A 55933-nucleotide genomic window follows, 5' to 3' on the forward strand; every position below is an offset into this window, starting at 1 on the left:
GCTGCCTTTTGCGGGTGGCCCGCGAGCGGGTGGTCCCCCGCCCTGGGTGCCACCCCCGCGGCTCCGCGGGGGGGCGTATTGGGTTAACAACCGAATCCGCCACTCACGACCACCCTGCCCCACCTCGACGGCGCCTTGACGTCCTTGCTGGTCCTCCTCCACTATGAACACGTGTTCATGAACGTGTGTTCATAACCGAGGAGGTCCTGGCATGACCGACATCGTCAACACCGCGCAGGCGGAAGCGTGGAACGGCTACGAGGGACGGCACTGGTCGGCTCACCACGAGCGATACGACGCCGTGAACGAAGGATTCAACGAAACCCTGTTCGCCGCGGCCTGCATCGGTGAACGGGATCGGGTGCTGGACATCGGCTGCGGAAACGGCCAGGTCACTCGGCTCGCCGCCGTCTGTGCCCCGTTCGGAAGCGCGACGGGCGTCGACCTGTCCGCGCCCATGCTCGCCACCGCGCGGGCCCGCGCGGAGGCAGAGGGGGTCGCGAACGTGTCGTTCGAGCAGGGCGACGTCCAGGTCTTCCCGTTCGGGGAAGCCGTTTTCGACGTCGCGCTCAGCCGGTTCGCGGTGATGTTCTTCGCCGATCCCGTCGCCGCCTTCGCCAATGTCCGTCGCGCGTTACGGCCGGGAGGGCGGCTCGCGTTCCTCTGCATGACCGGACTCGCCGGAACTGATCTCGGCGGCGTTTTCGGTGCTCTGGCACCGTTCTTGCCGACACCCACCGGTGAGGACGGGACCGGGCCCACGTCGTTCGCCGATCCCGCGCGGATCCGTTCGGTGCTCACTGACGCCGGATTCGCCGATGTCACGTGCACCCGTGTCGAGGCGGACCAGGTCTGGGGGAGCGACGTCGTCGACGCGACGGATTTCATCGCGGCCTGGGGACCGGTCAAGCATCACCTCGACCAGGCGGGAGCCGAAGCCGCGGCCGGTGCGCGGGAAGCACTTTCGGCCGCCCTCCGGCCGTTCGAGGGATCCGGCGGGGTCCGCTTGCGAGGGGCGGCGTGGTCGGTCACGGCGTCCGCGGAACGCTGATCCCGGATGTCCCCGAGGAAAGCGGCTGCCCTGCGCGACAGTGAAGACGGCCGAAGCCTGCGTGAGCATCTGGTCGCCACGGCCGCGAACCTGATTTCCCTGCGAGGCACCGCCGAGCTCACGGTGCGCGCGATCGCCCGGGAGGCGGGCGTCGCCGACGGCGTGCTGTACAACCACTTCGCCGACAAGGAGGAGCTGCTGGCCAACGCCTTGGCCGAGCATGTCCGTGTGGTCGAACGCGGACTCGGCGCGCTGCCCGAGCCCGGTTCGGGTACGGTCGAGGCCAATCTTCGCGCGCAACTCGCCTACGGTTTGGCTCTGCACAAGGAGATCCTGCCCGCCTTCGCCGGGCTGCTCGCCCGGCCCGCCGTGCTCGCGCGGTTCGGGGAACTGGCCGGGGACGGGGCGAACTGGCGGGATCGCCTGGCCGCATATCTGGGCGAGGAAAGGGAACTCGGCAGGATTTCCGGCGATGTCGAGGCGGCGACGGCGATGCTGGTCGGCGTCTGCCACGAAACCGTGCTGTCCGGCCTGTTTCCGCACGGTCCGAAGGTGGTCACCGCACCGGCGATCGACGCCGTGGTCGCGACGGTGCTGACGGGAATCGCGGCCCGCTGACCTGGTGTCGTACGCGCCACGGCGATTCGCGGATTGATCGGCGTGAGTTCTGGGTAACCCGATCGTGCGTCTTCAGCAGAGAGGCCGCGAGACGGGAAGGGTGCCTCCATGATCAGCATCGCGGAGCATCCGGTTCCGGGAACCTGGGTGCTGGATCTGCGGGCGACGACGCCGCGTGCGTTGCCGGAGATACGGGCATGGGTGGTCAGATGCCTGCCCGACCTCGGTGAGGGGCACCGTGACGACGTCCTGCTCGCGGCGACGGAACTCGTCGCCAACGCCTACGTTCACGGTGGTGGCGCGCGCCACATCCAGCTGTGGCGCGGCGTGTCGCCGTGCGCGATCCGCATCGAGGTGGCGGATGTCAGCGTCGAACAGCCCCGGGCACGCCGTTCGCAAATCGAGGATCCGCGTGGACGCGGGTTACTCGTCGTCGACGGCGTGGCCGTGCAATGGGGCGCCCGGCGTGAGTCGGTGCGCGGCGGGAAACTCGTCTGGGCGCATATCCGCTGCGACGGCGGCTGTCCGGAAGCACTTCCGCGCGTGCGCGGGAAACACTCCCGGAGCTGACGAAAGGGACGCCGAACACGTCACATTTTCGTGCGTCCTCGGATAGCGGCGCGGGCGGCCTCGACCGACTTCCGCACGACAGCCTCCGTGGAATAGCCCTGTTTCGTGAAGACGCCGTCGAGGTGGAACGTGCCGTAACCGTGCGCCTGGGTGAACAGCTGCTCCATCAGTTCGAGCCCGTCCTGCGGCCGGTCGGTGACGGTGAGGCAGAGCATGACGAACTGGTCGGTGAGGCGGCGGGTCTGCTCGTGCAGTGTCGCGTGCTCCGGCCCCTGCAGGCCGTCGGCGAAGATGACGTTCATTCCCGCGCGGCGTTCGATCAGGTACGCGGTGTAGGCGCCCGCGGCCGCGGCGAGTGCGGCGACGGGGTCGGATTCGGCCTCGATGGCGTCGTGCACCCGGTCGGCCAGTTGGCAGGCCACCGTGGCGGCGATGGCCGCCATCAGGCTTTCCTTGTCGGCGAAGTGCCGGTACGGCGCGCCCGGACTCACCTTCGCGCGCCGGGCGACCTCGGCGACGGAGAAGGCGGCGAGTCCCTGCTCGGCGATCAGGTCGAGCGAGACCCGCACTAGCTCGGCGCGGAGGTCGCCGTGGTGGTACTTGCCGCCCATGTCGTGGATCACACCCCAGGTCGTGGAATATGTAAGAGCCCTCTTACGTCGTTGTAAGTGACCTCTTACATGGTCTCACTGTTTCTCGGAGGGTTTCATGAGCACGACCACGCACGCCATCGCCGCGCCGTCCCCGGGCGCCCCGCTGTCGCCGACCACGATCGAACGTCGCGACCTGCGCCCGGACGACGTGCTGATCGACATCGCGTACGCGGGTATCTGCCACAGCGACATCCATCAGGTGAAGGAGGACTGGGGCACCGCGATCTTCCCGATGGTGCCGGGGCACGAGATCGCCGGCGTCGTCGCCGCGGTCGGGTCCGCGGTGACGAAGTACCAGGTCGGGGACCGCGTCGGGGTCGGCTGCATGGTCGACTCCTGTGGTGAATGCGAGTACTGCGTCGCGGGCACCGAGCAGTTCTGTATCAAGGGCAACGTACAGACCTACAACGCCGTCGGCTTCGACGGCGAGAACACCTACGGCGGTTACAGCCGCCAGGTCGTGGTGAAGGACGCGTTCGTCTGCCGCATCCCCGAGGGCATCGGCCTCGACGTCGCCGCTCCGTTGCTGTGCGCGGGCATCACCACCTACTCCCCGCTGAACCGGTGGGGCGCCGGCCCCGGCAAGAAGGTCGCCGTGGTCGGCCTCGGCGGGCTCGGCCACCTCGCGGTCAAGATCGCGGTCGCCATGGGCGCCGAGGTCACCGTGCTCAGCCAGAGCCTGAAGAAGCAGGAGGACGGCCTGAAGCTGGGCGCGAAGGACTACTTCGCGACCGGTGACCCGTCGACGTTCCAGACCCTGCGCGGCCGCTTCGACCTGATCCTCAACACCGTTTCGGCGTCCCTGCCCGTCGACGCCTACCTCGGCATGCTGCGGGTCGGCGGCGCGATGGTGAACGTCGGCGCGCCCGGCGAACCGCTGTCCTACAACGCCTTCTCGCTGCTCGGCGGGAACAAGGTGCTGGCCGGGTCGATGATCGGCGGTATCGCCGAGACCCAGGAGATGCTCGACTTCTGCGCCGAGCACGGCATCGGCGCGGAGATCGAGACGATCTCGGCCGACCAGGTGAACGTGGCCTACGACCGGGTCGAGAACAGCGACGTCCGCTACCGGTTCGTCATCGACACGGCGACCATCGGCGCGTGACCCCCTGACGGCGGCCGGTCTCCCCCTGGGGTGACCGGCCGCCGTTTCACATCAGCAGCAGCGGCAAGGTGTTGACCGCGGTATGCGCGGCCACCTGCGCCCACAGGTTGCGGTAGCGGGACCAGAGGTAGCCGGCGAACAGGCCGAAGAACCCTTGGAAGGCCACGATCGTGCCCAGGGTCAGCGGCAGCCCGGCCCAGGGTGAGGCGCCTTGGCCGTGTGTCGGCAGATGCAGCCAGGCGAACAGCAGCGACGCCAGCAGGATTCCGGGCCAACGGCCGAAAAGCGCCTCCAACCGGGTCTGCAGCATGCCGCGGAAGAAGACCTCCTCGAGCACGTTCGCGGTGAAGAAGGTCAGCGTCGCGCCCACCGCGAGGTACACGGGGTCGGGATAGTCCTCGCTGGTGGGAAGCGGCGGGGCGAGCGGGCCCAGTACGTACAGCCAGCCGAATACGAGTACCGCCGGAATCGGTGCCAGCCAACGCCAGGTCTCCCGCGGCCACCAGCCCGGCCGCAGCCGGAAAGGATCGGCTCCGCCCGCGGGCCGCAGGGCGCGCAGGAGAAGCAGCGGCAGGACCAGGAACACGATCGGCTTGGCGAGTGCCCAGACATCGCGGACCGCCGCCTGCTGCCCCGCGGCCGCCACCAGGAACAACGCGAGCGGCCACAGGAAGGCGACGAGCGCCAGGGCGGTCGCCTGTCTGCCCAGTATCCGCTGGTCGGGCACTTCGGGAAGCGTTCCGGGTACGCGGAGCGGGATCACACGGATCAGCAGGAGCCCCGCCAGCGCGGGAAGCAAGGCGCCCACGAGGGAAAGTTCCGTATCCGAGTCCGCGGACGGTTTGCCAGAGGCATGTCCGGTCGCCAGCAGCAGGGCGGGGGCGACGACGAACGCCGCCAGCCCGCCGATGAGGACCCTTCGGTCGGCACCCGGCCGGGTGCGGGTCTTTTCCGTCACGGGAAAAGGATCTTCGAAGCGGGCACCTGTCCGCGTCATCACTTCGTAGGACCAGGGGGTCCTTGTGAAGCCACGCTAACGAGGGATTTCAGAAACTCGCGATGGACCGCACAGCCGCCACCGGTAAGACTTCGCGCCATGAAGGCATTGGTCAAAGCCGACCGAGCACCCGGGCTGGAACTCACCGACGTGCCGGACCCCGCCGTCGGCCCCGGGGAAGTCGCCGTCCGCGTGCTGCGCGCCGGTATCTGCGGCACCGATCTGCACATCGATGCCTGGGACGACTGGGCGGCGCGCACCATCGCCGCACCGCTGGTCATCGGGCACGAGTTCGTCGGCGAGGTGGTCGAGATCGGCCGGTCGGTGACGAGTGTCAAGGTGGGTGACCTGGTCAGCGGCGAGGGGCATCTGGTCTGCGGAAGCTGCCGCAACTGCAAGGCCGGGCGACGCCACCTGTGCGCCCGGACCAAGGGACTCGGCGTGCACACCGACGGCGCCTTCGCGCAGTACGCCGTGTTGCCGGAGGAGAACGCCTGGGTGCACCGCAGCGAAGTCGACCTCGACATCGCCGCGATCTTCGATCCGCTGGGCAACGCCGTGCACACCGCGCTGTCCTTCCCGGTCATCGGCGAGGACGTCCTGGTCACCGGCGCCGGACCGATCGGCATCATGGCCGCCGCGATCGCCCGCCACGCCGGCGCGCGCAACGTCGTCGTCACCGACGTCAGCGAGCACCGCCTGGAACTCGCCCGCAAGGTCGGCGTCGACCTCGCCCTGGACGTCTCGTCGGCGACCATCGCCGACGCGCAGGAGCGGCTCGGCATGGCCGAAGGCTTCGACGTCGGCATGGAGATGAGCGGACGGCCCGAGGCGCTGCGCGACATGATCGCGAACATGTCGCACGGCGGCCGCGTCGCGCTGCTCGGACTGCCCGCCTCCGACGTCTCGGTGGACATCGCCGCCGTCGTGCTGAAGATGATCCAGCTCAAGGGGATCTACGGTCGCGAGATGTACGAGACCTGGTACTCGATGTCCGTGCTGCTGCAGGCGGGGCTGGACATCTCGCCGGTGATCACCCACCGGTTCGGCTACACCGATCACGTGAAGGCGTTCGCGACGGCCAGGGAAGGCCGTTGCGGCAAGGTCATTCTGGACTGGACGGAGAACTGATGTACGGCGCGATGCGCGACGACCTCAAGGCCGGGCTCGCCGAAATCCGGGAAGCCGGGCTGTACAAGGGCGAGCGGGTGATCCGGGGGCCGCAGCGGGCCTCGGTGAGTGTCGCCGACGGCGACGTCCTCAACTTCTGCGCCAACAACTACCTCGGTCTCGCCGACCACCCGGTGCTGGTCAAGGCCGCGCAGGAGGCGCTGGACCGCTGGGGCTTCGGTATGGCTTCGGTGCGGTTCATCTGCGGGACCCAGCAGCCGCACAAGGAACTGGAGGCGAAGCTTTCGGAGTTCCTCGGCACCGAGGACACGATCCTCTACAGCTCCTGCTTCGACGCCAACGCCGGGCTGTTCGAGACGTTGCTGACCGACCAGGACGTCATCATCTCCGACGAGCTCAACCACGCGTCGATCATCGACGGCGTCCGGCTGTGCAAGGCGAAGCGGATGCGCTACCGCAACCGTGACGTCGCCGACCTGGAGCAGCGGCTCAAGGAGGCCTCCGGCGCGCGCTACCGGATGATCGCCACCGACGGCGTGTTCTCCATGGACGGCTACCTCGCCCCGCTCGACGAGATCTGCGCGCTGGCCGAGCGCTACGACGCGCTGGTGATGGTGGACGACTCGCACGCGGTCGGCTTCACCGGCCCGACCGGACGCGGCACGCCCGAACTGTTCGGGGTCCAGGACAAGGTCGACGTCCTGACCGGCACCCTCGGCAAGGCCTTGGGCGGGGCGAGCGGCGGTTACACCTCGGGCCGCGCGGAGATCGTCGAGATGCTGCGGCAGCGCTCCCGGCCGTACCTGTTCTCGAACTCGCTCGCGCCGTCGATCACCGCCGCCGCGCTCGCCACCCTGGAACTGCTGGGCTCCTCGGGTGAGCTGTTGGAGAAGCTGCGTGCCAACACCGAGCTGTTCCGGCGCCGGATGACCGAGGCGGGCTTCGACCTGCTCCCGGGTGAGCACCCCATCATCCCGGTGATGATCGGCGACGCCGCCAAGGCGGGCAAGATGGCGGATCTGCTGCTCGACCAGGGCATCTACGTGGTCGGTTTCTCGTACCCGGTGGTGCCGCACGGGAAGGCCAGGATCCGGACGCAGATGTCGGCGGCGCATTCGACCGAGGACATCCACCGTGCGGTCGACGCGTTCGTGACAGCAAGGTCCATGATGGACGAATGATCGATCCGCGACGGCTGCGGGTACTGCGCGCTCTCGCCGACCACGGCACCGTGACGGCGGCAGGCCAGTCGCTGCACCTGACGCCGTCCGCGGTCTCCCAGCAGCTGGCCGCTCTCGAAGCCGAGTGCGGCCAGCAGCTGTTGAGGCGGTGGGGCAGGCGGGTCTCGCTGACCCCCGCGGGTGAACTGATGGTGGTGCACGCCAACGCCGTCGCCGCCGAACTGGAACGGGCCCAGGCCACCCTGGCGGCACTGGATTCCGGGGTACAGGGTCAGGTGCGGCTGGCGAGTTTCGCCTCGGCGATCACCATGGTCGTCGCGCCGTCGATCGCCGCGCTGCGCGCCGGTTCGCCCGGTGTTTCGGTGCGGGTGCAGGACGTCGAGGGGCACGCGAGCATCCCGCTGCTGCTCGACGGCGAGATCGACCTGGCGATCACCGAGGAGTACCGGCTCTCGCCACGAACGGATGAAAGCAGGCTGAGCCGGTTCCCGTTGTACGTGGAGCCGTTCGACGTCGTGCTGCCCACCGCGCACCGGCTCGCCGGATCGTCCGAAGTGGACATCGACGAACTCGCCGACGACGACTGGATCGCCCCGAAACCGGGAAACCCCTGCCGCGACGTACTGACGATCGCGTGCGCCAACCCGGAGATCCGGCACGTCTCCGACGATTTCCACGCGATCACCACCCTGGTCGCCGCGGGCGAGGGCGTGGCACTGGTGCCACGCAACGCTTTCACCGCCGTGCCCGGCGCGGTCGCCGTCCCGTTGCGAGGCGAGCCGCCGCTGCGCCGCGTGTTCGCCGCTGTCCGGCGGGGGAGCGCGGATCACCCGCTGCTCAAGACCGTCCTCGCGGCCCTGCTGGAAGCGGCCCCCCGGCATGCGAATGCGGACCGGGGGACTCGCCCCTAGGATCTGGCACACCAGCCGCAGGAAGAAAGACAGGGCGCGAATGCTCCAGATCGATGGCCTCACCTGGACTGTCACGATCGGACTGGTGCTCGCCCTGCTGGCACTCGATCTCATCCTGGCGGCGGTGCGGCCGCACAAGGTCGGTTTCGGTGAGGCGGTGGCCTGGTCGGTCGGCTACATCCTGGTCGCGGTGGCGTTCGGTGTCTGGTTGACGCTGGCGCATGGCGGGGACTTCGGGCAGCAGTACTTCGCGGGTTACATCGTGGAGAAGAGCTTGTCGGTCGACAATCTCTTCGTCTTCGTGATCATCATGACCACCTTCGCGGTGCCTGAGGAGCATCAGCACAAGGTGCTCACGTTCGGCATCGTCGTCGCGCTGATCATGCGGGCGATCTTCATCGCGCTCGGCGCCACGCTGCTGTCGTTGTTCTCCTTCATGTTCCTGCTGTTCGGTTTGCTGCTGATCTATACCGGGGTCCAGTTGTTCCGGCATCGTGACGAGGATCCGGACGTCGAGAACAACGTCGTGGTGCGGACGGCGCGCCGCCTGCTGCCGCTGTCCACGGAATACGACGGCGGCAAGCTGGTCACCCGGCTTGACGGGAAGCGGGTGGGCACGCCGTTGGTGGTGGTGCTGCTCGCGATCGGCGGGATCGACCTGCTGTTCGCGCTGGACTCGATTCCGGCCGTGTTCGGTGTCACCGACGAGCCGTATCTGGTCTTCGCCGCCAATGCCTTCGCGTTGCTTGGCCTGCGTGCGCTGTATTTCCTGGTGAAGGGTTTGCTGGATCGTCTGGTGTACCTGTCGGCCGGGCTCGCGATCATCCTCGGGTTCATCGGGATCAAGCTGATCCTGCACTGGGCGCATGTCGACATCGACGAGAGCGTTCCGGAGATCTCGACGCCGGTGAGCCTCGCGGTGATCATCGGGATCCTTGTCGTGGTCACGGTGGCGAGCCTGCTCAAGACCCGCAACGACCCCACCGCCAAAGCACACCCGGGCTCGCTGCGTGGTTCCCGCCCCGAAGAGGACTAACGCCAGCCGTGGGTGAGGAGGTCGAAGATCCGCTCGACGTCCTCGCGGGGATCCGGCCTTCCCCTGGTGAGCGCCGGGATGTCCAGGACGAAGCGCGCGAGCGCGCGGCAGGCGATGTCGTCGGAGTCGACGCCGGTGTCCTCGGCGATGGCCGCGCCGAGGGCGTCGGCGTGCCGGGTCCACATGCGCTCGCCGTACTCCTGTAGTGCCGGGGTGCTGCTCACCAGTGCGGTGAATCCGGCGTACTGAGGGTGCGCGGTGAGCGGAAGCCATGTGGCGAGCACGTACTCGCGCAACGCTTCGACCACGCTCTGCCCTTCCGCGCGCTGCCGCACTGACGCGATCAGGTTCGCTTCGCGGTCTTGAGCCTCGTCGAAGACCAGCGCCTCCTTGCCGGAGAAGTGCTTGAACAGCGTCGTCGTCGACACGTCGGCCGCCTCGGCGATGTCGCGGATGCTCACCTGGTCGTAGCCCCGCTCGAGGAACAGTTCCAGCGCGGCGTCCGCGAGCGCCTTACGGGTCGCGGCCTTCTTGCGTTCGCGCCGTCCCAGTGTCTCCATGAGCGCACTCTAGCGCATAGGTTTCCACAGTCACTAAGTTGACTCGTTGCACTTTTTGACTCGTTCTGCTTTTCTGGGGTCATGACTTCGAGAATCAGCATCATCGGCGCGGGCCCCGGCGGCTTGACCTGTGCTCGCATCCTGCAGAAGCACGGCGTCGCCGTGACGGTCTACGACCGCGACCCGCACCCTCACGCCCGCGACCAGGGCGGCACCCTCGACCTCCACGCGGACGACGGTCAACTGGCCCTGCGCGAAGCGGGGCTGACCGAAGAGTTCTTAGCCCTCGCGCGGCCGGAAGGGCAGGAGATGCGCAGGCTGGATCCGGCGGGCCGGTTGCTGGAGCGGCACGTCCCGGCCGAAGACGAGTTCTTCAGACCGGAAATCAACCGAGGCCAGCTGCGCGATCTGCTGCTCGGCTCGCTCGAACCGGGCACCGTCCGCTGGGGCCGGGCCCTGGAAAGGGTCGAAGGTGAGGGACTGTTGCGGTTCGCGGACGGGACGACCGTCGAAACGGACCTCGTCATCGGAGCCGATGGCGCGTTCTCACGGGTCCGCCCGGCGGTGTCGGCGGCCGTCCCGGAGTACACCGGGATCACTTTCCTGGAGGCCTGGTTCGAGGACGTCGAAAACGCGCACCCCGAGCTCGCCGAACTCGTCGGCCAGGGCAGCGCCATGGCGGCCGACGGCGACCGATGCGTGTTCGCGCAACGAAACAGCGGGGACCACATCCGCGTGTACATCATCCAGCGGCTGCCCGTGGACTGGATCGCCGCGGCCGGGCTGACTCCTGGCGATATCCGGCCATGGCTGCTCGACGCCTTCTCCGAGTGGTCGCCGAGCATGCTCCGGATGATCACCGGCAACGACGGCCCCTACGTCGACCGCCCGCTGTTCGCCCTGCCCGTGCCGCATACGTGGGAGCACAGGCCGACGGTGACCTTGCTCGGCGACGCCGCCCACCTGATGCCGCCCCTGGGGGTCGGTGCCAACCTGGCCATGCTCGACGCTTGCGAACTCGCCCTCGCGCTGGCCGGCTCCGCCACGATCGGCGAAGGCGTCGCTGCTTACGAGAAGACCATGCTTCCGCGGTCGGTCGAGATCGCACGGCGGCTTGAAGGTGGGGCTGCTGGGTTGCTTGATTCGTTCGACGGTGCTGTTGTTGGTTGAGGTTTTTGGGGTGTGGTTGCCGGAATTCGGCGATGGAGACCTGTTGTGAGACTCGCTCAAACCAGGGCACCCCTCGGGAACCGACCCGCACAAGAGTCTGTCGCCGAAATCTGGCAACATCCCACCGAATCCATGAGCAGAGTGCTATCTCTAGTCATACCCAAATCAGAGCCGCCTGAAGGCTTTCGCCGAAATCCGGCAATGGTTGTGTGGGTCGCATGATCGAGAATTGTCGGTGGCCGGTTGTACGGTTTTCGGCGTGGATACTTACCAGGCGGCGCCGGTGGCGCTTCTCGAGGAACTCACCGATCCTGATCTTGTGGAGTTGGTCAATGCTTCGATAGTTTCGTTGGACGACAAGGATTCCGTGGCTGTGGCGCGGGCGGCGTCGGCGGGGATCGCGCGGTTGGAGGCGGTCCGGTTCCGCGCGTTGGCCCAGCTGAGCCGGCAGCGGCAGGGTGCGCGGAGTGTGGTGCAGGAGGTCGCGGTCGAGTTGTCTCTGGTGGACACTCACGCGGGCACGATGGTCGCCACGGCCGAGGCGTTGACCACGCGCCTGCCCCGCACCCTGGCGTTGATGGACCAAGGAAAGCTGAGTGGTTTCGGTGCGATGAAAGTCGCCGCCGCCACCGCCTGGCTCTCGGAGGAGAACGCCCGTGCCGCGGACGCTCTGTTGGAGGATCGGTTGCCGGGCAGGAATGCCGGCCAGATCCGGAAAGCGGCGAATCACGCGGCGAGCACCGTCGACCGCGACGGCGCCGACAAACGCGCCGCACACCACCGCGAAGGGCGCCGTCTCACCCTGCGGCAGGGCGAGACCGGGGTCGCCTCGATCGAGGTCGAAGACGGCCCGGTCGAGAAGGTCACCGCCGCCTACCGCCGCATCGACCACGAAGCCCGCGCCCTGCGCAAGGATGGGGAGACCCGCACGCTGGACCAGCTCCGCGCGGACATCGCGCTCGATCTCCTCCTCGGCGGCCACGGCGGCGGCACCAGTGAACGCACCGAAGTGTTCCTGTACATGGACCTGTTCACCTATCTCGGGCTGAACAATGAGCCGGCGGAACTGGCCGGACACGGCCATATTCCGGCGGGGCTGGCGCGGCAGATCGCGACGGGGCCGGACACGGTGTTGCGCCGGATCGTCACCGACCCGCTGTCCGGGCAGGTGCTGGATCTGGGGCGGGACCGGTACCGGCCCACCGCGGGGCTGGGTGAGTTCGTGCGGGTGCGAGACCGTGAATGCCGAAGACCGGGGTGCGGGCGTCCGGCACAAGCCTGCGATCTCGACCATGTAGTGCCGTGGCAGCACGGCGGCCACACCAACGCTGATGAGTTGGTCGACCTCTGCCGCCGCGACCACCGCCTCAAAGACGAACCCGGCTGGAGCTACCGTCTCGCGGCGGACGGCACGCTCATCATCACCACCCCGACCGGGCACAGCTACGACAGCACACCGCCGCCACTCCACGAACCCCGGACCGAAAGCCCGTTGGACGACGAACCGCCACCCTTCTGAACCCCATCGCCAGAAAACGGCGACAAACCCAGCGCGGTTTCGTGCGTGTTGCTCGCCTATGAGTGAGTGCGGACGGCGTCACGATCCCCGCGCGTACTGAGGGGGGAGGCAAAGATGGCGTGTCCGGGCGGGACAGCGGCCTGGGTGACGTGGCCCCGCACTCGCTTGCCCAGAGCCAATCTCGCGTGCCCAGAGCCGTAACTCGTGTACCCAAAGGCGAATCTCGTGTGCTCAAAGGCGGATTTCGCGTGCTTGAAGCCGGAACACCGAGTGCGGGATCCAGGCACGCGAGTTACGCGTCTGAGCACGCGTCTCCCGTGTCCGAGCACGCGTGTTACGCCTTCGCCCTGCCCGCCACCCCGATGACCAGGCCGCCCACAATCACGACACGTTTGACTTACCCCTCAACAAACCCGTCGACCGACGAACCCCCACAGTTCGGAGCCCGTCGCCAGGAAACGGCAACGGCCGATAGAGTGCGCACCCCCCGGTTCGCGAGCGGCCTGGGTGACATGGCGCCGCACTCGCGTGCCCAGAGCCGGATCTCGTGTGCTCAAAGGCGGATTTCGCGTGCTTGAAGCCGGAACACCGAGTGCGGGATCCAAGCACGCGTGTTACGCCTTCGCCCTGCCCGCCACCCCACCACCCCAGCGACCAGGCCGCCCCACCAACGACACGTTTGACTTAACACCTCAGCAAAGCCCCATCGACCGACGAACCACCGTTCGGAGCCCGTCACCGGAAACCGTCACCGGAAACCGGCAACGGCCGACACGGTGCGAACCTCGTCCGCAACGGATCGCGTATCCGATCCCCTCGGTCTACCCCAGGAAGTCCCTCACCAGCTCGCTCGCTTCGGGGCGGCATTCGTCGAAGTAGGCGTGCCGTGCCCCAGTGAAAACGTGCATCCGCGCGCCGGGAATCCGCTCGGTCAGCAAAGGTGCGTTCGCGGGCGGGGCGAGGACGTCATCGTCTCCGTGCAGGACCAAGGTGGGCGCGGTGATCCGCGGGAGGGCGTCCCAGGCGTCGTGCGTGTTGCTCGCCACGAGGTGACCGCGGACGGCGTGCGGAGGCATGCCGTGCGAGCCGAGGACGGTGTACGGCCCGGGGTTCGCGGCCCGCCAGGCGGGCGTGTACATCATGTCCTCCAACGCTTCCCGCGCTTCGACCGAATGCCGTTTCGCGAGCGCCAGCCGGACGTCGTTCGACCGCTCGATCCCGTGCGCACCGCCCGGCGAGGTGCAGCCGAGGACGAGCCGACGAACTCGGTCGGGATATCGCGCGGCGACCCATTGTGCGACGCGGCCGCCCATGGAGGTGCCGTAGACGTCGGCTTCGGCGACGCCGAGCCCGTCGAGGACCGCGATCACGTCGTCCGCGAAAAGTGTTGTGGAATAAGGAACATCGGGGGCGTCGCTGACGCCGGTGCCGCGATAGTCCATGGTGATCGTGCTCGGGAAGTCCCCGCGCGTTCGGTTCCACCACGTGTGGTCGTTCGCCTGCCCGGCCAGCAGTACGAGCGGCCTTCCGGTGCCGTGCCACTGGTAGGCCAGTCGCGTGCCGTCGGCGGCGACGGCGTGACCGGTGCGGGGGAGGGCGGCGGTCATTCTGCCCCTGTTCGGTCGGGACGCGACGCGATCCCGTCGTACATGACGCGGCGGACGGCCCTGCTCATCGCCGCCTGCCCCGCCGGTGACGGGTCGCGCAGCCCGGAGAGGATCGACGCGAGGATCATCCCGTTGATCGCCCGCGCGGTGGCGTCGACGTCCAGATCCGCGTGCAGGTAGCCGAGGTGAACGCCGTGGTGCAGGTAGCCCGCGGTGAGTTCGGCGGCGGTCTCGTAAAAGTCCAGCACGCGTTCCCGCATCTCCGCGTCGATACCGGCGGCTTCGAGCAGGAGGAACCGGGCCATCCGGGGGTCGCTGCCGAAGATCTGGGCGAGCGCGTCGCCGATCCTGGCGCTCTGCTTGCGGTATTCGGCCAGGCTGCTGACCGCGTCCGGGGCGTTGTCCGCCGCCAGCGAGGCGACCACCTTCTCGACCAGGTCGGTGATGACGTGGTCGACGATGTCCCGCTTGTTCTGGAAATACCGGTAGAAGGTGCCGTGCCCGATGCCCAGCCGCGCGGCGATGTCGGCGATACCGGTCGCGTGGTAGCCGCGTTCGGCGAAGCAGTCGAACGCGGTCTCCACGATCTCGCGCCGTAGTTCCTGCTTCTTCCGTGCGGCCCTGCTGACCGGGGTCTCCGTCGTCATGCCGGTCAGCTTATTGCCCGAAGCGATCGAATGACATACCGTTCCGGAAATGACACGTCATTCCGCACGGGCGCTGGTGCTCGGTTGCGGCGGCACCCTGGGCTTCGCCTGGACGGCGGCGGTCCTCGACGCGCTGCACGCCCACGCCGGCTGGGACCCGCGTGAGGCGAAGGCGATCCTTGGGGCACTGGTCAACACGCCCGACGGCGATCCCGTCGTCGCCTCCCACGTCGGGCGGGTGCCGAATCGGTTCCCGCCGGTGCCGTACCCGCGGTGGCCCGCCGCCGGGCTGGTGCGGGCCGCGCTGCGCCGGGATGTCGACTCGCTCGCCGGTCTCGCGGGACTGCTTCCTCAGGGCAGGGGAGACGCGGGCCGGCTGCGTGACCTCGGGGACGCGCTGGCGCCCGACGGCTGGGTCCGACCTCCGCCGATCTCCTGCTCGGCCACGACGTCGGCGAGATCGCGCCGATGAGCAGTGAAGGCGGGGCCGAAGCGCGCGGCTTGAACAGGCTGGAACGCCTGCTGCGGACCGCGATGACCCGGCGCGTGGATGACGAGGTTCGACGGCTGCGCGCGGCGGGTGTGCGGGTGGTCAGGATCGAACCGGCGCCTGCCGATCTGGCCGCCATGGCCGCCATGGGCGCCAACTTCACGGACGGACGGCGCCTTCGCACGAGAAGGAGTGCGCGCGTGAGCAAGTACCCGGACCTCGACGTCGGCGCGCTCAACGCGTTCCGCCGCAACCGCCTCGACCAGGACACCCACCGGGAGGAAAACGCATGAACACGCAGTACGACGCCGTCGTCGTCGGAGCCGGTTTCGGCGGGATGGGCGCGGCGATCCAGCTCAACCGGCTCGGCTACGACAACCTGCTCATCCTCGAACGCGAGTCCGATCTCGGCGGCACGTGGCATGTGAACCACTATCCCGGCCTGGCCGTCGACATCCCGTCGGCCACCTATTCGTACTCGTTCGAACCGAATCCGCACTGGTCGCGGCTGTTCGCGCCGGGTGCGGAGCTCAAGCGGTACGCCGAGCACGTCGCGGACAAGTACCGGCTGCGGCGCTACATGCGTTTCGGCACCGTGGTCACCGGCGCCGTCTGGGACGAGACGAACGCGCACTGGACGGTGTCCCTCGCCGAGGGTGAGCCGGTCACCGCGAAGTACCTCCTCACCGCGACCGGTTTCCTTTCGCAGCCGAAGAAACCCGACATCGCCGGAATCGACTCGTTCGGCGGCAAGGTCATCCACACCACCGCCTGGGACGAGGACTACGACCTCACAGGCAAACGCGTGGCGGTGATCGGCACCGGCGCGACCGCGGTCCAGCTGATCCCGGAAATCGCGAAGATCGCGCGGGAACTCACCGTGTACCAGCGCACCCCGATCTGGGTGAGCCCGAAACTGGACTTCCCGGTGCCCGAGGCGGTCCGCCGCGCGTTCGCCGCCGTCCCGCTCACCCAGCGGATCGCGCGGCTGGCCGGGACGGCGGTGCTGGAACTGATGATGGTCTCCGGTGTCCTGCACTACAAGCAGCTGCCGATGGCGAACCGGCTCGGCAAGCTGTGGTGCCAGGCGCATCTCCGCCGTCAGGTGCGGGATCCGGGTCTGCGTGCGGCACTGACGCCACGGTATTCGTTCGGCTGCAAGCGTCCGACGTTCTCCAACGAGTACTACCCTGCCTTCACCAAGGACCACGTGCGGCTGGAGACGACGTCGATAGCGCGGATCGACGAAACCGGGATCGCGACGGCCGACGGCGGGCGGCGGGAGATCGACGTCCTGGTGCTGGCGACCGGATTCGACCTGTGGGAGGCGAACTTCCCGGCGATCGAGATCATCGGCCGCGGCGGCCGGAATCTCGGGAAGTGGTGGCGGGAGAACCGGTTCCAGGCCTACGAGGGGGTCGCGATCCCGAAGTTCCCCAACTTCATTTCGCTCAACAGCCCCTATTCCTACTCGGGACTGTCCTATTTCACCACCATCGAGACGCAGATGCGGCATATGGACCGCCTGTTCGGCGCGATGCGGCGGCGCGGCGCGACCGAGTTCGAGGTCACGCAAGAAGCCAACGACGCGTTCCTCGACCGGATGACCGAACGCCTCGGCGACTCGATCTTCACCCTCGGGAACTGCGCTCCGGCGAACAGTTATTACTTCAACCCGCACGGGGAGGCGACCTTGCTCCGCCCGTCGTCGACCTTGAACGCCATCAAGGAGGCGGGCAGTTTTCCGATCGAGGACTACACCTTCGCCTAGCGGAACGGATGCCGGGATCCCGCGCGATCCCGGCATCCGTGAGAATTCCGCCTACTGCCTGCGGAGCCGGAGCGTGACGGCCGCGCCCGCCGCGGCGAGGAAGACCGCGCCGATCGCGTAAGGCCACCACGGCACCGAGGTGTCGCCCACCGGGGAAGCACCGTAACCACCGGCCGCACCGGTGCGGTCGTAGGTCGAGCCGGGCAGCTTGTCGCCGTAGCGGCTCTGCAGGGCCTGACGGTAGGCGGCGAGCGTCATCTTCTCGCCGGTCTTCGCCACCGACGAGCCATCGAGGACGGTCACGGTGTCCCCGTCGACGGCGTACCAGGCGCCTGCCTGCGGTTCGCTCAGCAGATAACCCTTGCCGGTCAACGCCGCGAGGCGCTTCTCGACGTCACCCGACGCGACGTTGAACACCGACCAGCCGGCGCCTTCGCGCTGGGACCAGACGGTCGCCGCGGCACCGTTGCCGAGGGTGGCGGGAGTGGCGATGTAGGCGAGTTCCGCCGGTGCGCCGGGAGCCCCGGCGATGAAGGCCGCGGTCGGCTGGTAGACCGCCACCGGGGTTCGCGGATCGGCTTTGGCGGTGCGGGCCGCGACGGCCGTGTCGGCCTTCGCGGCGCCGGGGAACACCGCCTTCGCGAGCCGCTGGGTGGTCGCGTCGCTCGTGACCACTGTGGACACCGCCGCGAGGTCGGCCGCGGTGGGCGCACCGCTGGGGGCGTCGGAGGCGGACGCCTGTCCGCCGAGCGCGAGCGACAGTCCGAGAGCGAGGATCGTGGCGCCGAGGAAGGTTCGCTTCATGGTTTCAGTCCTTGATCCCGTAGACGGTGTGGGTCCAGGTGAACGAGTTGTTGGACCGATAGGCGTTGTAGTTCATCTGGTTGTAGCGGGGGCTCGAACCCCACGGGTCGCCGTAGTAGACCGTCGTCGCGCCGTTCGTGTTGTCGTAGCCGTAGAGCACGTGCATATGGCCGCCGCCGTTGCGCCAGCCGATCCGGGTGCCGATCGGCTGCCGCGCGTCGACCTGGCCCTTGATGGACGCGAAGCTCAACGTCTGGCCCGAGGAGCTGTAGGTTCCGACGTTGCTGAACCCGAGCCAGCGGAACACGCGCTGCTGATCGCTGAGGTAGCCCTGGTTGTTGGCGCAGTCCGTACCGGACTCGTTGTGCGCGACCTGGCAGAACTTCGTCTGGGACAGGCTGTGCCCCCACCAGGCGGCGATCGTGTTGCCGCTGGCGTCCCAGCACCAGTTGCTCTTCTCCTGTGCCTGCATCTTGATCGGGATCGTGGTGGCCGCCGTGATCGTGGCCGCGGCGGCGGGCGCCTGCAGGGCGACCATCGCGGCGACACCGGCGCAGGCCGTGGCCAGCCCGCGCCTGAATGAGGTTTTCACCGTGGGGACACTCCTAACTGGATGGTCGAAACGCGTAGCACGAATGCGAGGTGACAGCTGTGGCGAGGTAACAGAGGGGCACTGCGAACAGAATGAGATTCACCCTCTGGTGGCACCCGTGGCAAGGCGTGAGGCAATACGTAAGGGTCCGTATTGCGACTGCGGTGGGTCAGATCGCGCAGGTCGACGCCGGGAGAGCGGACCGCTGATGGTCACTGTCCGTGTTCCCGCCTTTCGGCGGGTGCCCGATCGGTATGGTCTTCGAACATGCCGACGATCGGTGCGGCACCGGTGTTCGTGGCCCGCGACACCGAATTGGCCGAACTGGTGCGCGTCACCTCGAGCCCGCCGTCGGTCGCCGTCGTCGAGGGCGAACCGGGTGTGGGCCGGAGCCGGTTGCTCGAAGAACTGGCCGCCCATCCCGGGATCGCGTCGCGCGTGGTCTGGTCCGCCCGCTGCGGTTCCTTCGTCCGTCCGTGCCGGTTGGCCCCGCTGGTCGACGCGCTGCTCGGGAAGAGCGCCGTCGCCGCCGCCCACGCGGCGGCCTTCTCCCCGGTCACCGGTGTCCTGCGGCGGCTGATCCCCGAATGGTCGCCGTGGCTGCCGCCGTTCCCGGAGAACGTGGACGCCGAGACCGTCCGGCAGCAGGAATTCCGCGCCGTACGCGAAGTGCTGACCGGCTGCGGCCCGGCGGTACTGGTCCTCGACGACGTCCACGCCGCCGACGACGACACGTGGGAGTTCGTGCGCGGGCTCGCGGCGTCCCCGGCGATCCCGCTGAGCGTGGTGGTCAGTTCGGTGGCGTGCGGACCGAGGCGGTTCCCGCCGATGCGGGAGATCGCCGCGCGGATCTCCCTTCCGGCGTTCACCGCCGGAGAGGTGCGCAAGCTGCTGGACACCTCGTTCGGCCGCTGTGCGCCGGATTTCGCCGAAGCGGCGCACCGGCGGACGTCGGGGATCGCCGTCGACCTGATGGCGGTGGTGCGGAGCCTCGGTGACACGGCCGAGGCGTTTTCGGCCGACAGACTGGCGTCCGCGACCGTGCCGCCGATCGTGCGGGGCCGGGTCGCCGAGTTGATGGCGGCGCTCGGCCCGGCCGCGCGGGACGTCGTCCGCGCGGCCGCGGTGCTGGGTTCCCCGGCGGGGGAACCGGATCTGGGCGCGGTGGCGGCGCGATCGTCCGGGGAGACCTCCGGCGCGGTCACCGAAGCGGTCGAAGCGGGACTGCTCCGGGATCTCGGCTGCGGTCGCTACGTCTCGGGAAGCCCCCTGATCGCGGAAGCGGTCTACGCGTTGTTGCCCGGCCCGCAGCGGTGCGCGATGCACGGCCGCGCCGCCTCCCGGCTCGCCGCCGGTGCCGAACCTTTCGCCTCGCTCATCGCCCGGCACGCGCGGCTGGCGGGTGACCTCGCCGCGTGGACACAGTGGACCGGCGTCGCGGTCGACAACGCCATCGAAGACGGCCGGACCGAGGAAGCGAGCCGTCTGCTCGAAACCGCGTTGCGGGACACGGATCTGCCGCGGACCGCACGCGAATCGTTCGCCGTCCGGCTCGGCAGGGAACTGCCGCGCAGCATCGCCCACGCCGGCACGGTCCGGCTGCTGCGCGAGATCCTGCGCGAATGGCCGCTGAGCAAGGCCGCGCGGGGTGAGATCCGGGTCCACCTCGGTCAGGTGCTGATCAACCAGGTGGGCAAGGTCGAAGCGGGCAGGCTCGAGATCGAACTGGGCGCGGCCGACCTCGGCAGGCGGCAGGCATTGCTCGCCAGGGGACTGGTCACCTTGGCGTTGCCGCATATCGGGACGGTCCCGGTCGAGGAGAACTTCCGCTGGCTCGATCAGGCCGAAGAAGCGAGCAAGGGCGAACACGATGCCGGGCTGCTCGCCGCCATCGCCGCCAACCGGCTGTCGGCGCGGATGCAGGTCGCCGATCCGGATGCCTGGCAGGACATCGCCGATCTGCCGATGGCGCCGGAATCGGCCGAGGTGTGCCGTCAGGTGGCGCGCACCTACATCAACCTGGCCGATGCGGTGGCGTGGAACGGGCACTACCCGGTCGCGCGGGCCTACCTCGCGACCGCCCGGCGGCTGATCCGCGACGACCATCAGCCCTACCTCGACGCGCTCGCCGACGGTACGGAACTGCGCCTGGACCTCGCGATGGGCGAGTGGTCGACCGTCGCGGAGAAGGCACGGGCGATGCTCACGCGCGTGGACAAGGACAGTTCGCTCGCCGCCGAGCCCTTGCTCGTCCTCGGCTGGTACGAGTACGGGCAGCATCGGCCGACGGCGGCCCTGCGCAGTTTCGACGCGGCGTTCGCGCTTTCCGCGGGCAGCGTCCCGGTGCAGGCTTCGGCGTACGCGGGCCGCGTCGCGGTCCATCAGGCGGGCAAGGACCTGCAAGCCGCCCGACGTCTCGCCGAGTACGGCCTGGAAACCGTGCGCCGCAAGAAGAACTGGGTGTGGGCGGCCGAGCTGATGCCGTTCGCCGTGCGCACCATGCTCGGGCTGGGGCAGCTGGTCGAGGCGAGGGAACTGCTCGCGGAATACCGGCAGGGCATCGACGGCAAGGACACCCCGGTCGCCAACGCGGCGGCGCTGCTGTGCCGGGGCATGCTCACCCACGCCCGAGGCGAGACGCTCGCGGCGGGTGACCTGCTGCTCGGTGCCGCGCAGGCCTATCACGCGCTGCCTTTTCCGTATTTCGCCGCCTACGCCGACGAACTCGCGGCCGGATGCTTCGCCGAAGCCGGTGAACAAGGCCGCGCCGTCTCCGCGTTCACCACCGCGGAGACGGCGTATGTGCGCCTCGGCGCCGCCGTGGACGCGCTGCGTTGCCGCCGGTCGCTGCGACGCTGCGATCCGGAGGCGCCCCGCCGCGGCCGCAAAGGCTACGGCGAAGCGTTGTCGCCGAGGGAACTCGAAGTCGCCCGGCTCGCCGCGCAGAACCTCACCAACCGGGCGATCGGCGAGCGGCTGTTCCTGTCACCGCGCACCGTGGAGATCCACGTCGGACGGGCACTGCGCAAACTGGGGCTGCCGTCGCGCACGGTCCTGACCGAGGATCTGCTCCGCGACGCGACCGGCGAGGGTTCCAAAACCGCGTGACGACCCTGTTCCCTAAGGGCCCGTATTCCGCGATTCGCTGGGTACGGCGCGGAGAAACCGCAGGTAGGAGCCGGTTTCTTTAAATGAGGGAGCGAACGCTCCGCTCCACTATTGTTCCGCTTCCCCCGCCGTCCGACAGTTGTCGGGCAGTCGCGAATTCCCCTGCGGCCTTTGTGAGTACTTCCCCGATCCGGAAGTTCTGAAAGGAATCACCGTGAGCAGAAAACGGATCCTCGGCGTGGTCGCACTGACCATGGCCGCGCTGACACCGGCAGGCGTCGCCGGTGCGGTGTCCTTGCGCGCCGTCCCCGCCGACCCGCCCCGTGCCATCGCCCCGACCGACGCCGCGCCCTTGCCAGAAGGCGGCCTCCACACGCAGAGCATCGGCGGCTCGCCTGCCTCGGTCAAGGACTACCCGTACGCCATCGCCGCGCTGCGCGAAGGCGGTTCCCGGCCGAGGGGGCAGAGCTGCTCCGGCTCCGTCATCGCGCCGCGGAAGGTCCTGGTCGCGGCGCACTGCAAGGAACTGGCCGGCGAGAAGAGTGTCCTTTATGGACTCGATGACCTCAAGAGCGCTGGCGGCACTCAGCTGAAGGCTGTCGACTACCAGGTCCACCCCAGGTTCACCCAGCCATGGAACGGTTACGACGTCGCGGTGATCACCACCGACGGCGACATCCCGGTCCCGCCCGGCGGCTACGCCAAGGTCGCCACCTCCGCCGACACCGGCCTGGAGACACCCGGCAAGGACGGCTTCAGCCTCGGCTACGGAAAGAAGGACATCGACGACTCCACTCAGGACGTCACGCTGCACAAGCTGACCCTGCCGATCGTCGACGCGAGTCAGTGCACCGGCGTGGAGAACGGCGTCGACCCGAAGACGATGATCTGCGCCGGGTACTCCGACGGCCGCAAAACCGTCCTGCCCGGTGACAGCGGCGGCCCGTTCGTCGTCGGCGGGAAGGTCGTCGGGGTCACCTCGTGGAGCCGCAGCGACTTCCACTGGTACAGCGTCTACAGCAGGCTCAACAACGAGATGGGTGACTGGGTCGCCCAGCAGATCGGCGGCGAGCAGCCAGGTGACACGTTCACTCTCGCGGCTTCGCCGTCGTCGGTGAAGGTCCTGCCCGGCAAGTACGTGTCGGCGAGTGTCACGAGCAAACCGGGCAAGAACGGAGCCGAGGACGTCACGCTGTCGGCCACGGGGCTGCCCGAGGGCGCCAAGGCGACGTTCCAGCCCGCCACGATCAAGGCGGGCGAGGTGGCGAAACTGACCATCGAGACCGCCGCCGGGACACCGGAGAAGACCTACCAGGTCACGATTTCCGGGAAGGGCACGACCGAAACGGCCACCGCCGGGCTCACCCTCACCGTCGGCGCCGGCGATCCGCCGGTCGGCGACCTCAAGGTGACCGTCGACCCGGCTTCCGGATCCGGCCGCGCGGGTTCGCTCGTGAGCGCCACCGTCACCTCGAGCGGGGGAAGCGGCTCGATCACGTTGTCCGCCAGTGGTTCGGGGCTGCCGATCAACCCGTTCTTCTCACCGCAGAGCGTGTCCAGCGGCGGCAGTTCGACCATGCAGGTCTTCGCGCCGTTCCAGCCGGGCACGTACCCGGTCACGGTGACCGCCAAGGACGCCACCGGCAAGACCGCCACCGCCACGTACACCCTCACCGTCCAGTGATCTTCGCCGAAACAGAGGTGAACTTTCATGCGTAGCAAGACGAAAACCCTGCTGGCACTCGGCCTGCTGAGCCCGCTGCTCGCGCTCGGCGCCGGAACGGCCGTCGGTGCCGAGGCCGAAGGTGTCGTGATCCCGGCCAAGGAGCACTACGGCGATCAGTACATCGTCGTCCTTCATGACGTCGCCGCGGCCGGGCAACCCGCATCGGCCGAGCTGGCGCGTCGCTACGGCGGCGAGGTCCGTTCGGTCTGGACGGCGGCGGTCCGCGGCTTCTCGGCCAAGGGCATGACCCCGGCCGAAGCGCGGAAGCTGGCCGCGGACCCGTCGGTCAAGGCGGTCTACGAGGACGGCACCGCACGGGGTACGGGCACCCAGCAGAACCCGACGTGGGGACTGGACCGGGTCGACCAGAAGAGTCTCCCGCTCGACAAGGCCTACACCTATCCGAACGAAGGCGCGGGCGTCACCGCCTACGACCTCGACAGCGGTATCAACCCGTCGAATCCGGAGTACGAAGGCCGGGCAAGCCTCGGCAAGGACTTCTTCGGTGGCGACGGCAAGGACTGTCACGGACACGGCAGCCACACCTCGGGCACGATCGGCAGCAAGACCTATGGCGTGGCGAAGAAAGTCAAGATCGTCGGGCTGAAGGTGCTGGGCTGTGACAACTCCGGGCCGGACTCGGGCATCATCGACGCCGTCGACTGGGTGACGGCCAACGCGCAGAAGCCCGCGGTGGCCAACATGAGCCTGACCATGGACGCGCCCGGGGTCGGGGACGACGCGGTCAAGCGGTCGATCGCCTCGGGCGTGGTCTACGGCGTCGCGGCGGGCAACGCCTCCACCGACGCCTGCGGCACCAGCCCGGCCAGGGTGCCGGAAGTGATCACCGTCAACGCCTCGGATTCCAGTGACAACCGGTCGTCGTTCTCCAATTACGGAAGCTGCACCGACATCTTCGCGCCCGGTTCGAACATCACGTCGCTGAGCCCGACCAGCGGCGGGACGGCGACGATGAACGGGACCTCGATGGCGACGCCGCACGTCGTCGGCGCGGCCGCGCTCTATCTGTCGGCCAATCCGGGTGCCTCACCGCAGCAGGTGCGGGACGCGCTGGTGAACAACGCGACGGCGGGGGTCATCAAGAACGCGGGCAGCGGTTCGCCGAACAAACTGCTCAACGTCTCGTTCATCGGCAGTGGCGGCCCCGGACCGACCTGCGGGGTCAAGTCGAACACCACACCGGTGTCCATTCCGGACGCCGGAGCCGCGGTGACCAGTTCGGTGACCCAGGAAGGCTGTGACGGCAAGGCTTCCGTGTCCCTGCCGGTCAAGGTCGACATCTCCCACACCTACAGTGCCGATCTCGTCCTCGACCTGATCGGGCCGAGCGGCAAGGCCTACCGGCTCAAGGGTTCCGGCGGGGTCGGTTCTGCCGACGGGGTGCACCAGACCTTCACGGTCGACGCCTCCGGTGAGGCGGCCAACGGGACCTGGAAGCTGAGCGCCCAGGACGTCTACAAGTTCGACACCGGCAGCATCGACGGATTCAGCATCACCTTCTGAGTCCACTTCGGACTCGCCGGTGGGGCCGCGCGCGCGGCCCCACCGGTGTTCTCATTGTGGCGCGGTCTTCGCGGTGAACCGCGTGCGGAGGTTCACCGCGACGGCCAGCGCCGCCGCGGCGCCGAGCAGGAACACGCCGGTGGGCAACGGCTGCAGGACCATCAGGCAACCGGACGCGACCGCGGGCGGGTGCACCACCCGGAACAGCAGCATGGCGCCGAGTCCGGCCGCCGCCGCGATCGCGACGGCCACCGGCCCCGGCGCGAGCAGGAGCGCGGTGAGCAGGCCGCCCGCCACGGCGAGCGCGTGGCCGCCGAAGACCGCGGCCGGCCGGGCGGACGGCAGCGCCGGGTTGGCCAGTACCAGGGCCAGGCTGGCGGCGAGCGGTGCCGACGCCGCGGGGCCGATCCCCGAGCCGATTCCGGCGGCGGCCACCCCGCCCGCACCGACGGCGGTCAGCAGGACGGGCAACGCGTGCTTCACCGGGCGACCTCGGGGAAGTCCAGTTCGGGTTCGGCGACGTGGTTGAAGTAGTTCGACAGCACGTTGAGCGCGATATGCGCGACCACCTCGGCGATCTGTGCGTCGGTGACCCCGGCCGCGCGGGCTTCGGCCAGCTGCTCATCGGAGATCCGGCCGCGGTGGGTCATGACGGCGTCGGCGAGCCGGAGCACCGCGCGGGTATGCGGGTCGGGGCTGTCGGCCTCGCGGACGCTCGCCAGTTCTTCGGCGGGAATGCGCATCTTCTCGCCGCGGAACGTATGCGCGGCGAGGCAGTAGCCGCATTCGTTGCGCCACGCGGTGAACAGCGCGAGCAGTTCCCGCTCCCGCGCGGTCAGTTCGCCGCGGGTGAGGGAATCGCGCAGGGCGAGGTAGCCGCTCAAGGCGGCAGGGCCGTTGGCCATCGCGGCATAGAGGTTGGGCACCCGGCCGAGCTGGTTACGGACGTCGGTCAGCAACGGATGCTCGGTGAGGTGGGGGATGCGGGACACGGGCTCTCCAAACGGTACTGGTCTGTTCCGAATGAGACGGTACAGACCTGTTCCGTCTGCGGTCAACCACTTCGGTACAGAGTGGTACTGTTTCGGCCGTGGGCACCCGAGCGCGCGAGCGATTGCTGAGCACAGCCGAGGAGCTGTTCTACGCCGAAGGCATCCGCGCCGTCGGAATCGATCGCATCCTGGACGAGTCCGGCGTCGGCAAGGCGTCGTTGTACCGGCACTTCCCGAGCAAGGAAGCGCTGGTGGAGGCGGTGCTGCGGGAGCGGGACCGCACCTGGCGGCAGTGGCTCTCCGACGCCGTCGACGGCTACCGCCTCGACCCGGAGGACAGGGTCCTCGCGGTCTTCGACGCGCTCCATGAACGCTTCTCCCGCAAAGACTTCCGTGGCTGCGCCTTCATCAACACCATGGTCGAGACGGCGGATCCGTCGAGCCCCGTCCACGCCGTCGCGGCCGAGCACAAGGTCGCGCTGACCGGCTATCTCGCCGGTCTGCTCGCCGACGCGGGCCGTGCCGACGCCGCCGAACTCGCCGAGCACCTCGTGCTGATCGTGGACGGCTCGATCGTGACCGCGGTCCGGGAGAACTCCCCGGACGCCGCCCTGCGCGGCAAGTCGATCGCCGCCGCCCTGCTGCGCTGACCGGCGCGGTCCGGGCTGGCTGACGGAGGCCGGCCGCGACTCTGGTCGCGAGTCGGTAAGTGTCGTGCTGGCCAAGGGGTTTTGGTACCTGCGATGGGTGGGTCCGGTAGCGGCCGGGCCGTGAAGGACTCCTTGAGGGACTCAGAGTCCCTCAAAGTTCCCCTCACTCGCCCTGGACGGCCGTCACGAGCCCCAGCGGCCTCACCTGTCACACCAGCTGCGCGTGAAGGACCCCTTCCCTCGGCTCAGCCGAGGGAAGGGGTCCTTCACGCGCTCCCCAGTACATGAATGGCCCCTTCCTGTACCTCTAGGCGCAAGGAAGGGGGCCATCATGTACTCCGCTGCGAGCCAGGCGTTGGTCAGGTTGGTCGTGAGTGGCGATTCGGGTTAGAACCCGAATCGCCACTCACGAGGCGGTGAGGGCCCGGCGGAGTTCTTCGTAGGTCGGGGCGAGGGTCCGGAGCGTTTTCGCGGCGCTCGCGTCGTTTCCGGTGACGAGGTCGTACTGCAACGAGCCGACCGAACGTGCCTGTGTGGTGGCGATTTCGGCGGCGGCGCCGTGGTCCACCCGGCGCAGGCAGGCCGCCGCGTCGGCCAGTCGCCGCGCGCCGACCCGGACCGCGAAGTGGACGAGCTGCCCGCGCGCATCCGGATCCAGTCCGGACTCGATCCGCGCGGCCAGCGACAGGGCCGCGTCGGCGTTGCCGAGGCTGCCCGGCGGGAGCCCGGCCCCGTTCTCGCCGCCGAGCCAGGCGGCCGCCCGGGGGAGTGACGCGATGAGCGCGGCCTCCTCGTCGACGACGGTGTGCCGGACGAAGTTCGTGCGCAGGGTGTGCGGTTTGCCGTAGGCGACGGTCTCCGCGCGCCAGGCGGCGGCGAACTCCGTTCGCGGCAGCCGCGCGTACGGGTAACCCTGCGGGTCGTGGACGGTGACCGATTCGCTGTCCGCGGCGAGCGCCACCAGGTAGTGGTCGGCGGCGATCGGGCCGGTCATCCCGGGCTGATAGCGCAGATGCCCCATCTCGACCGGGCCGATCATGACCGGTCCGTCGGCCAGTCCTTCGACGAGCCGGGCGAACGCCGCGTCCGGTTCCTCTTCACTGACGGTGTCCGCGGTCCAGCCGAGGACGGTGAGCGCGTCACCGATGCCGATCTCGGGATCCCAGCCGAAGGGGTCGAACAACGGCAGCGAGCCGCCGATGAGCTGCATTCCGAACGGGCTGCCGGTCAGCGTCTCGAGTACGGCGGTTCCCGGTGCGGCCGAGCCCAGCATCATCGACAGGGAATGGGTGTAGCAGTAGGGGCCGGAGCCTTGATAATGGAGGTCGTTCACTCCGTCGAGAGTGGCATTTTTCGCGGTAAAACACCACGTTCCCCCGGAACAGTCCGTTGTGGACACGGTGGTGAACACCGTTTTCATCACCCGTCCGGGGGTTTTGTTCTCATCCAAGGGGTTTTATCAGGGCGACACCCCGGGTCCCGGTTGCCGTTCATGATCCCCCCGACACAGGATGACCGTCATCCGGGCTCGCTGTCCCCGTCCGCCCTGACCTGGGCCGACGGGAGCGAGCGGTGAGGTGGAGGCGGCATGGCGGAACGGCGTGGGCGAAATCGGTGTCGCCGGGGCTTGGCGATGCTCACGGTGGTCGTCGTGGCCCTGCTGATGGGCGCCCCACTGCCCGCCGGTGCCCAGACTGCGGAAGCTCAACCGCGCGGAGCGGGCACCGAGCGGCCGATCGGGCCGGAGCCGGTGTACTCCGGGCTCGCCCACGGCGGCATCGTGATGGCCGCCAACTCGGTGGTGCGCTGCGGCGCCGGCGTCAACTGCGACGCCTCGGCGAGCAACGCGAGCCCGGTGTCCTGGATCAAGACCGACCCCTCCGCGCCCGGTAACACCGCCTCGGCGGCGGACCTGACCATCCCGGCCGGTGCGAAGGTCCTCAACGCGCGGCTGTACTGGCAGTTCAACCCGGTCGCCACCAGCGGGACCTCCGGCGACGGCCCGCGAGGGAACCAGGTCTCGCTGAAGACGCCCGGAGCGGGTTCCTACCAGCGGATCACCGCCGACACCTACGACTGGTTCCCCGCGCTGACCACACCGGGCAACCCGACCCTGTACGCCTATGGTGGCGCGGCCGACGTCACCGCCGCGGTGACCGGTGCCGGGGCTGGCCAGTACACGGTCGCCGACATCCAGGCCTGTCAGGGACAGTCGATCAGCCCGACCAACCTCGGCTGCTGGGGCGGCTGGTCGCTGGTGGTCGCCTACGAACTGGCCAGTGAACCGCTGCGCTATCTGCAGGTGTGGGACGGTCTTCAGCGGGTCGCCGGCGGTGGCCAGCCGGTCTCGGCGACCATCGCGCTCAGCGGCATCAAGGCGCCGACGTCGCGCCAGCCGAACGTCGAACTGGGGATCGTGGCCGGGGACGGCGACGCGCCCATCAGCGGCGACTACCTCCAGGTCGGCCCAAACGCCTCCAGCCTGCAGGACATCCCCCTGCCGGGCCCCGCCGGCACGGTCACGAACAACGCTTTCAGCAGCCGCATCGACCAGGTGGCGTCGAACGGGTCCGGAGCCAACGTCACCGCCCGGAATCCGAATCCGGTCAACAACGTCGGGTACGACGCCCGGAGCATCGACATCACCGGCAAGGTCCCGGCGGGCACGTCCGCGCTCCAGGTGAAGATCGGCACCACCGGCGACGCGCTCTATCCGCAGGTGGTCTGGCTGGTCACCGACGCGCTCGAACCCGATCTGCAGATCACGAAGGCCAACGACCCGGTCGGCAACACCGACGACAACCCGCCTGGCTACGTCACCAAGGGCAGCGACGTCACCTACACCTTCGACGTCGCCAACAAGCACGCCGACGGTTCCGTCACCGACCTCGACACCGCGACGAACGTGGTGCTCACCGACACCCTGCCGGACGGCGTCACCTTCGTGGCCGGGTCCAATCCGGACTGTTCCGCCGCCGGGCAGCTGGTCACCTGCCGGCTACGGAATCTCGCGCCAGGGCAGTCGCAGAAGGTGGCCTTCAAGGTCACGGTCGGGGCGGCGGTGCCGGACGGCACCAAACTCGACAACACCGGAAAGCTGACCTTCCGCGGCGAGGACACCGGCCGCGCGCAGGAGCGCACGTCGAACACGGTGCGGAACACGGTCGCGTCGCCGGGGTATCAGCTGACCAAATCGGTCGACCTCGCCGAAGCCATCCCGGGTGACACGCTGACCTACAAGGTGACTCTGCGGAACACCGGCGTGATTCCGGTGCCCGCGCTCACGGTGCGCGACACGCTCCCACCGGGGACGAGCTACGTGTCGTCCGAGCCCTCGAAGGGGACCGCGTCCGGTACCGGTCCGATCGACTGGGCGGTGGACGGCCTCGCCATCGGGGAGACCGCGACGCTGACGGTGCGGGTGAAGGTCGAAGAGGCCGCGATCGGCAAGGAGCTGGTGAACCGCGCGACCGTCCCGACCGGACCGCCGCCCGTGGTGCCGCCGGACTCGCGATGCCCGGACGACCCGGCCGCGGCGTGCGCGAAGACCAAGGTGCCCGCGCCGTCGTACACGGTGACGAAGACCGCGGACAAGGAATCCGCGGACCCCGGTGACACCGTGCGGTACACGATCAACGTCACCAACACCGGCAGGGTGACCGCGGCGGACCTCAAGGTCGTCGACGATCTGACCGGTCTGCTGGACGACGCGGTCTACCAGAACGACGCCGGCGCGTCGGCGGGAACAGTGTCCTATGTGGAACCGAAGCTGACCTGGACCGGCACGCTCGCGGCAGGGAAGAGCGCCGAGTTCACCTACACGGTGAAGGTGAAGAATCCCAATACCGGGGACAACCGGCTGAAGAACGTGGTGACGTCGGAGACGCCGGGTGGTAACTGTCCGCCGGGTTCGACGGATCCGAAGTGTGGGACGACGACTCCGGTGTCGGGTTTGCTGATCGAGAAGTCGGTCGACAAGCAATCGGCGAACCCGGGTGACGTCGTGAAGTACACGGTCACGGTCCGCAACACCGGTCAGACGAAACTGACCGGTGCGACGTTCACCGACGATCTCGCTCAGGTGCTCGATGATGCCGACTACCAGCGAGACGGTGCGGCGACGATCGGCACGGTGTCCTATGTGGAACCGAAGCTGACCTGGACAGGCGACCTCGGCGTCGGCGAAACGTCCACGGTGACCTACACGGTCAAGGTGAAGAACCCCAACACCGGGGACAATCGGCTGAAGAACGCGGTGTCGTCGGAGACGCCGGGTGGTAACTGTCCGCCGGGTTCGACGGATCCGAAGTGTGGGACGACGACTCCGGTGTCGGGTTTGCTGATCGAAAAGGTTGTCGACAAGCAGTCGGCGAACCCGGGCGATGTCGTGAAGTACACGGTGACGGTGCGGAATACCGGTCAGACCAAGGTGGACGGTGCGACGTTCACTGATGATCTGAGCCAGGTGCTCGACGATGCCGACTATCAGAACGACGGGGCGGCGACGATCGGTGGTGTCACGTATGCGGCGCCGAAGCTGACGTGGACCGGTTCGCTCGACATCGGGCAGACATCCACGGTCACCTACACGGTCAAGGTGAAGAACCCCAACCCTGGTGACAAGAAGATGTCCAATGTGGTCACTTCGGAGACACCGGGTGGTAACTGTCCGCCCGGTTCGACGGATCCGAAGTGTGGGACGACGACTCCAGTGTCGGGTTTGCTGATCGAAAAGGTTGTCGACAAGCAATCGGCGAACCCGGGTGACGTCGTGAAGTACACGGTGACGGTGCGGAATACCGGTCAGACCAAGGTGGACGGTGCGACGTTCACCGACGATCTCGCTCAAGTGCTCGACGATGCCGACTACCAGAACGACGGAGCCGCTTCGATCGGTTCGGTGTCTTATGCGGCGCCGAAGCTGACGTGGACCGGTTCGCTCGACATCGGGCAGACATCGACGGTCACCTACACAGTCAAGGTGAAGAACCCCAACCCTGGTGACAACCAGCTCAAGAACGCCGTGACTTCGGAGACACCGGGCGGGAACTGCCCGCCGGGCTCGACCGACCCGAAGTGCGGGACCGTCACACCGGTGTCGGGCTTGAAGATCGAGAAGTCGGTCGACAAGCAGTCGGCGAATCCCGGCGATGTCGTGAAGTACACGGTGACCGTGCGGAACACCGGTCAGACAAAACTGTCCGGTGCGACGTTCACCGACGATCTGAGCCAGGTGCTCGACGACGCCGACTATCAGAACGACGGAGCCGCGACGATCGGCACGGTGTCCTATGTGGAACCGAAGCTGACCTGGGTGGGCGATCTCGACGTCGGTGCGACAGCGACGGTCACTTACACGGTGAAGGTCAAGAGCCCGGTTCCTGGTGACAAGAAGCTCATCAACACCGTCACCTCCGAGACGCCGGGCGGGAACTGCCCGCCGGGCTCGACCGATCCGAAGTGCGGGACGACCACACCGGTGTCGGGTCTGCTCATCGAGAAGAAGGTCGACAAAGCGTCGGCGAACCCGGGCGATGTCGTGAAATACACCGTCACCGTCAGCAACACGGGCCAGACGAAGCTGACCGGCGCGACGTTCACCGATGACCTGACACAGGTCCTCGACGACGCCGAGTACCAGAACGACGGCGCAGCGACCATCGGTGACGTCTCCTATGCGGCGCCCGAACTGACTTGGACGGGTGACCTCGGCGTCGGTGACAAGTCCACGGTGACCTACACGGTCAAGGTGAAGAACCCCAACACCGGCGACAATCGGCTGAAGAACGTCGTGACTTCGGAGACGCCAGGCGGGAACTGCCCGCCGGGTTCCACGGATCCGGCCTGCGGTACCGACACCCCGGTTTCGGGCCTGGAAATCAAGAAGTCGGTCGACAAGACGTCGGCGAACCCGGGCGATATCGTGAAGTACACGGTGACCGTCCGGAACACCGGGCAGACCAAGGTGGACGGTGCGACGTTCACCGACGATCTCGCTCAAGTGCTCGACGACGCCGACTATCAGGGAGACGGTTCCGCGACGATCGGCACGGTGTCCTATGTGGAACCAGAGTTGACTTGGACGGGTGACCTCGGCATCGGCGAGACCGCCACGGTCACTTACACGGTCAAGGTGAAGAACCCGGGCGACGGTGACCATCGATTGAAGAATGTCGTGACTTCGGAGACGCCGGGTGGGAACTGCCCGCCGGGGTCCACCGATCCGAAGTGCGGGACCACCACACCGGTTTCGGGTCTGCTCATCAAGAAGACCGCCGACAAGAAGTCGGTCGATCCCGGCGACACGGTGAAGTACACGATCACCGTCACCAACACCGGGCAGACCAAACAGGACGGTGCGTCGTTCACCGACGACATGACGCAGGTCCTGGACGACGCCGACTACCAGAACGACGGCGCGGCCACCATCGGCGATGTCACTTACAGTGCACCGAAGCTGAGCTGGACCGGTTCGCTCGACATCGGCCGGACGGCGACCATCACCTACACGGTGAAGATCAAGAACCCGGTTCCCGGTGACAAGAAACTGTCCAATGTGGTCACCTCGGACACCCCGGGCAACAACTGCCCGCCGGACTCGACCGACCCGAACTGCGTGGCGGACGTGCCGTCCCGCGAACTGACGGTGAAGAAGACCTCGGACAAGCAGACCGCGAACCCGGGCGATGTCGTGAAGTACACCGTCACCGTCACCAACACCGGCAAGGTCGATCTGGTCGGCGAGGACGCCGCGCGGGTCACGGACGACCTGTCCGAGGTGCTCGACGACGCCGACTACTCCGGCGATGCCCGGTCCGCCCCTGTCGGCGGTACTTTCGCCTTCACCGCGCCGAATCTGGTGTGGGTCGGTGATCTCCCGGTGGGGGCGTCGACCACGCTGACCTACTCGGTGAAGGTGAAGAACCCGGTCACCGGTGACCACGAACTGCGGAACACCGTCAGCACCAACACCCCGGGCACCTGCCCGCCGCAGTCCGACGATCCGGCGTGCTCGACCAGTACCCCGGTGCCCGGCATCGCACTGGAGAAGAAGGCGGACAAGTCGACGGTGAACCCGGGCGACGTCGTCAAGTACACGGTCACGGTCCGCAACACGGGCAAGACCAAACTGACCGGTGCGACCTTCACCGACGACCTCACCGAGGTCCTCGACGACGCGGAGTTCCAGAAGGACGGTGCGGCGACGATCGGTGAAGTGACGTATGCGGAGCCGAAACTGACGTGGACGGGCGACCTGGAGATCGGGCAGACGGCGACGGTCACCTACAGCGTGAAGGTGACCAAGACCGACGGTGACGGCAAGCTGGTCAACGCGATCACTTCCGACACACCCGGGGGCAACTGCCCGCCGGGCAGCAAGGACCCGAAGTGCGGCACGACCACTCCGCTGTCCAGTCTCAAGCTGAAGAAGACGGTCGACAAGACCGAGGCCAAGCCCGGCGAGGTCGTCACTTACACCGTGACGGTCGAGAACACCGGACAGGCCACCGTCGACGACGCGACGTTCACCGACGACCTGACCGAGGTGCTCGACGACGCCACCTTCGACGGCACCGCGAAGGCCAGCAGGGGAACAGTGACCTACTCCGCACCGAAACTCACCTGGAAGGGCAAGCTCGAGGCGGGGGAGAAGGCCACTGTCACCTACGCGGTCACCGTGAAGTCGCCCGCGCGTGGTGACCACCGGCTCCGCAACGTCGTCACGTCCGACACGCCGGGCGTCAACTGCCCGCCCGGTTCGGCGAACCCGGACTGTGGCACGGACACCCGGGTGCCGCCGGAGCCGCCGACCCCGGAGAAGCCGAACCCGCAGCCGCCGACCACCCCGCGTCCGCCTGGTCTGGCCGTCACCGGTTCGCCGGTGAGGACGATGACGGTGCTGGCGCTGGGCATGCTTGCCATCGGCGCCCTGCTGCTCCTGGCCGGGCGGCGACGCAGGGAGTCCTGACCGCGACCATGCGCGTGAAGGCCCCCTTCCCTCGGCTCAGCCGAGGGAAGGGGGCCTTCACGCGCACTACGCGGGGAGTCCTGACGGCGGCCGATGATTCCGGCCCGCGGCGGGAGTCTCCTCACCCCGGCGCGATGGCTGCCCGCCATCGCGATGCTCGGCGAGGCGATCGTGCACGCCGAGGACATCCGCCGCCCGCTCGGTCTTCGCCATGACTATCCGATCGCCGTCCTCGCCTCGCCGGCCGGCTACTACCAGGGTTCCGATCTCGTGGTGATGGCGAAGGGACGCATCGGCGGGCTGAGGCTGCAAGCGACGTCCTATCTCACCGAACTCCACGGCGACGGGGTGCCGATCCTGCGGCGGCGCATGCCCCTCGACCGGGATTGAGGTTCAGCCCTGTTCGAGGGGGAGGCCCGCGTCGGCCCAGTCCTCGATGCCTTCCCGGTACTTGCGGACGTCGGTGTAGCCGAGCGCGGTGAGCCGGTCGGCGACCTGTCCGCTGTTGGGGCAAGCGGGGTTCGAGCAGTAGGTGACGATCGCGGCGCCGCGATCGGGCAGCACGGTGGCGGCCTGCGCGTCGACGTCGGCGAGGACGAGGGGAACGGCGCCGGGCAGATGCTGCTTGGCGTAGTACTCGCCACCCAGGGCGTCGACCACCGTCACGGTCTTCGCGTCGATCGCGGCCTTCAGTTCGTCACGGGTGATGAGTGCGGTCATGTCGCTACCTCCAGTTAATCGGACTATAGTCCGTATGTGCCCCGTGACGATAACGGACCGCAGTCCGGTTATGCAACCTCGTTGGAACTCCTGCGGACGCCGCCGCCCAAAGAGCGCGCGGACGCCGCCCGCAACCGCGCCGCCATCCTGGACGCGGCCGCGTCGCTGTTCGCCGAGCACGGCGTCGACGCGGTCTCGATGGACCAGGTGGCGGCGGCGGCGGGCGTGGGCAAGGGGACGTTGTTCCGCCGCTTCGGTGACAAGGCGGGGCTGGCCGCGTCGCTGTTGGACGCCAGGGAACGCGTACTCCAGGAGGGAATCCTGCAGGGTCCGCCCCCGCTGGGTCCCGGCGCCCCGCCGTCGGAACGTCTCGTGGCCTTCGCCGACGCCTACCTCGATTACCTGTTCAAGCATTTGCCGCTGGTGCGGATGTCGGAGACCGCGGCGCCGGGGGCGCGCTACCGCATCGGCGCCTACCGGTTCTGGCATCGGCACGTGGCGATCCTGCTCGACGGCACGCCGGACCCGGAGCACGGCGCGCACGCCCTGCTCGCGCCGATGGCGGCCGAGCACGTCACCGCGTTGCTGCCGGAAATCGGCGAAGAGCGGATCCGTGCCGGGATCACGCGCCTGTGGCGGCAGGCGGTGATATCCGGTTGATCAGGCCGATCCGGCCGCCGCCATCACCGGATGCCAAGGGGTCGCGTCGAAGATCAGCGTGATGGCTTCGATCCGGCCGTCCCGCAGCCGGAAGTGCTCGGCGGTGTGCTGGATTCCCATCGGCAGCAGGGTTTGCACGTCGTAGACCAGCGTCGCCTCCGACTCGCCGTACAGTTCACTGATCATCTCGACGCCGGTGACGACCTGGAGAAATCCGGGGAGCCCGGCCAGATGGCCGTCGGCGTCGGCGCTCATCAGCGGGCTTCGGAAAGTGAAAGAACCGGTGAGCAGGGCGGCCGCGGCGGCCACGTCGCCCGCGAATCTCGCCCGGTGATAGGCCTGGACGGTTTTCCGTGTCGTGCCGGTCATGAACGTTCCTCCAGATAGCGGGCCAAGCGGTCCTGGTTTTCCACCACACGCAGGCAGAGGTGCCGGAGCAACGCGGTTTCGGCGGGGGTGAAACCGCGGAAGACCGCCGCCATGGCCGCCTGCGACGGCCGGCGGAACTCGTCGAGCCAGGTCCGTCCGGCAGGGGTGATCCTGGCGAGTACGGAACGCCTGTCTTCCGGAGCGGGGACGCGTTCGGCGAGCCCGCCCCGCTCCAGGGTGTCGACGAGGCCGGTCACGTTCCTCGAACTCACTCCCGCCGAGGCGGCGAGGTCCTTGATGCTGACGCCGCTTTCGTCGACCGCCAGGCGGATCAGGATGTCCAGGGCGCCGGGGCTGAGCCCGCGGTCTCCCGTGCCCGTCGAACGCAGTTTGTCCAGGCCGCGAGCCGCCGCACGGATGGCCGCGGCCGCTTCCAGTACACCGAGATCGTCGTCGGGGGCGAACTCGGCGAGCGCCGTCCTCACCCGTGGGTCGAAAAGCAGGTCGTCTCGATCGCGTGCGAAATCGTCTACGTGCTTCATGATGAAGCACTACTTTAGTACATGCTTCCGTATCTGCGGCGGACGGTGGCGGCACCCGGCCAGTAGGGTGTCGGAGGAGAACGCCAGGGAGTGTGTCGATGACGGTGGAGCGCCGGACGTACCGGCCTGCCAGGCAGGCCGTGCTGGTGCTGCTCGCCGCCGTCTTGACCGCGCTCGGGCTGTTCTTCGCGCTCCACTCGGCTGATTCCGCGTCCGCGGACGAGTCGCGCGGGGCGAACGCGACGGTCGATTCGTCGCTCTCCGAGGCCGTGGCGCCGGTACGCGCCATGGGCAGGCTCGCCGCCGAGCCGGCGCTCCTGGGGGTGCAGGGTCACGGTGACCTGCCTCTCTTCGGCGCAGTCCCGCACGGTCCCGCGTCGCCGACGCTGCTCCGTCTCGGCGAGCTCCGCACCGAAGCCACTCCTCTCTCCCGCGCGGCGCACCGTCTCGCGCTGGGGGATCGCGCTCCTCCTTTCCCGGTAGCCGTCTGAAGCTGACGGGCGCGTCTTCCGCGTGCCCGAACCGGGGAACCGATCGAGGAGAAATCGTCGTGCCGCGCGAAACCGCGCGGCGAGGCATGACCGGGCGAGCCGTTGTCTCGCTGGTCGTCCTCGCCGCGACCGTGTACCTGTTGCTGACCACCGCCCCGCGACTGGGGCTCGATCTGCGTGGTGGCACGCAGATCGTGCTGGAGACCAAGGATTCACCCACCGCCACCGCCGGACCGGAGACCACCGACCGGACGCTCGAGGTGCTGCGCCGCCGCGTCGACGCGCTGGGCGTCGCCGAACCCATGCTCGCCCGCTCCGGGGACAACCGGATCATCGTCGAACTGCCCGGCGTGCGGGATCCGCGTGAGGCCGTCGAAGTGATCGGCCGGACCGCGCAGCTGTCCTTCCATCCCGTGCTCGGCACCGGCGCGGCCCCCGGTGACTCCCGGGTCCTTCCCGACGAAAGCGGCCGGCCGATCAATCTCGGCCCTGCGGCGTTGACCGGCGAAGGTGTCGACGAGGCACTTTCCTCGATCGATTCGCAGGGTGGCGGCTGGCTCGTTTCCGTTGACTTCAAGGGGGATTCCGGTCGCGCCTGGGAGCGGCTGACCGGACAGGCCGCCTGCTCGCCGCCGGGTGATCCGACCCGCCGGGTGGCGATCGCGCTCGACGACAAGGTGATCTCGTCGCCGCAGGTGAGCCCGCAGGTCGCCTGCGGGGTCGGGATCGTCGGCGGGAGTACGCAGATCACCGGCCGGTTCTCCCCGGCGGAGGCGAAGGATCTGGCGTTGCTGATCAACGCGGGCGCGTTGCCGACACCGGTCGAGATCATCGAGCAGCGCACCGTCGGCCCCACGCTCGGCGCCGCCGCGATCGACGCCAGCGCCCGCGCCGCCGTGATCGGACTGGCGCTGACCGCGCTGTTCCTGCTGGCGGTGTACCGGCTGGCCGGATTGATCGCGGTGGGCGCGCTGGTCGCGTACGCCGCGGTGTCCTACGCCGCCTTGCTCGCCGTCGGCGCGACGCTGACCTTGCCGGGGCTCGCCGGTTTCGTGCTGGCCATCGGGATGGCCGTCGACGCCACCGTGCTCGTTTTCGAACGGGCGAGAGAGGAACACGCGGTCAACCGCGGTGGTTCGCTGCCACGATCGGTCAGCCGCGGGTTCAGCGGGGCGTTGTCGGCGATCGTCGATTCGAACGTCACCACCCTGCTCGCCGCAGGACTGCTGTTCTGGCTGGCGTCCGGCCCGGTGCGCGGGTTCGGGGTGACACTCTCGATCGGTGTGGTCGTGGCCCTGTTCATCTCGCTCGTGCTCACGCGGGTGTTGCTGCATCTCACGATGCGGGGCGCGGTCGCGCGCAAGCCGAGGCTTTCCGGGCTCACCCACGAAGGCCGGGTCCGCCGGTGGGTCAACCGCCGCGATCCGGAGTTCCTGGCGCGGCCGCGCCGGTGGCTGATGGTGGCCGGCGCCGTCGTCATCGCGGCCGTCACCGGGCTTTTGGTGGCCGGGCCGAACCTCGGCGTGGAGTTCACCGGCGGCCGGGTGATCGAGTACGCCACCTCGGCACCCGCCGACGTCGAGCAGGTCCGTGACGCGGTTTCCGACGCCGGATTCCCGCGCGCCGTCGTGCAGCTGTCCGGGGACAAGGACATTTCGGTGCGCACCGAGCCGATCGACGAGGCCGCCACCGAGCGGATCCGGACGGCGGTCGCCGGGGTCGCCGGTGACGCCACCGAGATCCGTGACGAGCAGATCGGCCCGAGCCTCGGCGCCGAGCTGCGCACCAAGGCGGTCATCGCGCTCGGCCTCGCGGTGCTGGCGCAGCTGGCCTATCTCGCGGTGCGGTTCGATTGGCGGCTCGGGCTGGCCACGGTGGCCGCGCTCGCCCAGGACGTCCTGATCATCCTCGGCATCTTCGCCTGGCTGGGGAAGTCGATGGACGGCGTCTTCCTCGCCGCGCTGCTGACGGTGATCGGCTATTCGGTCAACGATTCGGTGGTGGTCTTCGACCGGGTACGCGAGGTCCGGGGGCAGCGCCGCAAGGAACCGTTCGCCCGTGTCGTCGGCACCGCGGTGCTGCAGACGTTGCCCCGGACGATCAACACCGGTATCGGGGTGCTGTTCGTGCTCGGGGCGCTGCTGTTCCTCGGCGACGGGTCGCTGGCCGACTTCGCCCTCGCGCTGCTGCTCGGTCTCGTGGCGGGCACGGTGTCCACTGTGGCCACCGCGGGTCCCGTCGCCATCCTGCTCGACCGGCGGTGGCCAGGGGCCGGACGTCCCGCCAGGAAGGCGTCGCGGGTACGGAAGCGCGACGACAACGGCGCGGTGGTGTGATCGTCGCTCCTTTGTGGACCGCCGCGGTCGCACTGTCCCTATGCTCGTTCCCGGTGGCAGGGGAGTCACCGGGAACGAGGGGCGGGTAGATGATCCAGAGCGTGCTCGTCGGCGCGGTCGTCGTGCTGATCTGGACGATGACGGCGGCGCGGCTGGAGCGGTGGCGGGTCACCGCGCCGATGGCGATGGTCGTGGCGGGGCTGGCGATCGGGTTCAGCACCCGCAACGTCCTCGGCGAGGGCCTCAACACCGAGATCGCCCTCAACGTCGCGGAACTGATCCTCGCGCTGCTGCTGTTCGTGGACGCCACCGCGGTCAAGGGCGGCTATCTCGGTCACGACGCCAAGATCGCGATGCGGTTGCTGCTGATCGCGCTGCCGCTGACGATCCTGATCGTGCTGGGCGTCGGCCTGCTGGTGCTGCCCGGCCTCGGCTGGGCGGTGGTGCTGCTGATCGCCTGCATCATCGCGCCCACGGATTTCGCGCCAGCGACGTCGGTGGTGCACGACGTACGCGTGCCCGAACGCGTGCGGCATCTGCTGAACGTGGAAAGCGGCTACAACGACGGCGTCGTCGCGCCGGTGTTCATCTTCGCGCTCACCCTCGCGGGAAGCCACCACCACGCGAACACGCCGGGGGAGGCCCTGCAGGCCGCGATCCCGGCGGCGTTGCTGGCGGTGCTGGTCGGCTCCGTCGTCGGCGCGGTGGCCGCGGTGGCGATGAACGTGGCGGGCAGGCACGGCTGGTCCACCCGGCATTCGGCGCGGGTCGCGGCCGTGGCGCTGCCGCTGCTGACCTACACCACCGCCGTCGCGATCGGCGGGAACGGGTTCGTCGCCGCGTTCATCTGCGGGATCGCCTACAAGACCGCCCGGCACCCCACCGAGGACGAACTCGGGCTGGCCGAGGAGGTCAGTTCGCTGTGCGGGCTGCTGATGTGGTTCGTGTTCGGCAGTACCGCGGTGCTGGTGCTGTCCTTCGGCCTCACCTGGGGCGTGGTGATCGTCAGCGTCGTCGCGCTGACCGTCGCCCGCCTGATCCCGGTGCTGCTCACCTTGCCGCGGACGGATTTCCGGTGGCGCGACCGGATGACCATCGGCCTGCTGGCGCCGCGAGGGGCGGCATCGATCGTGTTCGGGTTGCTGGCCTTCAACTCGCTCGACGGGGACGCGGCGGACGTCGCGTTGAGCGTCATGGCGGTGACGGTGCTGGCGAGTGTCGTCGCGCACGGGGTGGGCGCGTCGGCGTTCCTGAACCGCAAGTCCAAGACTTCCTGAGCCGTGACGACCGCCGGATCCCCGCTCCAGCCGGCTTCAGTTGTCCATGGCCTTCCTGATCGCCGCTTCGAGTGCCTGCACGTTCTTGGCGTCCATGGCGCCGTAGGTGAAGGTGTTCATGTCCACCTTGTCGGCGTACATGGGCACGTCCTCGACGATCGCCTTGGAGGCACCGGACACGTCGAAGACGAGCCTCCCCGGTTTGAACGCCGTCGGTGGGATGTTCTTGATGCCCTTGATCTTCCCCACGCTGAACGTGTGCTTCCGGTCGCCGAGTCCTTTGACGGCGGCCTTGATCGTGATCGTCCTGCCGCTGAACCGGATGGATCGGCGTCTGGCGTGGATGTACACGAAACCCTCCCCTGGGCACGGAAAAAGGCACTCTACGAGGGAGGCGGAGGCGTGCGGGCGCTCGTTCCCGAACCGTTATCGCGATCCGCCGTCGCGATCGGTCCTGCTCAGTGGTCCGCGGTCAGGTCGCAGGGTTCGGCGTTGCCCCACAACGCCTCCGCCTCACCGAGGAAGGTCCGGTAGGCCGTGCCGTCCCCGGGCTGCAGGACGAACTTCGGCTCACCCGCGGCCTGATAGGTGTAGTACTCGGCGAACAGTGCCGTCCCGGTGGCGATGACCCCGATGGCGATGGGATGCCGGACGAGCCGGGCGGAGAGATCGCCGCCGGTCGAGCGCTTCAGTTCGGACAGCACCCGCAGTGTGTGGCGCACACGTTCCCGCGCGCTTTCCGGCGAGCGCACGGCGTAGTAGCGCGCCGCCGCCGTGTCGATCGCGGGCGAAAGCGGGTCGATCAGCACGAACCGGATCCGGGCGCCCGCGCGCAGCCGTTCTTCCAGCTTGCCGTAGTTGTTGTTCACCAGAGTGTTGCGGGCCATCCCGGTGACGAGCAGTTCGCTCGCGCCGTCGATCGCCTCGGTGAGTTCGGGGCCGAAGCCCTCGCTGAAGACCGGGCGGCGTGCCCTCGCCACCTGATCCTCGGGAGACAGCGGCCATGGCGTGCCGTCCTCCCACAGCCGTTCCGCCTCGTCGGCGAAGTACCGGTACCAGGGAGCGTCCTTCGGTTCCAGTGTGAACACCGGCGCCGCTTCTCCGGCTGGCCGGTGTTCGTAATGCTGCACGCAGATCAGGCCGCGTTTGCTCGCGACGTCGAGGCAGTTGAAGCCGGCGGACGAGATCCGCGAAGACACTCGGATCTCCAGCCTGCCGTTCGTCCTGCTCCGCAGCGACGTCAGTTCGTCCAGGGTGGCCAGGATTCGCTGCCGCATCCGTCCCTGACCGTGGCTTCGGGAGATCCGGCGGTCCGCGACGTCGACGATGGCGTCGTCGGTCGGGTCCAGCACCAGCACCCGGATCCGGCCACCCGCTTCGAGGATCGAGCGGATGTCACTGCGCATGCCCTGCACGGTCCTGGTCATCGAATGGCCGATGAGCAGGATGTCGAAGGCCTCCGCGCGCCGGGAGATGAGCTCCGTGGGGAACGTCGGTTCGAAGAAGGCCGCGGGGCCGACCCGGTTCGAGTCACGGACCTGTTCGGTCAGCCGCCGCGAGCGGATCTGGGAGAAGGCGAGCAGGGCCAGCAACGCCGTCACCACGGACGAAAGGGTCTTGACGTCCGAGACACCGGTCGCGCCGAGGACGGTGAACGCCAGCGCCACGGCGCCCAGCACGTACAGATCCAGGTTGTCGTCGGTGATCACCCTCGCCAGTGACCGCCGGATCCGTCCACGCTCGTCCGCCACGAAACCCCCTCGTCGTCATCGGTCCGGAGGTGACCGTATCGGCCGCCCGCCCGCCACGTCAGGGATTTCTCCACGGATATCGCGAATTCCTGACATCGATGGCATTTCAGGGCCCCTGGAACGATTCCGCGAGTTAGTGCCTGGTCAGCACCCCGGCGGTGGCGGAAACCCCGTCCACGGTGCCGCCGGCGGCGGAACGAAATGAAGCCATTCGGCGCAGTTCTTCACTTGGTCTAGTCCAGTTACCGCTCTACCGTAGAGGGATGGAGCTGGAACTGCGCCACCTGCGCATCATGTGCGCGATCGCAGAACTCGGGAGCATCACCAAGGCGGCGAACACGCTCGGGATGGCGCAGCCCGCGTTGACCGCCCAATTGAAACGCATCGAACGGACGCTCGGCGGGAAGCTCTTCCTGCGTGATCACACGGGGACCCGGCCGACGGCGCTCGGCCTGCTCGTCCTCGACCGGGCCAAAATGGTGCTCCCCGCCGTGTCGTCGCTGCACGACGAAGCGGCACGTCTCGCGCAGCACACCGGTACCGGCGAGCCGGTCACGTTGCGGCTCGGTTCGGCGACGGGTCCGATGCTCGGGGCGCTCCTGCAGCGCCTCGGCGGCACCCATCCCGACATCCATGTCGCCACGCACACGTCGTGGTCGTCCAACAAACTCGCGGACATGACCGCCGAAGGCGCGCTGGACTTCGCCTTCGTCGGCGTCTGCGGTGACGCCCCGCCGCCACCGGCGCCCGGTCTCCGGTGGCGGACCCTCGCGCACCACCCGGTTTTCGTGCTGATGTCGGCACGAGACGAGCGAGCGCAGCACGATTCGGTCGAACTCGGCGCGCTGGCGGACGAACGGTGGTGCGCGACCCCGGGGGACGGTTGCTTCGGCGACTGTTTCGCCTCCGCGTGCGCCCGGGCGGGATTCACCCCGCGGTCGTTGTACGAGACCGATGTCCTGACCTGTATCGAGATGGTCGAATCGGGCCACGCGGTGGTGTTGTGCCAGCCGCTGTTCCACGAGATCCCCGGTATCGTGGCCGTCCCGATCGCGGGAAATCCGCTGAGCTGGCGAAATCTCGTCGGCTGGTCGGAGCGAGGGGAGATGGGGCCCTTCGCCGCGGAGATGATCGCGTTGTCCCGCGCGGTGTATGGCGAACTGATCGACCGGCGGCCGGTCTACGCCAAATACCTCGAGGTGAATCCGGGTTACGGCGTCGACTACACGGACACCGCGGTGCACTGACCTGCGCGAAGGGCGACCAAAGGTCCAGTCCACTGGAGTGGATATGACCTAAATGGTATGTACCTTTTGCGTGAGGCGCCTCGTACGGTCGGGGACGAGATCCCCGTCCGGTACGTGTCGAGGAAGCGCCTAAATGAACCGAAAGATCGTAGCGGCCGCCGCGGCGGCCATCACCGGCGCCGGGCTGGTCGCGGCCGTCGCGCTGACGCCGAGCGCCAGCGCCGGTCAGACCGTCCCGGCGGCGGACCAGGTCCAGTCTGAGATCGTCGCGGCACTGTCGCGCGACCTGCGGATCAGCCCGGACCAGGCCAGAACCCGCCTCGCGGCCGAGCAGAAGGCGGCACGCGCCGACAGTGCGCTCAAGACCAGCCTCGGTTCGTCCTACGCCGGATCCTGGCTGGACGCGGCCGGGGCCACGCTGACCGTCGCCGTCACCGACGCGGCGCTGGAGGGTACGGTCCGCGCGGCCGGAGCGATCCCGAAGACCGTCGCGCGGAGTGCCGCTCAACTCGACGCGGCGAAGCTGTCGTTGGACACCAAGGGATCCAGTGCGCCGAAGAGCGTGCCGGGCTGGTACACCGACGTCGTCACCAACTCGATCGTCGTACTGGCCAACGCCGGTGGTGAGGCCGCCGCGAAGTCGTGGGCGACGGTGTCCGGCGTGCCTGCCGACGCGGTGCGGGTCGAGACCAGCACCGAAAGCCCGGTTCCGCTGATCGACGTCATCGGCGGCAACGCCTACACGTTCGGTTCGGGCCGATGCTCGATCGGCTTCTCGGTCGAAGGCGGCTTCGTGACCGCCGGGCACTGCGGCACGACCGGCACCCGCACCTCGAACCCGAGCGGGACCGTCGCGGGCTCCAGCTTCCCCGGCAACGACTACGCCTGGGTCCGCGTGGACGCCGGCAACACGCCGCGCCCGCTGGTGAACCGCTACCCGGGCACCGTGCCGGTCGCGGGGTCGCAGGAAGCCGCGATCGGTGCCTCGGTCTGCCGTTCCGGTTCCACCACCGGCTGGCACTGCGGCACCATCCAGCAGAAGAACGCTTCGGTGAACTACCCGCAGGGCACCGTTTCCGGCCTCACCCGGACCAACGCCTGCGCCGAACCGGGCGACTCCGGCGGTTCGTGGATCTCCGGCGACCAGGCGCAGGGCGTCACCTCCGGTGGTTCCGGCAACTGCACCTCCGGCGGCACGTTCTACTTCCAGCCGATCTCGGAGATCCTGAGCGTCTACAGCCTGCGTCTGCTGACTTCGGGCTCGAACCCTCCCTCCAGCACGACCACCACGCCGACCAGCCCGACGACGTCGAACCCGCCGGGTGGTACCTGGGCGGCGGGCACCTCCTACGCCGTGGGCGCGACGGTGACCTACGACGGCGTTTCGTACCGCGCGCTGCAGGCGCACGCCGCTCAGGTCGGCTGGGAGCCGCCGAACGTCCCCGCCCTCTGGGCGCGCTCCTGACCGCCTAGCCGTCCGGGCTGCACGCAGGGGTGGCCCGGACCCGACCGTCCCCGACGTCGTCCGTGCGTCGGGGACGGTCCCTCTTCCGGAAGATTTCGGACGTCGTGATCAGTGCAGGACTTTCAGGCCCACCACACAGGCGACGATCCCCACGATCAGCAGAATTCTGGCCAGTGAAACGGTTTCCGCGCCCGACCACATGCCGTAGCCGACGGTGAGCGACGCCCCGATCCCGACCCAGACCGCGTAGGCGGTGCCGACCGGAAGATCCTTCATCGCGTAACCGAGACCGACCATGCTCGCCGCCAGCGATACGCCGAAAATCACCGACGGGGTCAGCCGGGACAGTCCTTCGGACCTGCCGAGGGCGGTGGCCCACACGGCTTCCAGTACCCCCGAAACGATCAGGACAAGCCAGGACATGACACGCTCCCAGAGCGCCGTCTTGTCGCTGGCCGGGTACGGCACCCACTCGTCCGGGGACCTCGATCACGAGGTTCCACTTTCAGGATCGCACAGGGGTGAGCGGGCTGCTCGCGGGTTTGACGAGGATCACCAGGTCGCCCGGTTCGGGACGCGTGGTGTGTCCGTGAAGGCCTCCTTCCCTACTCTCAAGGTAGGGAAGGAGGCCTTCACGGACTTACGCCTGACCTGTGGGTTGGCGTGTGGATCGTGAGGCGGTGTGGCCATCTCGTCGATGAAGGAATTGGGACGTTGAGTGTCCCAATTCCTTCATCGACGAGCCGCCGCCACAGCGCGCGCCTCGCGGGGCGCGGGCCGGAGCGGTTAAGCAAAGGCGATTCCCTCAAGGAGCCCCTCGCTCACCCCGGAAGGCCATCACAAGCCTCAACAGCACCACCAGTCACATCGGCTGCGCGTGAAGGCCCCCTTCCCTCGGCTCAGCCGAGGGAAGGGGGCCTTCACGCACAGCCAGTACATGATGGTCACAGGCCACCAGTAGGTACCTAAAAGAGGGTTCGCTCTAACGCTCGTGGACACCCGGAGTCGCGGCCGGCTTCCGGCAGCCAGTCCGGACCGGCCCCTCATCGCGCTCGCGACTTTTCCTTACTCCGCGCGGAGAAGCGTGCGGGTGGCCTTGGTGACCAGGTCGACGGTGCGGGGTGGCGGCGCCTCGCCGCGGTCGAGGTACCGCCGTACCGCGGCGTAGGGCAGGTCCACGAGGGCCAGCCTCAGTTCGTCGGTGCTCCGGCCGGTCAGCGGGCGCAGCCGCCGGACGACCTTGGTGAGCGCCGTGTCGAGACGGCGGTTGGCCTCGTCTGCGCGGGCACGGTCCTCGGCGGTCCAATCGTCGACGCCGAGAGCGCGGTCGCCTTCGTAGAGCAGTTTGCCCTCGGCGGGATGGGCCCGGCACCAGCGGACGACCTGTGCCGCGGCCTCGACCGCCGCCTCGATGGTCGGTTCCTGTTCGAGCACCGCGAGGTAATCCTGCTGGAAGCGGGACAGGGTGCGGAGCCAGACGGCCGCGAGCAGGGCGGGACGTCCGGGGAATCGGTGGTAGATCGACCCGCTCGGCGCGCCGACCTCACGGGCGACGGCCGACATGGTCACCGCCGCGATCCCGTTGGCGGCGAAGATCCGGACCGCGGCGTCGAGGAAGTCGTCGGCGTTGTGCCTCGGTGGCCGTCCCATTATCAGAGACTATCCTCTACTATGGTTTTAGTGGAAGGTCTCTAGAACGGATCTGCAGGAACGGGGAGCGCGATGCGCGTTTGGAACAGGCATTCCCGGATTTTCGCCGTGCCACAGGAGCGCGTCGGGACGCTGATCGACACGCTGGCCGGTGACGACGATCGGCTCTGGCCCGTCGCCGCGTGGCCGCCGATGCGATTCGACCGGCCGCTCGGGACGGGGGCCGTCGGCGGGCACGGGCCGGTGCGGTACCTCGTCGAGTCTTACGAGCCGGGGAAGTCCGTGCGGTTCCGGTTCACCGCTCCGCGCGGGTTCGACGGATTCCACGAATTCACCCTGCGCGCGACGGGAACGGAGGAGACCGAGCTAGTGCACCTCATGGTGTTACGGCTCCGGCACCCCGCTTGGTACACCTATCCGCTGCTGTGGCGGCCGATGCACGACGCCTTGCTGGAGGACTGCCTCGACCGTGCCGAGCGCGAGCTCACCGGCACGGTACGGACTCCCGCGCGGTGGAGCCCTTACGTCCGGCTCTTGCGGAACCTGATCTCCGGCAAGAGGTTCTTTCGCTTCAGTGCGAACAAGATCCCGCCGAGGAGCACGACGGCGATCAGGTAACCCAGCACCAAGGACAGGGCGCCGCCGTTCGCGGGCGGGAGCAGGACGCCGAAGACCGCGCTGATCCCGGCGAGGATCCAGCGGCCGCGGCCGGTCGTGAGGCTCACGGCGAGCAGCGCGACCGTCCACAGGAGATACCACGGTTGCACGACCGGCCCGAAGACCAGCATCGCGGCGAAGGTGAGCCCCGCACCGTAGAGCGGGTGCATCTTCTCCCGGTAGGTGAGCCACAGCAACCTGGCCCCGACGGCCAAGCCGAGGATCGCGCCGATGAGCGAGAAGACCTTGATCGCGCTGTCGGTCAGATCCGCTCCGAAGAGTTTGCCCACCCCGCCGACGAGGAAGCCGAGTTCGTTGGTGGGCGCCATCCAGCTGTGTACCTGACCGGAAACCCCGGAAAGGACCCGGACCCAGCCGAAACCGAGCCCGCTGCCGAGTGAGATCGCCACGGTGACCGCGGCGAAGCCGGCGGGCAGACTGAGTGCCACCGCCACCCGGCCGAGGGGCGTCGCCCGGCGGAACAGGTCGACGCCGACGAACAGCAGGCCCGCGACGGCCACGATCTTCACGTTCGCGGCGGCGCTCACCGCGACCACGCCGGCCGCGATCAACGCCGGGCGGGCGGAGCCGCTCTTCGCCGCGCCCACGAGGACGAGTTCCAGTCCGGCGACCATCAGTCCGACCATGAGCCCGTCGTTGTGCACACCGGCCACGATGTGCCACAGCACCAACGGGTTGAGCAGGGCCAGCCACAGCGCGATCGACGGCGGGACACCGACGCGGCCGGCCAGCCGGGGGAGTGCCCACGCCATCAGCGCGATGCCTGCCAGTCCCAGCAACCGGTGCAGCAGCACGGTCGGCACCAGATCGTCACCGGCGACATGGGCGATCGTGCGGGCCAGTGCGACGAACGCCGGACCGTACGGCGCGGGGGTGTCCCGCCAGTAATGGCTGACCGACAGCGTCACCGGCGAATCGGCGCCGAGCGCTTCGGCAGGGCCGACGAGGTAGGTGTCGATCCCCTTGGCCGCGATCAGCCCCTGCGCCAGGTAGCTGTTGATGTCGCCGCTGAACAGCGGGCGCGCGGCCAGCAGCGGCGCGCACCAGGAGACGGCGATCCAGTACAGCCGCCGCGACGGCAGCGCGGCGGCGAGCCGTCCGATGCCCAGCCAGGAGAGCACGAGGGTGGCCATCCCGGCGACGCCGAGTGCCACCACCAGCACCGATGGCAGGCCGATCCCGGACGTGACCAGCACCAGCACGACGATTCCGGTGAACCCCGCCCAGTGCAGCGTCCCGATGTTCAGCCCGGTCTTCTCCGGCGCGGGCAAGACGTTCTGCATGCGGCCAAACTACGCCAAGTGCGAAAGCCCGTTCCGCCGAACGTCCGAGAAACGGTTCCGGACGCTTCGACCCGGTGCCCGCCGGGTACTCACGCCCTGGAGAGGCGGTGGTGGGCGTGAAGAAACGCTGGGTGCGCCTCGGGGCGTTCGCCCTGGCCGGAATCCTGATCGTGGCGGCTGCCTTGCAGCTCACCGGGTTGCTGCCGAAGCTCGACCCGTTCGGAACGTCCACTGTGGACCGGTCGCAGCCCGCGGTGCTCCAGGCCGTCCGCGACCTGAGCCAGTACCACGCGGCGGTGGGCGACTACCAGGTCATCGTCGACATCGAAAAGGACGTCAAATGGGTGCCCGCGAGCATCGCCGGGGAACGGACCCTGTTCGTGGCGGCGGGTTCGGTCGACGCGTACGTCGATTTCGGGCCGATCGTCGAGAACGCGCTCACCGTCTCGGAAGACCGGCGGTCGGTCGAGGTGCGGTTGCCGGAGCCTCAGCTGGCGAAACCCAATCTGGACAATGAGCGCAGCTACGTCTTCGGCCAGGAGCGTGGTCTGATCGACCGGCTTTCGGCGGTGGTGTCCGTGCCACAGCAACAACAGTTCTACGTGGCCGCCGAGAAGCGGATAGCCGACGCCGCGCAGCGCTCCGGCCTGATCGAGCGGGCGAGGGTCAATACGAAGGCGATGCTCACCGGGATGCTCACGGCGCTCGGCTTCCAGGTGACGTTCCCGGCGGAGCCTCCCGGCTGAGCGCGTCCGCTTTGTCCGGTGTTTCGGCTGGTGAGGCCGGTGGTATGGCCTCTGCATGAACGCCGAGCCGGTGCCCGAGAGGATCGCGGAGGTCTGGGGAGAACGGACCCCGTACGCGCGTGAAGCCGCATGGCCGCGCAGAGTGGACCTTCACCTCGAGGACGGCATCGGGGAATCCGCCGTCGATCGCTGGGTCCAGTCGGCCTGCGTGCTGTGCAGCAATGGATGCGCCTGCGACATCGCGGTCAAGGACGGCCGGATGGTCGGCGTGCGCGGCCGCGAGACCGACTTGGTCAACCACGGCCGGATGGGCCCCAAAGGCCTGTACGGCTCGTGGCAGTGGAACGGAAAAGACCGGTTGACCCGGCCGCTGATCCGGCGCGACGGCGAACTGGTGGAGTCCGACTGGGAAACCGCGATGGAGCTGATCGTGCGGCGCTCGAAGGAGCTGCTGGCCGAATACGGGCCGCTGTCGCACGGCTTCTACACGAGCGGCCAGCTGTTCTTGGAGGAGTACTACACACTCGGTGTCATCGGCAAGGCCGGGCTGGGCACACCCCATATGGACGGCAACACCAGGCTGTGCACGGCCACCTCCGCCGCCGCGATGAAGGAGAGTTTCGGCTCGGACGGTCAACCCGGTACCTACGCCGACATCGACCACTGCGACGCGCTGTTCCTGTTCGGCCACAACATGGCGGAGACACAGACCGTGCTGTGGTCCCGGGTGCTCGACCGGCTCGCCGGACCCGAACCGCCCGTAGTGGTCGCCGTCGACCCGCGGACGACGAAGGTCGCCGAAGCCGCGAAGACGTCCGGTGGCGTCCATCTCGCTCCGCTGCCCGGCACGAACCAGGCGCTGATGAACGGCCTGATCCGCGAGCTGATCGTGCACAAGTGGGTCGACGAGGATTACGTCTCCGCGCACACTCTCGGTTTCTCCGAACTCGAGACGACCGTCGAGCCGTACACCCCGCGCCACGTCGCCGAGGTGTGCGGGATCGATCCGGACGCGCTGGTGCGGGCCGCGGAGATCTTCGGTACGTCCGAGCGAGTGCTGTCGACCGTGTTGCAGGGCTTCTACCAATCGCATCAGGCCACCGCGGCGGCATGCCAGGTCAACAACCTGCATCTGCTGCGGGGGATGATCGGCAAACGCGGTGGCGGGGTGTTGCAGATGAACGGGCAGCCCACCGCGCAGAACACGCGCGAATGCGGTGCCGACGGTGATCTTCCGGGGTTTCGCAACTGGCGGAACCCCGAACATGTCCGGCAGCTGGCCGAACTGTGGAACGTCGAGGAAATGACCATCCCGCACTGGGCGCCGCCGACGCACGCCATGCAGATCTGGCGGTACGCGGAACAGGGTTCGATCCGGTTCCTGTGGATCTCGGCGACCAATCCGGCGGTGTCGATGCCGGAACTTCCGCGCATCCGGGAAATCCTCGGCAAGGAGGAGCTGTTCGTCGTGGTGCAGGACGGTTTCCGCACCGAGACGGCCGAGTTCGCCGACGTCGTCCTGCCCGCCGCGTTCTGGGGTGAGAAGCAGGGGACGTTCACCAACGCCAACCGCACGGTGCACCTTTCGGAGAAGGCCGTCGATCCGCCCGGTGAGGCGCGCGCCGATCTGGACATCTTCCTCGACTACGCGCGACGGATGGACTTCCGGGACCGCGACGGCGATCCGCTGATCGGCTGGGAAACGCCCGAGGAGGCCTTCCAGGCTTGGCAGGAGTGCAGTCGTGGCCGGTTGTGCGACTACACCGGGCTGTCGTACGGGAAACTCCGCGGTGGCAGCGGGATCCAATGGCCTTGTGACGAGGATCGGCCGGACGGCACCGAACGGCTTTACCAGGACGGCGTTTTCGCCACCCGGACCGACGAGTGCGAGGACTACGGCCACGACCTCCTCACCGGCGGGACAGTCACCGCGAAGGACCACCAGGCCATGTGTCCGGACGGGCGCGCGTTCCTCAAAACGGCGGAATACACGCCTCCACCGGAGGAATCCGGCGAGGAGTATCCGTTCGTGTGCACGACCGGGCGCACGGTCTACCACTTCCACACCCGGACCAAGACCGGCCGCGCCCGGCACCTCCGGCGCGCCGCACCGGAACCTTGGGCGGAACTGGCCGCGGCCGACGCCGCCGGCCTCGGCGTCACGGACGGGGATCTCGTCCGGGTCGAGTCCGTCAGAGGCGGTGTCGAGGTCCCGGTCCGGATCGGCCGCGTCCGTCCCGGCGTCGTCTTCCTTCCGTTCCATTACGGCTATTGGGACATCGGCGGCGAGAGCGGCCCCCGCGCCGCCAACGAACTGACCATGACCGAATGGGATCCGGTGTCCAAACAGCCGTTGTTCAAGATCAGCGCCGTCCGCGTCAGCAGGGTGGAGGGCTGACCCGTGCATCTCGCGACCTATCTCGGTCTTCTGCGCACTTCGCTGACCACACTCGCCGACGCCTTCCGCGAAGTCGGCCGCGGCCACGGTGAAGAGCCCGACGTCCAGCAGACCTGCCTGCTGCTCGCCGGGCGCGTCGACCGGCAGGCCGAGGCCCTCGCCCCGATCGTCGAGCGCTACGGCGAAGATCGGGAGGAGGAGCCGGAACGGCTTCACGCCGCGGGCTTGGAAACCACCCGCGGCGGTCCGGTCGGATTGCTGCGGGATCTGCAGGACCTCTACGCCCTCGCGTCGTTCACCGACATCACCTGGACCGTCGTCGGTCAGGCCGCCCAAGGGTTGCGTGATCGAGAGCTGCTCGACCTCGTCGAAAACCGCGAAGAGGAGACCTCGCGCCAGCTGACCTGGATTCGTACGCGTATGAAGCAGAGTGCTCCGCAAACACTCATCGCCGCACGATGATCTTCGCGAACGTGCTGTGCTTGCCGCGACGGCCTTGACCGCGCCACCGCGTGCTGGTGGGCTGGCGTGGTCGACTGGAGGCGCGATGGTGACGAAGCCGAAGCACACCCTGACCTATACCGAGCCGCTCGCCACCGGAGAGGTTTCGATCGACGCCTCGCCCGACAAGGTGTACCGGCTGGTCAGTGACCCGGTCGCGATGGCCGAGTGCGCGGAGGAGCTCCGGAAGGCCCGCTGGATCCGGGGCGCGACCGGCGCCGCAGTCGGGAACTGGTTCTCCGGCAGCAATCGCAACGGCCGGCGGCGCTGGGTGACCCACGCCGAGATCACCGAAGCCGAGCCCGGACGCCGCTTCGCCTACCGGGTGCGGACGCCGTTCTTCGTGCCGATTTCCCGCTGGGAGTACGACATCCGGCCCGACGGTGACGGCAGCATCGTCACCGTGACGAACTGGTTGCGGGTGCCGCCGTGGTTCGTCCCCTTCGCCATCCTGATTACCGGCCAGCCCGACCGCGCGGGGACCAACCGGTCGAATATCGCCGCCACCTTGCGGCGGGTGAAGGCCCGCGTCGAGGGTCGTGAATGGCGCGTTTAGCGGACTAAACGCTGGGATCCTGCAGGCCCCGGCTCTCCAGCTTGCGCATCACCGGGCCGGACAGGAGGCCGTGCACGAGGACCGACACCGCGACCGTGAGCGCCGTGACGCGCCACAGCGAGTCGGCCATCGGGAAGTCGCCATGCCCCAGCGCGTAGGACAGGTAATAGAGACTGCCGATCCCGCGGATGCCGAAGAACGCGATCGCCGTCCCCGCCGGACGGGTGGTGGCACCGCCGATCAGGGCCAATCCACCGAACAGCGGGCGCACGACGACCACCGCGGCCACCGCCACGAGGACTTCGACGAGCCGCAGGCCCGCCAGGAGCCCGTCACCCAGTGCGACACCGAGGCCGAGCAAGGCCAGCGCGACGAAGAGCCTTTCCAGCTGATCACCGAATTCGTGCAGCACGCCGTGGTACTCGTGGGAGCGTTCGCTGGCGCGGATGGTCGCGGCGGTGGTGAACACCGCGACGAAACCGATCCCGCCCAGCCACTCGCACAGCGCGAAGGGGAGGAACGCGATGGCCAGCACCACCAGCCCGTCGGAGTACTCACTGAGGCGCAGCCGGTCGTGCCGCACCCGGAACATGAGCCAGGACAGCAACCAGCCACAGGCGAGGCCGACCAGCACGGCGACCACGAGCGGGACCACGACCTCGGTCAGCAGCCACGGCACCGGAGAGATGCTCGCCGTGCCCGCCATGACGAGCGCCACCAGCACGAAAGGCATCGCCAGACCGTCATTGAGCCCGGCCTCCGAGGTGAGCGTGAACCTGATCTCGTTGTCCGCGCCGCGCCCGTCATCCGTATGCGGCGCCGGTACCTGGACATCGCTCGCCAGCACCGGATCGGTCGGCGCCAGTACGGCGCCCAGCAACAGCGCGGCGGCCGGGGACAGCGCGAGCGCCCACCAGCCGAGCAGCGCCACCGCGCAGATCGACAGCGGTAACGTGATCGCCAGCAGCCGCCACGTCGAGTTCCACGACCGCCAGCCGATCAGCCTGTCGGACTTCAGGCCCGCGCCCACGAGCGACACCAGGACGCCGAGTTCGGTGATCACTTCGACGGCGCGGACATGCGATCGCGGATCCAGCACACCCTCGCCGTAGGGGTGTCCTAACGGGAGCAGCCCGAAGATCAGCCCGCCCACCAACAGGATCAGCGGCATCGACAACGCGCGTTCGTGCAGCAGGTTCGGCAGCACCGCGGCGCACAACGCCAGAACGCCTGCCCCGGCGAGCAGTATCTCCATTCGCGCGGAGTACCCGGCCCGGACTTCGCGCAACCGCAAGGGGCCCGGCTGTCGGATCCAGGTCCTTTATGGACTGTCAGCGCGGTTACGCGTGGGCTGGGTCGCCTTGGCGTAGCGACGGGCGAGCGAGGCGAAAGCCTCCTTCAGTTCCGGCGGCCCGACGACCTCGATGTCCGCCTCGAACCGGCCGATGCTCGCCGCCAGCCCGGTCCAGGACCACGAACCGAGCAGGAGCCGGCACCGATCCGGCCCGAGTGCCTCGACGACGCCGTCGCGGACGTAGTGCGCCACCTCGGCGGCGGGGAGATCGAGGATCACCTCGCCGCGGCACGGCCAGTCACCGGAGGTGGAAGAGCCCCGGAACCTGCTCGCGACGAACGTGGCCACATCGGCGGTCGGCAGGTCGCGCGGGGCGAATCGCGGCCCGGCCGGCGTGCGCGGCGTGATCCGGTCGGCCCGGAAAGTGCGCCAGTTCTCGCGCTCGGTGTCCCAGGCGACGAGATACCAGCGGCCGTGCCAGGTGACCAGATGATGCGGTTCCGCCCGGCGTGGCAGCGCGGAACCGGCGTAGTCGAAACGCAGGACCTCGCGGGCGTGGACGGCGGCGCCGAGCGCCAGCAGGACTTCACCGTCCACACGGGGCTCCGCCCTGGTCGCGGGTGACTCGACGGCGGTGACGCGCAAGGTGTCGATCCGGCGCCGCAGCCGCGAGGGCATCACCTGCCGGACGGTGTGCAGTGCCCGCATCGCCGCCTCCTCGATCCCCGCGCCGCTGGTGGTGGCGTTCTGGAGCGCGACGGCCAGCGCGACCGCCTGTTCGTCGTCGAACAGCAGTGGTGGCAGTTCGGAGCCGGCGTCGAGCCGGTATCCGCCGTCGGGCCCCTTGATCGTCGCGATCGGATAGCCGAGTTCGCGGAGCCTGTCGACATCGCGCCGCACGGTGCGCGGGCTGATGTCGAGCCGCTCGGCCAGTAGCGCGCCCGGCCAGTCGCGGCGGGCCTGCAGCAACGAGAGCATCGACAGCAGACGCGCGGAGGTCTTCGGCATGGTTTCCATGATGCCTCCAGTAGAGGACACAACCTGTCCTCTACCCCTGCGAGAGTGGGTCGCGTGCCAGAAAACGACAACCCGGAGGGCCCGATGACCGCCACCATCCTCGACGCCGAACGCGCCGACCTGCTCGATGCCCTCGACACCGTCCGCGCCGCGCTGACCACCACCGTCGAAGGCCTCACCGACGAGCAACTCGGTGAGCACCCGACGGCCAGTGAGCTGTGCCTCGGCGGCCTGATCAAACACGTCGCCTCGATCGAGGCGATGTGGCTGCGGTTCGCGGTCGAAGGCCCGTCCGCGATGACCTACGACCTGCCAGAAGGCGTCACCTGGGCCGACCTCGGCGCCGGGACCGCCCGCGAGTTCCCGCAGTGGGCGATCGACCACCAGGACAACTTCCGGATGCTGCCCGGCGACACCCTCACCGGAATCCTCGAGCGCTACGAACAGGTCGCCGCGCGGACGAAGGAGATCGTCGTGTCGATTCCCGATCTGTCCGCCACGCATCCGCTGCCGGAGGCGCCCTGGAACGAGCCGGGCGCGGTGCGCAGCGTGCGACGGGTGCTGGCGCAC

At 68.6% G+C, this 55933-nt stretch carries 51 protein-coding genes and 1 riboswitch (1 of these 52 running past the window's edge); of the genes, 31 read left to right on the top strand and 20 right to left on the bottom strand.

The window, feature by feature from the left end:
- Positions 1–211 precede the first annotated feature (211 nt).
- From ACZ5ZX_RS34020 to ACZ5ZX_RS34030, 3 genes are all read left to right on the top strand, one after another.
- Entirely contained in the window at positions 212–1051 is an 840-nt protein-coding gene (locus ACZ5ZX_RS34020; RefSeq protein WP_465506088.1) for a class I SAM-dependent methyltransferase, read from the top strand.
- A 6-nt stretch (positions 1052–1057) separates the two neighbouring features.
- Entirely contained in the window at positions 1058–1669 is a 612-nt protein-coding gene (locus tag ACZ5ZX_RS34025) for a TetR/AcrR family transcriptional regulator (RefSeq protein ID WP_465506089.1), read from the top strand.
- Between the two features lie 108 nt (positions 1670–1777).
- Positions 1778–2239, top strand: coding sequence for an ATP-binding protein (locus ACZ5ZX_RS34030; protein ID WP_465506090.1), 462 nt, complete (start codon positions 1778–1780; stop codon positions 2237–2239).
- 20 nt (positions 2240–2259) lie between these two features.
- Here the strand turns inward: ACZ5ZX_RS34030 and ACZ5ZX_RS34035 are convergent, their stop codons facing one another.
- Complete coding sequence (locus ACZ5ZX_RS34035; RefSeq protein WP_465506091.1) at positions 2260–2862, bottom strand: TetR/AcrR family transcriptional regulator; 603 nt, start codon at positions 2860–2862, stop codon at positions 2260–2262.
- 85 nt (positions 2863–2947) lie between these two features.
- On the opposite strand from ACZ5ZX_RS34035, the gene ACZ5ZX_RS34040 reads away from it, so the two are divergent.
- Entirely contained in the window at positions 2948–3997 is a 1050-nt protein-coding gene (locus ACZ5ZX_RS34040) for an NAD(P)-dependent alcohol dehydrogenase (RefSeq protein ID WP_465506092.1), read from the top strand.
- A 46-nt stretch (positions 3998–4043) separates the two neighbouring features.
- Here ACZ5ZX_RS34040 and ACZ5ZX_RS34045 read toward each other — a convergent pair whose 3' ends face one another.
- The gene (locus ACZ5ZX_RS34045) at positions 4044–4955 is read right to left on the bottom strand and encodes a lysostaphin resistance A-like protein (RefSeq protein WP_465506093.1); all 912 of its coding nucleotides are present in this window, start codon (positions 4953–4955) and stop codon (positions 4044–4046) included.
- Positions 4956–5093: 138 nt separating this feature from the next.
- Here ACZ5ZX_RS34045 and tdh point away from each other — a divergent pair, with 138 nt between their 5' ends.
- Genes tdh through ACZ5ZX_RS34065 form a run of 4 tightly spaced genes read left to right on the top strand, consistent with a single transcriptional unit; the run spans position 5094 to position 9253 of the window.
- Positions 5094–6125: an L-threonine 3-dehydrogenase gene (tdh, locus tag ACZ5ZX_RS34050; protein ID WP_465506094.1), complete on the top strand. Its 1032-nt coding sequence runs from the start codon at positions 5094–5096 to the stop codon at positions 6123–6125.
- The gene (locus ACZ5ZX_RS34055) at positions 6125–7306 is read left to right on the top strand and encodes a glycine C-acetyltransferase (RefSeq protein ID WP_465506095.1); all 1182 of its coding nucleotides are present in this window, start codon (positions 6125–6127) and stop codon (positions 7304–7306) included. The genes tdh and ACZ5ZX_RS34055 overlap by 1 nt, the downstream gene beginning before the upstream one ends.
- The gene (locus ACZ5ZX_RS34060; RefSeq protein WP_465506096.1) at positions 7303–8217 is read left to right on the top strand and encodes a LysR family transcriptional regulator; all 915 of its coding nucleotides are present in this window, start codon (positions 7303–7305) and stop codon (positions 8215–8217) included. The genes ACZ5ZX_RS34055 and ACZ5ZX_RS34060 overlap by 4 nt, the downstream gene beginning before the upstream one ends.
- A gap of 40 nt (positions 8218–8257) precedes the next feature.
- Complete coding sequence (locus ACZ5ZX_RS34065) at positions 8258–9253, top strand: TerC/Alx family metal homeostasis membrane protein (RefSeq protein ID WP_465506097.1); 996 nt, start codon at positions 8258–8260, stop codon at positions 9251–9253.
- Here ACZ5ZX_RS34065 and ACZ5ZX_RS34070 read toward each other — a convergent pair.
- Entirely contained in the window at positions 9250–9813 is a 564-nt protein-coding gene (locus ACZ5ZX_RS34070) for a TetR/AcrR family transcriptional regulator (RefSeq protein WP_465506098.1), read from the bottom strand. The genes ACZ5ZX_RS34065 and ACZ5ZX_RS34070 overlap by 4 nt on opposite strands.
- A gap of 81 nt (positions 9814–9894) precedes the next feature.
- On the opposite strand from ACZ5ZX_RS34070, the gene ACZ5ZX_RS34075 reads away from it, so the two are divergent.
- Entirely contained in the window at positions 9895–10983 is a 1089-nt protein-coding gene (locus tag ACZ5ZX_RS34075; protein ID WP_465506099.1) for an FAD-dependent oxidoreductase, read from the top strand.
- A gap of 283 nt (positions 10984–11266) precedes the next feature.
- On the top strand, positions 11267–12502 hold the full coding sequence (locus ACZ5ZX_RS34080) for an HNH endonuclease signature motif containing protein (RefSeq protein ID WP_465506138.1): 1236 nt from the start codon (positions 11267–11269) through the stop codon (positions 12500–12502).
- Positions 12503–13323: 821 nt separating this feature from the next.
- Here the strand turns inward: ACZ5ZX_RS34080 and ACZ5ZX_RS34085 are convergent.
- Complete coding sequence (locus ACZ5ZX_RS34085; protein ID WP_465506100.1) at positions 13324–14109, bottom strand: alpha/beta fold hydrolase; 786 nt, start codon at positions 14107–14109, stop codon at positions 13324–13326.
- Positions 14106–14756, bottom strand: a complete 651-nt coding sequence (locus ACZ5ZX_RS34090; RefSeq protein WP_465506101.1) for a TetR/AcrR family transcriptional regulator — start codon at positions 14754–14756, stop codon at positions 14106–14108. The genes ACZ5ZX_RS34085 and ACZ5ZX_RS34090 overlap by 4 nt, the downstream gene beginning before the upstream one ends.
- A 49-nt stretch (positions 14757–14805) precedes the next feature.
- Between ACZ5ZX_RS34090 and ACZ5ZX_RS34095 the strand changes: the two genes are divergently transcribed.
- The 3 genes from ACZ5ZX_RS34095 to ACZ5ZX_RS34105 are packed head-to-tail and all read left to right on the top strand — an operon-like array spanning position 14806 to position 17017.
- Positions 14806–15228, top strand: coding sequence for a hypothetical protein (locus tag ACZ5ZX_RS34095; RefSeq protein WP_465506102.1), 423 nt, complete (start codon positions 14806–14808; stop codon positions 15226–15228).
- Complete coding sequence (locus ACZ5ZX_RS34100) at positions 15225–15539, top strand: hypothetical protein (RefSeq protein ID WP_465506103.1); 315 nt, start codon at positions 15225–15227, stop codon at positions 15537–15539. The genes ACZ5ZX_RS34095 and ACZ5ZX_RS34100 overlap by 4 nt, the downstream gene beginning before the upstream one ends.
- Positions 15536–17017: a flavin-containing monooxygenase gene (locus ACZ5ZX_RS34105; RefSeq protein ID WP_465506104.1), complete on the top strand. Its 1482-nt coding sequence runs from the start codon at positions 15536–15538 to the stop codon at positions 17015–17017. The genes ACZ5ZX_RS34100 and ACZ5ZX_RS34105 overlap by 4 nt, the downstream gene beginning before the upstream one ends.
- 51 nt (positions 17018–17068) lie before the next feature.
- Here ACZ5ZX_RS34105 and ACZ5ZX_RS34110 read toward each other — a convergent pair whose 3' ends face one another.
- The gene (locus ACZ5ZX_RS34110) at positions 17069–17821 is read right to left on the bottom strand and encodes a hypothetical protein (protein WP_465506105.1); all 753 of its coding nucleotides are present in this window, start codon (positions 17819–17821) and stop codon (positions 17069–17071) included.
- 4 nt (positions 17822–17825) lie between these two features.
- Positions 17826–18413, bottom strand: a complete 588-nt coding sequence (locus ACZ5ZX_RS34115) for a papain-like cysteine protease family protein (RefSeq protein WP_465506106.1) — start codon at positions 18411–18413, stop codon at positions 17826–17828.
- A gap of 267 nt (positions 18414–18680) precedes the next feature.
- Between ACZ5ZX_RS34115 and ACZ5ZX_RS34120 the strand changes: the two genes are divergently transcribed.
- The 3 genes from ACZ5ZX_RS34120 to ACZ5ZX_RS34130 all read left to right on the top strand — a co-directional run bounded on the left by ACZ5ZX_RS34120 (position 18681) and on the right by ACZ5ZX_RS34130 (position 24771).
- Positions 18681–21521 carry a helix-turn-helix transcriptional regulator gene (locus ACZ5ZX_RS34120; protein ID WP_465506107.1) on the top strand — a complete coding sequence of 947 codons (2841 nt, stop codon included), beginning with the start codon at positions 18681–18683 and terminating at the stop codon, positions 21519–21521.
- Positions 21522–21735: 214 nt separating this feature from the next.
- Positions 21736–23205, top strand: a complete 1470-nt coding sequence (locus ACZ5ZX_RS34125) for a trypsin-like serine protease (RefSeq protein WP_465506108.1) — start codon at positions 21736–21738, stop codon at positions 23203–23205.
- Positions 23206–23232: 27 nt separating this feature from the next.
- A complete protein-coding gene (locus tag ACZ5ZX_RS34130; protein ID WP_465506109.1) occupies positions 23233–24771 on the top strand; it encodes a S8 family serine peptidase in 1539 nt (512 codons plus the stop codon).
- A gap of 51 nt (positions 24772–24822) precedes the next feature.
- Here ACZ5ZX_RS34130 and ACZ5ZX_RS34135 read toward each other — a convergent pair whose 3' ends face one another.
- The gene (locus tag ACZ5ZX_RS34135; protein WP_465506110.1) at positions 24823–25254 is read right to left on the bottom strand and encodes an HPP family protein; all 432 of its coding nucleotides are present in this window, start codon (positions 25252–25254) and stop codon (positions 24823–24825) included.
- Positions 25251–25763 carry a carboxymuconolactone decarboxylase family protein gene (locus ACZ5ZX_RS34140; protein WP_465506111.1) on the bottom strand — a complete coding sequence of 171 codons (513 nt, stop codon included), beginning with the start codon at positions 25761–25763 and terminating at the stop codon, positions 25251–25253. The genes ACZ5ZX_RS34135 and ACZ5ZX_RS34140 overlap by 4 nt, the downstream gene beginning before the upstream one ends.
- Positions 25764–25861: 98 nt before the next feature.
- Here ACZ5ZX_RS34140 and ACZ5ZX_RS34145 point away from each other — a divergent pair, with 98 nt between their 5' ends.
- Entirely contained in the window at positions 25862–26413 is a 552-nt protein-coding gene (locus tag ACZ5ZX_RS34145; RefSeq protein ID WP_465506112.1) for a TetR/AcrR family transcriptional regulator, read from the top strand.
- 406 nt (positions 26414–26819) lie between these two features.
- Here the strand turns inward: ACZ5ZX_RS34145 and ACZ5ZX_RS34150 are convergent, their stop codons facing one another.
- Positions 26820–27746: a hypothetical protein gene (locus tag ACZ5ZX_RS34150; protein WP_465506113.1), complete on the bottom strand. Its 927-nt coding sequence runs from the start codon at positions 27744–27746 to the stop codon at positions 26820–26822.
- Between the two features lie 300 nt (positions 27747–28046).
- Between ACZ5ZX_RS34150 and ACZ5ZX_RS34155 the strand changes: the two genes are divergently transcribed.
- Positions 28047–34382, top strand: coding sequence for a DUF7927 domain-containing protein (locus ACZ5ZX_RS34155; protein WP_465506139.1), 6336 nt, complete (start codon positions 28047–28049; stop codon positions 34380–34382).
- Positions 34383–34475: 93 nt separating this feature from the next.
- Entirely contained in the window at positions 34476–34772 is a 297-nt protein-coding gene (locus tag ACZ5ZX_RS34160; protein WP_465506114.1) for a hypothetical protein, read from the top strand.
- A 3-nt stretch (positions 34773–34775) separates the two neighbouring features.
- Here ACZ5ZX_RS34160 and ACZ5ZX_RS34165 read toward each other — a convergent pair whose 3' ends face one another.
- Positions 34776–35102 (bottom strand): rhodanese-like domain-containing protein, encoded by a 327-nt coding sequence (locus ACZ5ZX_RS34165; protein ID WP_276361339.1) that lies wholly within the window; start codon positions 35100–35102, stop codon positions 34776–34778.
- An 81-nt stretch (positions 35103–35183) separates the two neighbouring features.
- On the opposite strand from ACZ5ZX_RS34165, the gene ACZ5ZX_RS34170 reads away from it, so the two are divergent.
- Positions 35184–35762 carry a TetR/AcrR family transcriptional regulator gene (locus ACZ5ZX_RS34170; RefSeq protein WP_465506140.1) on the top strand — a complete coding sequence of 193 codons (579 nt, stop codon included), beginning with the start codon at positions 35184–35186 and terminating at the stop codon, positions 35760–35762.
- On the opposite strand, the gene ACZ5ZX_RS34175 is transcribed toward ACZ5ZX_RS34170, so the two are convergent.
- Together ACZ5ZX_RS34175 and ACZ5ZX_RS34180 are read right to left on the bottom strand one after the other, a co-directional pair.
- Positions 35763–36131 carry a hypothetical protein gene (locus ACZ5ZX_RS34175; RefSeq protein WP_465506115.1) on the bottom strand — a complete coding sequence of 123 codons (369 nt, stop codon included), beginning with the start codon at positions 36129–36131 and terminating at the stop codon, positions 35763–35765. It lies immediately after the preceding gene.
- Complete coding sequence (locus ACZ5ZX_RS34180; protein ID WP_465506116.1) at positions 36128–36673, bottom strand: MarR family winged helix-turn-helix transcriptional regulator; 546 nt, start codon at positions 36671–36673, stop codon at positions 36128–36130. The genes ACZ5ZX_RS34175 and ACZ5ZX_RS34180 overlap by 4 nt, the downstream gene beginning before the upstream one ends.
- 98 nt (positions 36674–36771) lie before the next feature.
- On the opposite strand from ACZ5ZX_RS34180, the gene ACZ5ZX_RS34185 reads away from it, so the two are divergent.
- The 3 genes from ACZ5ZX_RS34185 (at position 36772) to ACZ5ZX_RS34195 (ending at position 40777) form a co-directional block, all read left to right on the top strand.
- Positions 36772–37164: a hypothetical protein gene (locus tag ACZ5ZX_RS34185; protein ID WP_465506117.1), complete on the top strand. Its 393-nt coding sequence runs from the start codon at positions 36772–36774 to the stop codon at positions 37162–37164.
- A 59-nt stretch (positions 37165–37223) separates the two neighbouring features.
- On the top strand, positions 37224–39500 hold the full coding sequence (gene secD, locus ACZ5ZX_RS34190; RefSeq protein ID WP_465506118.1) for a protein translocase subunit SecD: 2277 nt from the start codon (positions 37224–37226) through the stop codon (positions 39498–39500).
- Between the two features lie 89 nt (positions 39501–39589).
- Entirely contained in the window at positions 39590–40777 is a 1188-nt protein-coding gene (locus ACZ5ZX_RS34195; RefSeq protein WP_465506119.1) for a cation:proton antiporter, read from the top strand.
- A 36-nt stretch (positions 40778–40813) separates the two neighbouring features.
- Here the strand turns inward: ACZ5ZX_RS34195 and ACZ5ZX_RS34200 are convergent, their stop codons facing one another.
- Both ACZ5ZX_RS34200 and ACZ5ZX_RS34205 read right to left on the bottom strand, forming a co-directional pair.
- Entirely contained in the window at positions 40814–41128 is a 315-nt protein-coding gene (locus ACZ5ZX_RS34200) for a hypothetical protein (RefSeq protein ID WP_465506120.1), read from the bottom strand.
- Between the two features lie 107 nt (positions 41129–41235).
- On the bottom strand, positions 41236–42528 hold the full coding sequence (locus ACZ5ZX_RS34205) for a hypothetical protein (protein WP_465506121.1): 1293 nt from the start codon (positions 42526–42528) through the stop codon (positions 41236–41238).
- Positions 42529–42791: 263 nt separating this feature from the next.
- On the opposite strand from ACZ5ZX_RS34205, the gene ACZ5ZX_RS34210 reads away from it, so the two are divergent.
- The gene (locus tag ACZ5ZX_RS34210) at positions 42792–43775 is read left to right on the top strand and encodes a LysR family transcriptional regulator (protein ID WP_465506122.1); all 984 of its coding nucleotides are present in this window, start codon (positions 42792–42794) and stop codon (positions 43773–43775) included.
- A gap of 133 nt (positions 43776–43908) precedes the next feature.
- Positions 43909–45240 carry an alpha-lytic protease prodomain-containing protein gene (locus ACZ5ZX_RS34215; protein ID WP_465506123.1) on the top strand — a complete coding sequence of 444 codons (1332 nt, stop codon included), beginning with the start codon at positions 43909–43911 and terminating at the stop codon, positions 45238–45240.
- A 108-nt stretch (positions 45241–45348) separates the two neighbouring features.
- On the opposite strand, the gene ACZ5ZX_RS34220 is transcribed toward ACZ5ZX_RS34215, so the two are convergent.
- Positions 45349–45663, bottom strand: coding sequence for a DMT family transporter (locus tag ACZ5ZX_RS34220; protein ID WP_061985507.1), 315 nt, complete (start codon positions 45661–45663; stop codon positions 45349–45351).
- An 11-nt stretch (positions 45664–45674) separates the two neighbouring features.
- A riboswitch (guanidine-III (ykkC-III) riboswitch) is annotated at positions 45675–45743 on the bottom strand.
- Between the two features lie 562 nt (positions 45744–46305).
- A complete protein-coding gene (locus ACZ5ZX_RS34225) occupies positions 46306–46890 on the bottom strand; it encodes a TetR/AcrR family transcriptional regulator (protein ID WP_465506124.1) in 585 nt (194 codons plus the stop codon).
- A gap of 72 nt (positions 46891–46962) precedes the next feature.
- Between ACZ5ZX_RS34225 and ACZ5ZX_RS34230 the strand changes: the two genes are divergently transcribed.
- Positions 46963–47508, top strand: coding sequence for an SRPBCC family protein (locus tag ACZ5ZX_RS34230; RefSeq protein WP_465506125.1), 546 nt, complete (start codon positions 46963–46965; stop codon positions 47506–47508).
- Here ACZ5ZX_RS34230 and mptB read toward each other — a convergent pair.
- Positions 47412–48851 (bottom strand): polyprenol phosphomannose-dependent alpha 1,6 mannosyltransferase MptB, encoded by a 1440-nt coding sequence (mptB, locus tag ACZ5ZX_RS34235; RefSeq protein ID WP_465506126.1) that lies wholly within the window; start codon positions 48849–48851, stop codon positions 47412–47414. The genes ACZ5ZX_RS34230 and mptB overlap by 97 nt on opposite strands.
- A 110-nt stretch (positions 48852–48961) precedes the next feature.
- Between mptB and ACZ5ZX_RS34240 the strand changes: the two genes are divergently transcribed.
- From ACZ5ZX_RS34240 to ACZ5ZX_RS34255, 4 genes are all read left to right on the top strand, one after another.
- Positions 48962–49597 (top strand): DUF4230 domain-containing protein, encoded by a 636-nt coding sequence (locus tag ACZ5ZX_RS34240; RefSeq protein WP_465506141.1) that lies wholly within the window; start codon positions 48962–48964, stop codon positions 49595–49597.
- 55 nt (positions 49598–49652) lie between these two features.
- Entirely contained in the window at positions 49653–51995 is a 2343-nt protein-coding gene (locus ACZ5ZX_RS34245; protein WP_465506127.1) for a molybdopterin oxidoreductase family protein, read from the top strand.
- Between the two features lie 3 nt (positions 51996–51998).
- Complete coding sequence (locus ACZ5ZX_RS34250) at positions 51999–52457, top strand: hypothetical protein (protein ID WP_465506128.1); 459 nt, start codon at positions 51999–52001, stop codon at positions 52455–52457.
- An 85-nt stretch (positions 52458–52542) separates the two neighbouring features.
- Positions 52543–53052 carry an SRPBCC family protein gene (locus tag ACZ5ZX_RS34255; RefSeq protein ID WP_465506129.1) on the top strand — a complete coding sequence of 170 codons (510 nt, stop codon included), beginning with the start codon at positions 52543–52545 and terminating at the stop codon, positions 53050–53052.
- A 4-nt stretch (positions 53053–53056) separates the two neighbouring features.
- Here ACZ5ZX_RS34255 and ACZ5ZX_RS34260 read toward each other — a convergent pair whose 3' ends face one another.
- Positions 53057–54307, bottom strand: a complete 1251-nt coding sequence (locus ACZ5ZX_RS34260) for a cation:proton antiporter (RefSeq protein ID WP_465506130.1) — start codon at positions 54305–54307, stop codon at positions 53057–53059.
- A gap of 66 nt (positions 54308–54373) precedes the next feature.
- Complete coding sequence (locus tag ACZ5ZX_RS34265; protein ID WP_465506131.1) at positions 54374–55354, bottom strand: helix-turn-helix transcriptional regulator; 981 nt, start codon at positions 55352–55354, stop codon at positions 54374–54376.
- Positions 55355–55447: 93 nt separating this feature from the next.
- On the opposite strand from ACZ5ZX_RS34265, the gene ACZ5ZX_RS34270 reads away from it, so the two are divergent.
- On the top strand, positions 55448–55933 hold the 5' portion of the coding sequence (locus ACZ5ZX_RS34270) for a DinB family protein (RefSeq protein WP_465506142.1). Its footprint extends 78 nt past the window's final position; only the first 486 of its 564 coding nucleotides appear in the window; it begins with the start codon at positions 55448–55450; its stop codon lies off the right edge, out of view.

The organism is Amycolatopsis sp. NPDC033938 (genome assembly GCF_055575975.1).

Excerpts from the sequence above, each read along its gene's own strand:
- ACZ5ZX_RS34020 (WP_465506088.1), top strand. The coding sequence starts at position 212 with ATGACCGACATCGTCAACACCGCGCAGGCGGAAGCGTGGAACGGCTAC.
- ACZ5ZX_RS34025 (WP_465506089.1), top strand. The coding sequence starts at position 1,058 with ATGTCCCCGAGGAAAGCGGCTGCCCTGCGCGACAGTGAAGACGGCCGA.
- ACZ5ZX_RS34030 (WP_465506090.1), top strand. The coding sequence starts at position 1,778 with ATGATCAGCATCGCGGAGCATCCGGTTCCGGGAACCTGGGTGCTGGAT.
- ACZ5ZX_RS34040 (WP_465506092.1), top strand. The coding sequence starts at position 2,948 with ATGAGCACGACCACGCACGCCATCGCCGCGCCGTCCCCGGGCGCCCCG.
- tdh (WP_465506094.1), top strand. The coding sequence starts at position 5,094 with ATGAAGGCATTGGTCAAAGCCGACCGAGCACCCGGGCTGGAACTCACC.
- ACZ5ZX_RS34055 (WP_465506095.1), top strand. The coding sequence starts at position 6,125 with ATGTACGGCGCGATGCGCGACGACCTCAAGGCCGGGCTCGCCGAAATC.
- ACZ5ZX_RS34060 (WP_465506096.1), top strand. The coding sequence starts at position 7,303 with ATGATCGATCCGCGACGGCTGCGGGTACTGCGCGCTCTCGCCGACCAC.
- ACZ5ZX_RS34065 (WP_465506097.1), top strand. The coding sequence starts at position 8,258 with ATGCTCCAGATCGATGGCCTCACCTGGACTGTCACGATCGGACTGGTG.
- ACZ5ZX_RS34070 (WP_465506098.1), bottom strand. The coding sequence starts at position 9,813 with ATGGAGACACTGGGACGGCGCGAACGCAAGAAGGCCGCGACCCGTAAG.
- ACZ5ZX_RS34075 (WP_465506099.1), top strand. The coding sequence starts at position 9,895 with ATGACTTCGAGAATCAGCATCATCGGCGCGGGCCCCGGCGGCTTGACC.
- ACZ5ZX_RS34085 (WP_465506100.1), bottom strand. The coding sequence starts at position 14,109 with ATGACCGCCGCCCTCCCCCGCACCGGTCACGCCGTCGCCGCCGACGGC.
- ACZ5ZX_RS34090 (WP_465506101.1), bottom strand. The coding sequence starts at position 14,756 with ATGACGACGGAGACCCCGGTCAGCAGGGCCGCACGGAAGAAGCAGGAA.
- ACZ5ZX_RS34095 (WP_465506102.1), top strand. The coding sequence starts at position 14,806 with ATGACACGTCATTCCGCACGGGCGCTGGTGCTCGGTTGCGGCGGCACC.
- ACZ5ZX_RS34100 (WP_465506103.1), top strand. The coding sequence starts at position 15,225 with ATGAGCAGTGAAGGCGGGGCCGAAGCGCGCGGCTTGAACAGGCTGGAA.
- ACZ5ZX_RS34105 (WP_465506104.1), top strand. The coding sequence starts at position 15,536 with ATGAACACGCAGTACGACGCCGTCGTCGTCGGAGCCGGTTTCGGCGGG.
- ACZ5ZX_RS34110 (WP_465506105.1), bottom strand. The coding sequence starts at position 17,821 with ATGAAGCGAACCTTCCTCGGCGCCACGATCCTCGCTCTCGGACTGTCG.
- ACZ5ZX_RS34120 (WP_465506107.1), top strand. The coding sequence starts at position 18,681 with ATGCCGACGATCGGTGCGGCACCGGTGTTCGTGGCCCGCGACACCGAA.
- ACZ5ZX_RS34130 (WP_465506109.1), top strand. The coding sequence starts at position 23,233 with ATGCGTAGCAAGACGAAAACCCTGCTGGCACTCGGCCTGCTGAGCCCG.
- ACZ5ZX_RS34155 (WP_465506139.1), top strand. The coding sequence starts at position 28,047 with ATGCTCACGGTGGTCGTCGTGGCCCTGCTGATGGGCGCCCCACTGCCC.
- ACZ5ZX_RS34160 (WP_465506114.1), top strand. The coding sequence starts at position 34,476 with ATGATTCCGGCCCGCGGCGGGAGTCTCCTCACCCCGGCGCGATGGCTG.
- ACZ5ZX_RS34165 (WP_276361339.1), bottom strand. The coding sequence starts at position 35,102 with ATGACCGCACTCATCACCCGTGACGAACTGAAGGCCGCGATCGACGCG.
- ACZ5ZX_RS34175 (WP_465506115.1), bottom strand. The coding sequence starts at position 36,131 with ATGACCGGCACGACACGGAAAACCGTCCAGGCCTATCACCGGGCGAGA.
- ACZ5ZX_RS34180 (WP_465506116.1), bottom strand. The coding sequence starts at position 36,673 with ATGAAGCACGTAGACGATTTCGCACGCGATCGAGACGACCTGCTTTTC.
- ACZ5ZX_RS34185 (WP_465506117.1), top strand. The coding sequence starts at position 36,772 with ATGACGGTGGAGCGCCGGACGTACCGGCCTGCCAGGCAGGCCGTGCTG.
- ACZ5ZX_RS34195 (WP_465506119.1), top strand. The coding sequence starts at position 39,590 with ATGATCCAGAGCGTGCTCGTCGGCGCGGTCGTCGTGCTGATCTGGACG.
- ACZ5ZX_RS34210 (WP_465506122.1), top strand. The coding sequence starts at position 42,792 with ATGGAGCTGGAACTGCGCCACCTGCGCATCATGTGCGCGATCGCAGAA.
- ACZ5ZX_RS34215 (WP_465506123.1), top strand. The coding sequence starts at position 43,909 with ATGAACCGAAAGATCGTAGCGGCCGCCGCGGCGGCCATCACCGGCGCC.
- ACZ5ZX_RS34220 (WP_061985507.1), bottom strand. The coding sequence starts at position 45,663 with ATGTCCTGGCTTGTCCTGATCGTTTCGGGGGTACTGGAAGCCGTGTGG.
- ACZ5ZX_RS34225 (WP_465506124.1), bottom strand. The coding sequence starts at position 46,890 with ATGGGACGGCCACCGAGGCACAACGCCGACGACTTCCTCGACGCCGCG.
- ACZ5ZX_RS34230 (WP_465506125.1), top strand. The coding sequence starts at position 46,963 with ATGCGCGTTTGGAACAGGCATTCCCGGATTTTCGCCGTGCCACAGGAG.
- mptB (WP_465506126.1), bottom strand. The coding sequence starts at position 48,851 with ATGCAGAACGTCTTGCCCGCGCCGGAGAAGACCGGGCTGAACATCGGG.
- ACZ5ZX_RS34245 (WP_465506127.1), top strand. The coding sequence starts at position 49,653 with ATGAACGCCGAGCCGGTGCCCGAGAGGATCGCGGAGGTCTGGGGAGAA.
- ACZ5ZX_RS34255 (WP_465506129.1), top strand. The coding sequence starts at position 52,543 with ATGGTGACGAAGCCGAAGCACACCCTGACCTATACCGAGCCGCTCGCC.
- ACZ5ZX_RS34260 (WP_465506130.1), bottom strand. The coding sequence starts at position 54,307 with ATGGAGATACTGCTCGCCGGGGCAGGCGTTCTGGCGTTGTGCGCCGCG.
- ACZ5ZX_RS34265 (WP_465506131.1), bottom strand. The coding sequence starts at position 55,354 with ATGCCGAAGACCTCCGCGCGTCTGCTGTCGATGCTCTCGTTGCTGCAG.